Origin of the sequence: Tessaracoccus sp. MC1627 (genome assembly GCF_014164725.1) — a bacterium.
Lineage (GTDB): Bacteria > Actinomycetota > Actinomycetes > Propionibacteriales > Propionibacteriaceae > Arachnia.
On record NZ_JACJGA010000001.1, the window covers coordinates 1,025,214 to 1,068,918 of the forward strand.

The window sequence follows — 43,705 nt, forward strand, 5'->3', positions numbered from 1 at the left end:
CTCCACAGGTCAGGCCCGTGGGCCGCACCGCACGCCGGTGGCGTGGTTGGGGCAGTACCCGTGGGGGTTCTTGTGCAGGTACTGCTGATGCTCACGCTCGGCGTAGTAGAAGGTGGCGCCGGGAGTGATCTCCGTGGTGATCTGCCCGTATCCGGCCTCGGTGAGGCGGGCCTGGAACTCGGCTCGCGTGCGCTCAGCCGCTTCGCGCTGGGCGTCGTCGACGGCGAACACGGCCGAGCGGTACTGGGTGCCGACGTCGTTACCCTGTCGGTTGAGCTGAGTGGGGTCGTGGTTCTCCCAGAACAGCCTCAGCAGGTCCTCGAACGAGACGCGGGTCGGGTCGAAGACCACGCGCACCGTCTCCGTGTGCCCGGTGAGGCCCGTGCAGGTCTCCTTGTAGGTGGGGTTGGGGGTGAAGCCGCCCATGAAGCCGGCAGCGGTGTTGACCACGCCCTCGGTCTCCCAGAACAGCCGCTCCTCACCCCAGTAGCAACCGAGCGCGAAGTAGGCCACCTCGCAGCCTGCGGGTACCTCGTCGAGGGGGAGGCCGAGCACCTCGTGGACGGGCATCGGGGACAGCACGGGGGCGCTTCGGCCGGCGAGGGCATCGGCCTCCGACACCATCTGCGGGTGGCCGCGGCGGGCGTTGAGCCAGGCGAGGACGTCGATCTCCATGGTTACGATGCTAACCGGCCCCCCAAGGGCTCAGGATGGGATGCGCCAGTCGATGGGGGCGGCGCCCTGTTCGTCCAACAGGAGGTTCGCCTGGCTGAAGGGCCGCGACCCGAAGAAGCCGCTCCTGGCCGACAACGGCGACGGGTGGGCGCTGGCCAGCACCGGCACCTCGCCCAGCAGTGGGCGGGCCGTCTGCGCGTCCCGTCCCCAGAGGATCGCCACCAGCGGGCCGCCCCGGGCCGCCAGCGCCTCAACCGCGCACGCCGTGACCTCCTCCCAGCCCTTGCCCCTGTGCGACGCGGGCGCGCCGGGCCGCACCGTCAGCACACGATTGAGCAGCAGCACGCCCTGCTCGAACCAGTGCGTCAGATCCCCGTGGGGCGCCGGCTCGATGCCCAGGTCCGCCTTCAGCTCACGGTAGATGTTGACCAGGCTGCCAGGCAGGGGGCGGACCTCCGGGGCCACCGAGAAAGACAGGCCGACGGCGTTGCCGGGGGTGGGATAGGGGTCCTGCCCGAGGATGAGCACGCGCACCTCCGCGAGTGGGCGCGTGAACGCGCGCAGGATGTTCTCCCCGGCCGGCAGGTAGCCGTGCCCCTCGGCCACCTCCTCCCGAAGAAGGGCGCCCATGGCGGCGATGCGGTCCTCCACCGGGGCGAGGGCCGCGGCCCAGTCCGGTGCGACGAGTTCGGCGAGCGGCTTCGGCATGTGACCAACTCTGGCACACGCCCAGACCTCGTGAGTCGCCCAGGGATGCACCTGACCCTCCCCCGATAAATGGCAACCGGGACTTCCGAATATGGAAAGTAGGCTTACCATTAGGTCATGACCAACCCCGATCTCGGTCCTATCCTGGACGACCTGGCCGCCGGGCGCATCGACGCCGCCGAAGCCGGCCGCCGCATCGAAGCAGCGAAGGCGGCGGCAGCCCTGACGACCCCGCAGGACACGCCCCGCGACACACCCGCGGACAACTCCGCCCCCGGCGGTCCCAAGGCCGGCGGGCTGGCGCGCATCTCTGTCACCGCGGTGGGCCGGCGGGTGCGGATCGAGGGAGACCCCACCGTCTCGACGCTGACCATCGACGGCCCGCACGTCCTGCGCCGCGTGGGCACGGTGATGGAGGTCAACTCCACCGGCGAGTTCGGCCCCAGCTTCCAGGGATTCTCCCTGATCCGGCCACCGCGCAACCTCGACGATCTCCGCGACATCGGGCTGGGCAAGGAACTCACCATCCGCGTCAACCCTCAGCTCATCGTCGATGCGGAGGTCACCACCGGCGGGCTGCGCACCCTGAATGTGCCGAGGCTGGGACGGATCAGGGTGACGGCCGGCGGCTCGAGCCTTGAGGACGTGCACGAGGTGGAGGACCTGCTGAGTCAGGCCGGCGGGATCAGCATCAGCGGCCCCATCAGCATGGGTCGGTCGCGACTCAGGGTCGAGTCCGGCACCCTCACGGTCCATCTCACGAAGGGCGCCAACGTCACCATCCGTGGCGAGGCGCGCCTTGGCAGGATCACCTGGCCAGGGGGCGGCGAAGGCGTCGACGAATATGTCGTCGGCAACGGCTCGGCGCGGCTCGACGTGGCCGTCGTGATGGGCATGGCCACCATCAGGTCGGAGGACTGAGATGACCGGACGCCACCTGTACCACGCCCCCGCGGACTGCCCCGTGTGCGGGGAAGCGCTCATCACCATCCGCAAGGGATGCCTGCAGTGCGGCACCGAGATCGCCGGCGAGTTCGCCGGATGTGACTTCTGTGCGCTGAGCGAGGCCGACCTCGGCCTGCTTCGGGTCTTCCTCGGCTCCCGGGGAAACCTGCGTGAGGTGGAGAAGCATCTCCAGGTCTCCTACCCGACGGCGAGGGCCCGTCTGGACGCCGTGCTGGCCAAGCTGGGCCTCACGCCGACCGACGAGGCGCCCACATCGGAGGCGTCCCCGTCGGAGGCGCCCCCGTCGGCGAGCGCACAGGATCAGATCCTGGCGCGGGTGGCTGGGGGGGAGCTGAGCGCCGAGGTGGCGGCCCAGCTGCTCGGGTAAGGGTCAGAGAGTGGTGATCCCGGTCACCACGACCATGATCTCGCGGCCGTTGGGCGCCTCGTAGCGCACCTCGTCGCCCAGTTTCGCGCCGACGACGGCGGCGCCGAGCGGCGCCTGCGGCGAGACCGCGTGGCTGATGGAGGAATCAGAGCCCAGGATCTCGCGGGAGCCGAGGAGGAACGTTTCGGTGTCGTCGGGGTCGCCGTCGTAGGCGACCGTGATCACCTTTCCCGGCGCCACCTCGTCGTGCGCGCCCTCCGGTTCGCCCACCTGGGCGCGCCGCAGCAGGTGCTCGAGTTGACGGATGCGCCCCTCCATCTGGCCCTGCTCCTCGCGGGCGGCGTGGTAGCCGCCGTTCTCGCTGAGGTCGCCCTCCTCGCGGGCAGAGGCGATGCGTGCGGTCACGTCCGGGCGCCCCACAAGCTTCAGATTGTTGAGTTCGGCCTCGAGCTTGTCGTAGGCCTCTTGCGTGAGCCAGACCACGTCGGTAGAAGTTTCAGACATTCAGCAAGCCTATCAGCCCACCGCGCGGCACCCCTCGATGCTGAGGCTCGTGGCCTCCTTGACCGTGGTCAGCGTCACCTCGACGGTGGTGAGTACCTCGGTGCCGGCCGGGACCTTCACCAGCTGCTCGGCGACCTTCTCGTAGGAGGTCGCCTGCGCGTAGATGCTGCACTCCACCAGCGTGGAGGGATCCGTGCGTTGGATCACGAGCGCCGCGACAACCTTCGTGGGGCTGATGACGTCGAAGTCGCGGACCATGGCGGCCACAGGCGGGTTGGCCCGGGTGATCCCGGTGACGACCACCAGCACGATGACGCCCAGCACGGCGAGGGCGGCCCCGCCGCCGATCAGGTAATCCACGGCGGAACGCCTGGGGTAGCGGGCGGCGATGCGGGCTTCGTCCTGGCTGGTCACGCCGTCCATTGTGCCCTGCCCGCGCCGGCCGGCCATCCGCGCCTGCCACAATACGGGGCATGCCAGGCCCCGAGCCCACCCAGCTGCGGTTGCTGCACGTCCACGCCCACCCCGACGACGAGTCCAGCAAGGGCGCGGCCACCACCCTCAGGTACGTCGACGAGGGAATTCAGGTGATGGTGGCCACCTGTACCGGAGGGGAGCGGGGCTCGGTGCTCAACCCGAAGCTCGCGGGAGACCCGTTCGTGGAGGCCAACATCGCCGAGATCCGGCGGCGCGAGATGGAGCGGGCCAGGGAGATCCTGGGCATCAGCCAGGTCTGGTTGGGATTTGTGGACTCCGGCTTCCCCGAGGGGGATCCGCCGCCGCCACTGCCGGAGGGGTGCTTCGGACTGCAGGACCCGAAGGTCGCGGCGGGGCGCCTGGTTGCGGTGATCCGCCAGTTCCGGCCCCACGTCGTGACCACCTACGACGAGCGGGGCGGGTATCCGCACGCCGATCACATCATGTGCCACCGGATCACGGTGGAGGCGTTCCGCGCGGCCGCGGACCCGGAGGCCTGGCCCGAGCACGGCGAGGCGTGGCAGGCGGCCAAGCTGTACTACCACATGAGCTTCCACCGTCGTCGCTACGAGATGCTGGAGATGGCGATGCACGAGAGCGGGCTGGACTACCAGGTTCCGGCCCGCGACGACGACCCGTACTCACACGCACGGCTGACCACGTTCGTCGAGTGCTCGAAGTACTTCCCGGCCCGCGACGAGGCGTTGAGGGCACACGCCACCCAGATCGACCCCGACGGGCCATGGTTCACGGTGCCGCTGGCCATCCAGCAGGCGGGCTGGCCCACGGAGGACTACCAGCTGGTGATCTCCAAGGTGCCGACGATGATCCCGGAGACCGACCTCTTCGCCGGCCTCCGCGACCTCCCCACCACGCCCGAGTTCTACATCTAGGCGCGCTGCTGATCCGGGCGACGGTGCAGCTGCCAGGCCGCGACCACGCCGCCGATGGCCCCGCCCAGGTGAGCCTGCCAGCTGACCCCAGGCGCCGTCGGGAAGACCCCCCACAACACGGAGCCGTAGAGGAGGAAGACCACCACCGCGATGGCGATCTGGCCGGGCCTGCCGCTGAAGATCCCCCGCACCAGGAGGTAGGTGAGCCAGCCGAAGATGACCCCGGAGGCCCCGGCGGTGATGGTGCCCACCGGGGACAGGAACCAGGCCGCCAGGCCTGAGGTCAGCACGGAGGTGATGCTGGCCACCACCCACCGCACCACTCCGGCGAGGTAGGTGAGGACGCCGAGTACCAGGAAGGGCAGCGTGTTGCCGATCAGGTGAGGCCATCCGAAGTGCAGGAACGGTGCCACCAGGATGTTGGGCAGATCGCTGGTCTGGCGTGGCTCGATGCCGAGATTGTCCAGGCTGTTGAGCGTCAACACGTCGATCACCTCCAGACCCCACATCAGGGCCAGCAGGCCGCCGACGACGACGAGGGCGCGGGACAGCGTGGGGGGTGAGGCCTGTGCTTGGGGCATGACTCAAGTGTGTCGGACGGGGCAAGCCGGCGCACAATACCGGGGGAGGGTACCCGCCGCGACTCCCGTGGCGGCGGCCGATACGCTTACGCGCATGGTCAACCGCCTCGCCCAGTCCGCCAGCGACTACCTCCTGCAGCACGCACACCAAGCCATCGACTGGTGGGAGTGGTCCCCGGAGGCCCTCGCCGCAGCCGTCGAGCTGGACCGGCCCATCATGCTGTCCGTGGGCTACGCCTCCTGCCACTGGTGCCACGTGATGAGCCACGAGTCGTTCGACGATCCCGAGATCGCCCGCTACCTCAACGAGCACTTCGTGGCCATCAAGGTGGACCGACAGCAGCACCCCGACGTCGACGCGGTGTACATGACTGCCACCCAGGCGATGAACGGAGGGTCGGGCGGCTGGCCGATGACAGCATTCCTCACGCCCTCCGGCGCCCCGTTCTTCACCGGCACCTACTTCCCCCCGGAGCCGCAGGGCGGACAGCCCTCGCTGCGCCAGGTGCTCGAGGCGATGGCGGAGGCGTGGCGCTCGCGCCGCGACACGATCATCGGCTCGGCCGACCACATCGTCGCCACGCTCAAGGGCCACGAGGCGCCCGTGCAGGAGGCGGCGCCGGACCTGCGCCAGGCGGTCGACACCGTCGAGTCCTCCTTCGACCTCATCCACGGCGGCTTCGGGCATCAGCCCAAGTTCCCGGCCCCAACCCTCATCGACGCGCTCCTGGTCAAGGGCGACCCGCGCACGCTCGAGCTCGCCCAGCGCACCCTCGAGGCCATGGCCCGCGGCGGCATCTACGACCAGGTGGGCGGGGGCTTCCACCGCTACGCCGTCGACGCCGGCTGGGTGGTGCCCCACTTCGAGAAGATGCTCTACGACAACGCGCTGCTGCTGGGCACCTACGTGCGCGGCTGGCGCCGCACCGCAGACCACGATTCCGGCCTGCGGGCGCTGTTCGAGCGCACCGCCTACGGCATCGTTGAATGGCTGGAGCGGGAGATGGTGAGCGAGCAGGGCGCCTTCATCAGCGGGCTCGACGCCGACTCCTGCGACATCCGAGGCGCCGTCCACGAGGGCATCTTCTACCTCTGGAACCCGGAACTGCTCGACGACGCCCTCGGCCCGGAGTTGGGGGAGTGGGCCTCCGAGGTCTTCCACGTGACCAGGGGCGGCACGTTCGAGGACGGGCTGTCCACGCTGCAGCTCCGCGGACGGCCGGACTTCGCGAAGCTGGAGGAGGTGGCCGCAGTCCTCCTGGAGGAGCGCGGCACCCGCTTCCGTCCCGGTTCCGACGCGCTGGTGGTGGCCGCCTGGAACGGCTGGATGATCTCGTCGCTGGTGACCGGGTCAATGGTGTTCAACGAGCCGGGGTGGTTGGAGCTGGCGGTGAGAGCCGCCGAGCACCTCGTCGCGGTGCACCTGGCCGACGGCGACCTTCGGCGCTCCTCGCGCGAGGGTGTCGCGGGCGAGGGCGTGGGTGTCGCGGAGGACTTCGGGGCCGTTGCCGAGGCGTTCGCGCTGCTGGCCGGGGCGACGGGGGACGCCCGATGGCTGCGCCGGGCGGAGGCGCTGGCCGACCGCGCCGTCGAGTTGTTCGGCCACGCCGACGGCGGGTTCTACGACGCGGCGGAGACCGGGTTGTTCGACCGGCCCCGCTCCTTCACCGACAGCGTCACGCCCAGCGGCACGTCGGCCCTGGTGGCGGCGCTGCGGGTGGTGGGCCTGCTCGCCGAGCGGCAGGACCTCGTCGACAGGGCGGAGGCCGCCGCCCGGACCACATGGGTCGCGGTTGCCGAGACCCCCCGGTTCGCGGGCGCGGCGCTGGCCGACCTGATGATGTCGGACGAGGCGCGCCGAGGGCTGAAGCCCGCTGTCGCGGTGGTGGTGAGCCCTGACCCGTTCGACGAGCTGGCCCGCGCCGCGTGGCGGCTGGCCCCGCCCGGGTCGGTGGTGCTGACGGCGTCCGAGGGCGCGGACGGCTGGGGGTCGCACCTCGAGCACCGCACCGAGCACGCGGTCTACGTGTGCCGCGGCACGGTGTGCTTCGACCCGGTGACCGACTACAACGAGCTGAAGACGCCGCTCTGGTCCCGGGTGTAGCGCACCAGGGTCAGAGCTGCAGTTCTCCGCGCATGATCGTGTCGCCGGAGTGACGGGGCTCGTCGTCGAACAGCTCGTTGGAGAGGTCCACGATGAGATAGCCCGACTCGATCAGCGACGGGTCGATGGTGAAGCGGCCCACCTCGTCTGCGGCGAAGACGCCCACCGAGATCATGCGCGCGAGGTCGATGTTGATCAGCCAGACCTCGACGTAGCCGTTGGGGTTGTTCACCCCGCCGGGCACTTCGACCGCCAGGCTGTAGCCGGCGCTGCGGCGGAGCAACTCCGCGCGGCCGAGCTCCTCATCGGGGCGGTCCAGGGGGGTGAGGACGGCGCGACGCACCGCGTCGCCCAGCTCTGCCGCCCCACCTGAGGCCCACATCCCGGTGGCGCCGGCGGCTGCGCCCAGGAGGACGCCGCCCAGCCCGAACAGCCACTCCCGGCGGCCGATCCCGACGCTCGGGGCAGACGCAGGCTCGGGTGGCGTTGGTGGGCCCGGTGCCGCCGCGACCCCGGTGGCGGCCGCGATGGCGTCCCAGGTGCCGTCGCCGGGATCCGACCATTGGGGTTCGGCGCGGGCAGCGCGGCGGAAGCGGTCAGCCACTGCGTCCAACGGGAAACTCTCGCGCTCGATCATGCTGCGTCCACCTCCTCGAACACTGCTCTCAGCCTTTCCAAACCTCGTCTGACGTGACTCTTCACGGTTCCCAGCGGCAGATCAAGCCGCCTGGCGACCTCGTCGTGGGTGCGATCCTCCAGGTAGACCAGGCGGAGGATGGTTGCCCGGGGGTCTCCGAGCGCAGCCAGCGCGTCATGGATGATGACCGAGTCGATCACCTCGTCCACCCGGGCCGCCTCGATGGGGGGATCCCCGGCGAACGCCTCCTGCGTCATGGCCTCGTCCTTGCGGAACGCACGCGTCCTGGCCCGGAGAGCGTCGATGACCTTGAGCCGGCAGATGCCGATCAGCCACGCCGGAAGGGACTCGTCGCTCGCCCTGAGGCTGGCCCTCGAGTTCCAGGCGGCGATGAAGACCTGCTGCGTCACGTCGTCGGCGTCATCCGAAGAACCGAGTGAGCTGCGTGCGATGGTGTGGATGAGCCGCGACCACCGCGTGAACGCTTCCTGGAGCGCCGACTCGTCCCCGGCCGCGAAGCGTGTGGCCAGGACCCCGATGGGGGTAGCGGGAGCTTCGACGATCACGGGCCCAGTCTTGCACACGCCATGCGGCGGACGGGACAGACGGGGCGCGGCTCCCGCCCCTGGGAACCATGTGGAGGGGGCGGGAGCCGCTGATCGGGGGTCAGGAGTTGCTGCGGGCCCGCGAGCGCTGGGCGGCGACGACCGTGGTGGCCACCCCGGCGATCATGAGCGACGCCGCCGCGAGGGACAGGAACGAGGTGTCCGCGGGGCCCTCCGCGCCGGTGCTCGGCATGCCGGTGGTCAGCTTGACCGTCTGCGTGGCCAGGGCGAGGTTCTTGCCCTCGAGCGAGCCCCAGGCGTAGACGATGGTGTTCATGCCGGCCTTGATGTCGAGATCGGCGGGGCCGAGGACCACGGTGTCGGTGCCTGCGGCCACCACGTCGGCGGCAACCATGCCCGCGGCGATGTTGAGCTTGGCCTCCTTCGGGTTCTCCAGGCCCGGGACCGCGACCGCCCCGCCGGCGCGGACGTCGACCGCGGGTGCGGCAGCCACGTGGCGCACCGTCAGGCGGGCGCCCTTGTCGGAGGCGGAGGTGTCGTTGACGAAGGGGGTGAGGGTGGGCTTTCCATCGGCCTTGAGGTGGGCCACGATGGTGATGTTCGCGCCGGCGGGAACCGCCACGTCGTTGGCCTCGATCACCGCAGCGCCGTCGGCGCCAGCGCCGGCCGCGACGACCTTCAGGTCGTAGGTGCCCTCGGGGAGCTCCTGCGGGTCGGTCAGGGTGCCGGGGGCGAAGTTGGTGAGCAGCTCGGCGCCGTTGGCGTAGACGTCGACGGTGGCGCCGGGGACGCCGTGCAGGATGGAGATGGTGGAGGTGTGATCCTCGGCGTGGGCGAGGGCGGCGGAGCCGACGGTGGCGGCCAAGGCGAGGGAGCCGGCGACGAAGAGGCGGGAGAGCTTCATGGAGTGGTCCTTTCGAAGTGCTGTTCAGGCGACCATCGCCTTGACACTGAGTACTTCGAACGGACCCCCGCCCATGGATGCACCGGATCCAAGATTTCTTTTTTTCTTTTTTCAGAAGGGTCAGGCGAGCTCGTCGACCTCCAGCATGTCGGTGACCAACGCAGCGATCGGCGAGCGTTCCGAGCGGGTTAGCGTCACATGCGCGAACAGCGGGTTGCCCTTCAGCTTCTCGATCACCGCGACGATGCCGTCGTGCCTGCCGACGCGCAGGTTGTCCCGCTGGGCCACGTCGTGGGTGAGCACCACCCGGGAGTTCTGGCCCACCCGCGACAGCACGGTGAGGAGGACGTTGCGCTCCAGGGACTGGGCCTCGTCGACGATGATGAAGGCGTCGTGCAGCGAGCGCCCCCGGATGTGGGTCAGCGGCAGCACTTCGATCATCTCCTGCTCGAGCAGCTCGTCGATGACGTACTTGTTGGTGACCGCCGACAGCGTGTCGAACACCGCCTGGCCCCACGGCGCCATCTTCTCGCCGGCCGTGCCGGGGAGGAAGCCGAGGTCCTGCCCCCCGACGGGGTAGAGCGGCCGGAACACCATCACCTTGCTGTATCTGCGCTGCTCCAGCACGGCGTCGAGGCCCGCGCACAGCGCGAGGGCGGACTTGCCGGTGCCCGCCCGGCCGCCCATGGACACGATGCCGATGGAGTCGTCCATGAGCAGATCCAGCGCGACCCGCTGCTCGGCCGAGCGGCCGTGGATGCCGAAGACCTCGCGGTCGTGCTTGATCAGCTTGACCGAACCGTCGGGCATCCTGCGCCCCAGCGCGCTCGACCCGGGAGCGTGCAGCACCACTCCGGTGTGGGTGGGCAGCTCGCGCGCGGCGGCCACCTGGGCGTGTCCGTGCTCGTAGAGGGCCGAGACATCGTCGGTGGTGACGTCGACGGCGGCCATGCCGGTGAAGCCCGTCTGGATCGGGAGCTCGTTGCGGTACTCCTCCGCAGCCAGCCCGACGGCGGAGGCTTTGACGCGCAGAGGCAGATCCTTGGAGACCAGCACCACGTCGTGGCCCTCGTTGGCGTAGTTGAGGGCGACGGCGAGGATGCGCGTGTCGTTGTCGCCGAGGCGGAACCCTGCCGGCAGCGACCGCTCGTCGGAGTGGTTGAGCTCTACCCGTAGGTTGCCGCCCTGCTCGTTGGTGATCAGGGGGGTGTCGAGGCGCCCGTGCTGGATGCGGAGGTCGTCGAGGAGCCGCAGCGCGGAGCGGGCGAAGTAGCCGAGCTCCGGATGGTGGCGCTTCGACTCCAGTTCGGTGATCACCACGATGGGCAGCACGACGTTGTGCTCGGCGAAGCGCAGCATCGCCTTCGGGTCGGAGAGAAGGACGGAGGTATCGACGACGTAGGTCTTGATGGCTGTTTCGGGCTGGACAGCGGTGGGGGAAGCCTGCTGCGGGGACGCGTTGAGCACGATTGCTCCCTTTCGCCGGGGCCCGCGCTCGCCGCGTCGGTCCCCGAATGTTGCTAGAGGACCGTCTGGGCTGTGATGGAGTGGATCTCCATGGCCCGACAATAGCCCCGGAAAGTGGGCACCCGCCAGAGGGAATTACACGGCTGTCATTCGCTGCCGAAGGGAGGGCGTCGTACCTGGGGCCGATGCGATGGGTGCCACGGTCCCCCTCCGGTCGCGACTCGGCCCGCACCTCAGGGGAGCTGACCCGTCGTTGGGCTAGGTTTCTCCCAGGCGTCGCCGTCGACGCCCGGTCCGCGGTCTCGAGCGAGGAGGTTAGGGGTGCCCGCAACAATGATACGGCTTCCCCTGCCCGAGGTGGGGGAGCCCCTGGTGCAGACGCGGGATCTGTCCAAGATCTTCCGGGTGGGTGACTCGCGGGTCGTCGCGCTCAACCGCGTCAACCTGACCATTCCGCGGGGCAGCTTCACCGCCGTCGTCGGCACGTCCGGGTCCGGCAAGTCCACCCTACTCAACATGCTCGGAGGGCTCGAGAAGCCGACCGCTGGGGAGGTGTTCGTCGCGGGGCAGCCGCTCCACCTGTTCACCGAATCGCAGCTGGTCACCTACCGTCGTGAGCAGGTGGGCTTCATCTTCCAGTCGTTCAACCTGCTGCCGTCCCTCACCGCGCTCAACAACGTGGCCCTCCCGCTCAGCTTCCGAGGCATCCCCGCCCACCGCCGTCAGGCCCGCGCCCGCGCCATCCTCACCCAACTGGGTCTCGGCAGGCACCTGCATCACACCCCGGGCCAGCTCTCCGGAGGTCAACAGCAGCGCGTGGGCATCGCCCGCGCCATGGCGGTCCAGCCGATGCTCGTCTTTGCCGACGAACCCACCGGCAACCTGGACTCGCACACCTCCGAGGAGATCCTCACTCTCTTCCGCACCGTGATCCGCCGCTTCCAGCAGACCTGGATCATGGTCACCCATGACCGGCACATCGCGTCGTTCGCTGACACGATCATCTCCATCGGTGACGGCCGCATCACAGACATCAGCCACACCGACCACCGACTCCCAGTGACCACCGCCGACAACCAGAAGGTCGCGCCATGAAGATGACCCAACGACTGTTCCTAGTCCTGATGGTGGTGTTCGGGCTGACGATGATCCCGCTCATCAGCGCCGCAGGCGATCCGGTCGCCGACGGCGGGGCCAGTGCAGGGACCGATTCGGCCGGGGATACCGGCGGCGCCACCGGAGGCACCACGGGCGGTGCTGGTGGCGGCGGTGGTGGCGCGAGCGTCGTTCCGGGTGTGTCCACGCCACGGGTCATCCTGGCCGGGTTCACCACAGACCCGGCGGAGGTCGTCGCGGGTCAGGACTTCACCGTCGCATTCACCCTGCGTAACACCTCGACACGCACCCGCGTGCAGAACATGAAAGTCACGCTGAGTTCGGACGATTCGGCCTTTCTGCCCGCCAGCGGCTCCTCCTCGCTCTTCATCAGCCGGATCAGGGCCGATCAGCTCGAGACCGCGTCCATGGCCTTCCATTCGCTGCCGTCGCTGGAGGAGAAGCCGTACCGGCTCACCCTGACTATCGACTACGAGGACGCCGCCGCCAACCCGTTCACCTCGATCGAAACGGTCTCGATCCAGGTCAGGCAGAACATCCGCGCCGATGCCTCAGTGCCGCAGCTGATGCCCTCTCAGCTGACGCTCGGCCAGGACGCATCGTTGACGTTCAGCATCTTCAATCAGGGCAAGACCAAGCTCTACAACGCCAAGGCCGCCATCAAGGAAGGCCAGGCGATCACCTCGCCGGAGGTCTTCGTCGGAACCATCGACCCGGGTGCCTCGGGCGCCGTCGACATGACGGTCAACGCGGCTGAGGAGGCAGCCGGCCCGATCACGATCACCGTCTCCTTCGAGGACGTCAACGGCAACGTAACCACCATGGACAAGATGGCAGAGGTGGCCGTCATGGCCCCCATGCCCATCGAGGAGCCCCCCCTCGGGGAGCAACCAGGCCAGGAGGCGGGACCATCCCTGCTGATCCCAGCGCTCATCGCGGCGGCACTCCTGGCGCTGGTGGTGATCGTCGCTCTCGCGGTACGACGCCGTCGACGACGCCGGGTGGAGCGCGAGGACCTCGAGTCGCTCGCGGAGCTGGGCGAGGACCCGCTCATCGGGCCCACGGCCCGCTAGGCCCACGATGCGCTGGACGGATCTGCTCGCCACAAGCCTCGCGAGCCTCAGGCAGCGGCTCTTCCGCACCTCGCTGACGGTGCTCGGCGTCCTCATCGGCACCACGTCGGTGATCGTGATGGTGTCGCTGGGCGTCGGGTTGTCCTCGAGCTTCACTAGCCAGTTCCAGCAGATCAGCCTGCGTCAGGTCAGCGTCAACTCCGTACCGCCACCGGAGATGGCCGCTCCCGGCCAACCCGCCCAGCTGAGCGGGGACCTGATCCCCATCCTGGCAGCTGAGCCCGGTGTCCGAGCGGTGTGGCCGACCTACCTGGTGGACGTGGAGTTCACCGTTGGGGCCGCCACCCAGTACTTCCAGGTCGTCGGCCTGCCCGCCGAGGCGCTGCAGGAGATGAACCTGGACCTGGCCTGGGGCCAGCTACCGCAGCCGGGCGAAGCCCTCGGACTCGTGCTGGGAGACCTTCTTCACACACAGCTCTGGGACCCTGTCACCGGCATGCCTCTGGAGGTCGACTTCCGATCCGACACCATCTTCGGTGCCTTCGCCACCTTTGGCGAGTACGGACCGGTGCCGATCGGCGGGGGTGAGGACGGGGATGACCCAACACAGCCCGCCAAGCCGCCCAAGCGGATCATCATGCCCGCCGTGGCCCAGATCGCCAACCCGGGTAACGACCAGTGGGGGCCCTACTCATCGAGCGTGTTCGCCGACTTCGATGCGCTGCGCAAGGCCATGGAGAAGGCGATGCCGGGCAAGGCGCTCCCCAACCAGCCCGCCACCGCCGACGGGAAGCCGAAGGGGAAGGCGTTCATCTACACGGAGATCCGGCTCCTGACCGACAGCCCAGAAGACGCCGAGATGGTCCTCAACTCGCTGCGTGAACAGGGCTACGGGGCCTTCGCCGACGTGGAGTGGATCAGGCAGGCCCAATCACAGGCCCTGATGATCCAGGCGGTCTTCGGCGGCATCGGGTTCGTGTCACTGCTGGTGGCGGCCATCGGCATCGCCAACACCATGATGATGAGCGTCTACGAAAGGACCAAGGAGATCGGCATCATGAAGGTGATGGGCGCGGCGCTGGGGGACATCCGGAGGATGTTCCTCATCGAGTCGGCCGCCATCGGCTTCCTCGGCGGCGTGATCGGACTGGTGTTGAGCCTGGCGGCCTCGGCGCTGCTCAACGCCACCCTCGGCGCACAGGTGGCAGGTGAGGGCGGCTCGGGTGAGCTGTCGGTCGTCCCAGCATGGTTGATGGTCGGTGCGGTGGTGTTCGCGACGTTGATCGGCACGCTTGCAGGCCTCGTGCCGGCGCAGCGGGCGACGAACCTCAGCCCGCTGGCCGCCATGCGCGCCGAGTAGCCACCGTCACACGCCAGACCTGTCCGGACCTCAGGAAGCGCCGAAGACCGCCAGACCGATGGCGACGGCGTGCAGGAGCGCCGCGATGATGGTGCAGGCGTGGAACACCTCGTGGAACCCGAACCAGGTCGGCGACAGCTGGGGGCGCTTGGTGGCGTAGGCGATGGCGCCCAGCGAGTAGACCAGGCCCCCGGCCCCGATCAGCAGCACCACAGCCGGGCCGCCGGCCGCCCAGAACTGCGTGAGCCAGCCGACCGCCGCCCATCCCATGGCCAGGTAGAGGAAGGTGTACAGCCAGCGGGGGGCGCCGAGCCAGAGGACCCGGAACAGCACGCCGAGGACAGCGATGCTCCAGATGAGCACCAACAGCGTCACGCGCGAGGATCCCTCGAGCAGCGTGAGGGCGAGGGGGGTGTAGCTGCCGGCAATGAAGACGAAAATGTTGGAGTGGTCGATCCGTCGGAACATCGCGTTGGCGCGGGGTGACCAGGTGCCCCGGTGGTAGACGGCGCTGGTTCCGAACAGCTGCACGGCGGCCAGGGTGTAGATGCCGCAGCCGATGCGACCCGTCAGGGTGGGGGCGAACACCGTGAACGCCAGCCCGATGATGAACGCCACCGGCGCCATGCCGAGGTGCAGCCAGCCGCGGAGCTTGGGTTTCGCGGGGCTGGCCGCAGCGGTGTCGGTGGAGGCGAAAGGGGGTTCTGCTATCTGGCTCATGCACATACCTACGGTTGAGTAACTTACGCTTCCGTAGGTTACTACTCCGGCCGCGGGAAGCCAACTGGGCGCTAGTGTATTTCGCATGTCAGCGGTGCAGCGCCTCATCGACCGCGTGTGGCCGCCCAGATGGCTGTATGCCAGCTACGAACGCCAGGTCCTCCGGCACGTGGACCGCGACAGCCTGCCCCGCCACGTGGCAGTCCTGGCAGACGGCAACCGGCGATGGGCCCGGATGAACGCGCCCGGCCAGCCCCTCGTCGCCGGCTACCGGGCGGGGGCCGCCAAACTGCGCGAGTTCGTCGAGTGGTGCGACGACGCGGGCATCCAGGTGATCACCCTGTGGGTGCTCAGCACGGACAACCTGGAGCGCGCCGAGGACGATGAACTGACCCCCCTGCTGGAGGTGATCAGCCAACTCGTCTCGGACCTTGCCGCCACCAGGCGCTGGCGGGTGCAGGCGGTCGGCGCGCTGGATCTCCTTCCGGAGGCGATGTCCGACACGCTTCGGGCCGCGTCTGACTCGACGGGCTGGGTCACCGGCATGCACGTCAATGTCGCGGTGGCCTACGGCGGCCGCCACGAACTCCTCGACGCCGTCAGGTCCCTGCTCGCGGCGCGGGCCGCAGAGGGTGCCACCTTGGCCGAGGTGGCCGAGACGCTCGAGATCGATCAGATCTCCGACCACCTCTACACCAAGGGCCAGCCGGACCCGGACCTCATCATCCGCACCTCCGGCGAGCAGCGCCTCTCCGGGTTCCTGCTGTGGCAGTCCGCGCACAGCGAGTTCTACTTCTGCGAGGCGCTCTGGCCGGACTTCCGCCGGGTCGACTTCGTCCGAGCGCTCCGGGCGTACTCACAGCGGGAGCGCCGTTTCGGTCGCTGATCCCCGGCCTTTGGGGCACCGCGGCAGGTCGTGGCACGATGGCGCGCATGGCCCGCCGCAACCCCAAGAACCGCTCGCGCGACATGGTGATCTCGATGACGGTGCTGCTGGTGCCCATCGCGCTCATCGTCTGGTGGTTCACCCTCAACCCGGAGCCCAAGCCGGAGGTGGTCGACGTCGACGCCACCCTCACCAGGGCCGAGGTGGAATCGCCCTACCCCGTGCTGCGTGCTGGCGACCTCGGCGAGGGGTGGGTACCGGTGCGGGTGGCCTGGGCCAAGGAGGGCGACCCGTGGATCACCAGCGAGCCCGCGGCAGGCAACTGGTGGCAGGTGGGCTACCTCTCCCCGGAGGAGATCTACTACGGGGTGCAGCAGCGCGACGGCGGTGCCAGTGCATTCGTCACCGACACGACCAGAGACGGGAGCCCGCTGGGCGGCGCCGTCGAGCTGGCGGGGCGCACCTGGGAGCGCTTCGAGAGCGACGACGGCCGGACCCGCAGCCTGGTGCACGAGGACGACCTGGTCACCTCCATCGTGACGGCCGACGCGGACTTCACGGCGCTGGAAGCGTTCGCGGCAACACTCACCGAGGGGTAGCAGGGGGAGCCGCGGCCGGTCACTCGACGGCGCGGCGCGCCTTGGCGACCTGCTCCTTGGCGCCGTCGAGGTAGCCCTGGCAGATCTCGGCCAACTTCTCGCCGCGCTGCCACAGCTCCATGGACTCGGCCAGTGACGCGCCGCCGGACTCCAGCCGGCGCACCACGTCGACCAGTTCGTCGCGGGCGGCCTCGTAGGTGGGCTTCTGATCGGTCACGGCCGGTCTCCTTCAGCTGTGGTGGCGACGACGTCGAGGTCGAGCTGACCGTCGAAGAGATAGGCGTGGATGCGGGCGCCGGGTGCGGTGTCGCCCACGGCCGACACAGACCGGTGGGCGTCGTCGACGAGGACGGCGTAGCCGCGCTCAAGGGTCCGTTTCGGGGAGAGCGCGCGGACCGAGCTGACGGCGGAGCGCAGGTGGGATTCCTCGTCGCGCAGCCGCCGTTCGACGGCGGTGTCGAGCTTGTGGCGCAACAGGCTGAGCCTGTCGTAGTGGGCGGCGAAGGCGCTGGTGGGGTCCACCATGACTGGGCGGGAGCGGAGCTGGTCCAGCTGGCGTTGCGCCTCCAGGAGCCGCGCGTCGACTCCCCGTCCCAGCCGGGCCCTCGCGTCGGCCAGCGAGGCGGACTCGGCGGCGTGATCCGGCACCACGCGCTTGGCGGCGTCCGTGGGCGTGGAGGCGCGGAGGTCGGCCACGAGGTCCACGATGGGGGCGTCGCGCTCGTGCCCGATGGCGGTGACGACGGGGGTGCGTGCGGCGGCCACGGCGCGCACGAGGCCCTCGTCGGAGAACGAGAGCAGGTCCTCCAGCGACCCGCCGCCGCGGGCGATGATGATGACGTCCACCTCGGGGTCCTCGTCCAGCGCGGCGAGGGCGAGCATGACCGACTCCGCCGACGTGGGGCCCTGGACCACCGCGTGCCGGGTGCGGATGCTGGCGGCGGGCCAGCGGCGGCCGACATTGGTCACCACGTCACGCTCGGCGTCCGAGTCCCGGCCCGTGATCAGCCCGATCATCCGGGGGAGGAGGGGGAGGCGGCGCTTGCGGGCCGGGTCGAACAGGCCCTCGGCCTGCAGCTTGCGCTTGAGTTGCTCCAGTTGGGCCAGCAGCCGGCCCTCGCCCGCCACCTGGATCTCCAGGCACTCCAGGCTGAGCGAGGTGTTGCGTTCCCACACCCGCGGCTTGACTCGCGCGGTCACCCGGGATCCCTCGGGAAGGGGCCCGGCGGCGTCGAGCACCAAGGTGGAGACCGTGACCTGGACCGACATGTCGGCCACCCTGTCGCGGAACGTGAGGAACTGCGTGGGAGCGTTGCGGCGCTTGATCTCCACCACCTGGGCGTCCACCCACACCTCTCCCAGGCGCCCCACCCACTCCTTGGTGGCCATGATCACCCGGCCGAGCGGCTGCGGCTTCTCCGAGGAACTCTCCAACCCCATGCAGAGACCTCGTCAGTCCCAGAGGCCCGAGGAACAGGTGGCGAACCAGGTGCCGTGCACCACGTTGCCCACCGACACCGGGACCTCCGCCGGGATGGCGCAGGAGATCTCCACCGCGCTGCGTCCCACGACGTACTGGAACTCCACACCGGTGAGGGTGTTGCGCCGCGTCTCGACGCTCAGCACCTCCACGCCCATCAGGAGCGCGGGGGAGGCCTCGGCCGGCGGGATTGCGGCGGCCTGGAGGGCGATGAGGCTGGGGGAGATCAGCGCGTCGGCGGGGATCCGCAGGTCGCCTCCGGGGGCGGCCTCCGGGGACGCCTCGAAGGCGGCAGCGTCGTCGTACACGGTGACCTCGATAGCCAGCGCCGCCACGTGCAACGACTCGATCACGGTGTACTGGCCGCCGGCGCGCAGCTCGTGCTGCGGGTACGCGACCGGGTCGTCGACCAGCGCCACGAACTGGGCCAGCAGCGGCCCAGGCGCGTGGGTCCCGTACAGCGCCACCCGCGCCAGCAGGTCCGAGAACCGAACCACCTGGGCGCGGTAGCGCGATTCCGAGGCAAGCGCCCCCGTCGTGCTGACCCCCTGCCCCTCCCGCTTGACGAAGCACAGGCGGGCACCGCTCGGGTCCGTGTACGTCCCTACCAGGTCGAAGCCCGGCGCGGTGTCCACTCCGCGCACGCCCGCGCTGAACGCGGACGCGACGAGCTGGTCCAGGGATGGGGCGTCGAAGCCGACGGCGTGGAGCTGGGGGGAATCCATGCCGCTAGGGTACCGGCGGAGCACCACCTAGACTGGTCGGCATGTCTAGCGTTGCCCCGGCCATCAAGCGCGTCGTCGTCGCAGCCCCCCGCGGGTACTGCGCCGGTGTGGATCGCGCCGTCATCACCGTCGAGAAGGCGCTGGATCTGTACGGGCCGCCCGTCTACGTGCGCAAACAGATCGTGCACAACAAGCATGTGGTCGAGTCCCTGGAGGCCAGAGGCGCGGTCTTCGTCGAGGAGCTCGACGAGGTGCCCACCGGCGCCACCGTCGTCTTCTCCGCCCACGGCGTGTCTCCCGCGGTGCACACCGAAGCCGCGGACCGGGGCCTGAAGACCATCGACGCCACCTGCCCGCTGGTCACGAAGGTGCACCACGAGGCCCGGCGTTTCGCGTCCGAGGGTACCCAGATCCTCCTCATCGGCCACGCCGGCCACGAGGAGGTCGAAGGCACCATGGGTGAGGCGCCGGAGCAGACCATCCTCGTTCAGTCGCCTGAGGACGTGGCCTCCGTGGAGCTTCCCCAGCACGGATCTGTGGCGTGGCTGAGCCAGACCACCTTGTCCGTGGATGAGACCATGGAGACGGTGGGCAAGCTGCGCGAGAAGTTCCCGCTGCTCATGGACCCGCCGTCGGATGACATCTGCTACGCCACGCAGAACCGGCAGCTGGCGGTCAAGCAGATCTCGCGCGGGTGTGACCTGATGATCGTGGTGGGTTCGCAGAACTCGTCGAACTCCGTGCGGCTGGTCGAGGTGGCGCTGGAGGCCGGCGCCAAGGCCTCCTACCGCGTGGACAACGCCTCGGAGATCGATCCCGCGTGGCTGGAGGGCGTCCACTCGGTGGGCGTCACCTCGGGCGCCTCCGTGCCGGAGCTGCTCGTCGACGGGGTGCTGGAGTACCTCGAGTCCATGGGCTTCCCGCCCGCGGTTGAGGAGCGCCTGACCGAGGAGACGCTTCAGTTCGCGCTGCCGCCGGAGCTCCGCAAGGACCTGAAGCGCGCCGTCAAGCACTGACGCAGGACGCTCAGGTGAGGAAGCGGAAGAACGGGCTGTCGTAGGCCACCTCCTCCGCGGTCATCCCGCATTCGTCGATCCGTTGCACCAGGAAGCGGTAGTCGCCGGGGTTTCCCAGCTCCACGCCCACCAGGGCCGGCCCGGTGTCGCGGTTGTTGCGTTTGACGTACTCGAAGTAGGTGATGTCGTCCTCCGGGCCGAGCACCGAATCCAGGAACATGCGCAGCGCGCCCGGTTGCTGGGGGAAGTCGACGAGGAAGTAGCGCTTGCGCCCCTCGTGGATCAGGGACCGCTCGACCACCTCGGCGTAGCGGGACACGTCGTTGTTGCCCCCGGACAGCAGCACCAGCACGCGCGAGCCGCTGGGGATCTGGACCCTGGGCCCCACGCCGCCACTGGGCAGGGCCGCGGCGGCCAGCGCCCCGGCCGGCTCGGCGATGATGCCGTCGACCTGGTAGAACTCCAGCATCTCAGAGCAGACCTGGCCCTCCGGCACCCGCACCAACTCGACGCGCGCCTCCTGGATCACCTCGAACGTGAAGTCGCCGACCCGCTTGACGGCAGCGCCGTCGACGAAGGTGTCGATGTCGTGGAGTGTCACCGGGCGCCCGGCCGAGATGGCGGCGGCCACACACGGTGCACCCTCGGGCTCGACCCCGATGATCCGCACCTCGGGATGGTGCGTACGCAGCCACGCGGCCGCGCCGGCGAGGAGACCACCGCCTCCCACCGGCAGCACCACCACCCCCGGCACGAAGCCCAACTGCTCGAAGGCCTCCACCACCACCGTGGCCTGTCCAGCGGCCGTGCGCTGGTCGTTGAAGGCGGGCACCAGGACCTTCCCGTCCCCGGCAAGGCGGGCGGCCTCGTCTGAGGCGTCGTCGTAGCTGGCGCCGTGGAGCACCAGCTCGACGAACCCGTGCCCGATCTCCAGGATGCGCTGGCGCTTCTGCCTCGGGGTGGTGTGCGGGACCACGACGGTGGCCTTGATGCCCAGAGCCGCTGCCGAGAACGCCACGCCCTGGCCGTGGTTGCCCGCCGAGGCGCACACCACGCCGGCACGCTTCTCGGCCTCGCTTAGCTGGGCCATGAGGTTGTAGGCGCCGCGCAGCTTGTAGGAGCGGACCGGCTGCAGGTCCTCACGCTTGACCCAGATCTCGGATCCGGTGGCCCTCGACAGGCGCGCGTTGAGCTGCACCGGGGTGCGGTGCGCGATCCGGCCAAGCCTGTCCACGGCGGCAGGGATCTGGACGGCGAGGTCTGACAGGGCGCTCATCTGTTCATTGTCGCGGTCTGGGGCCGGATGGGCCAACAGGATGGCAGCATGGATGGATGGCGGCAGCGCAGGTGCCCCCGGAGCCCATCGAGCCGGAGGTGGCGGAGCAGGGGCCCGATTGGACCCTCATCCTCACCCGTGCGCTGGCCCTGGTGGCGTTGGGGCTGGTGGCCGGGGTCCTGCTGGCCAGGCCGTGGGCACCTCGAGACGACCCGGCTCCCAGCCCCACGGTCAGCGTGGCGCCCAGCCCTTCGCCCACGCTGCGGTGAGGCTCACGAATCTGCGGTGCCGGTGCGTCGACGCAGCTGGCGCACGGCGGATCCGTCCAGCAGATCCGCGTCGTCTGCGACGGTGCTGCGCTCGAGGCTGCGCAGCTCGTCGAACTCCAGCATCTCCGGCACCGCGATCTGGCGCGGGGTCTCGATCACCGGCGCGAGATCCGCGATCTCCTCCGATGTGACCCCCAGCTCGCGGAAGCGGCGAGCCGACACCATGACCCGGGTCTCCACGGCGCCGACCGCCTTGTTGTAGTGCTGGACGGCGCTGCCGAGGGACCGTCCCAGCTTGTCGAAGTGCTGGCCCAGCGTGGCAAGCCTGTCGTAGAGCTCGCGCCCCAGCTTGGAGACCTGACCGGCCGTCTCCGCGAGCGACACCTGCTGCCACCCGTTGGCGACGATCTGCAGCTGCGGGATGAGCAGCCCGGGCGAGGCCAGGACGATCTGGCGGCGCGTGGCGTAGTCATGCAGGGCCGGCTCCTGTTCCAGCGCCAGGCGGTAGAACTCGTCGGAGGGCAGATAGAGGACCACGAACTCCGGCGAGCCGAGATCCAGCTGCCAGTAGTGCTTCCCCGAGAGGTCGTCGATGTGCTTGCGGACGTGGGCGGAGAACGTCTTGAAGTGCGCCTTCTGCGCCTCCTCGTCCTCGGTGTTATAGGCCTCCAGGGCTGCGCTGAGCGGCACCTTGGAATCCACGAAGATCACCTTGCCTGCAGGGAGATTGATCCGCATGTCTGGGCGGAAGCGGCCATCGTCCGAGGTATAGGTGGCCTGTGAGTCGAAGTCACAGCGCTCGGTGAGACCCGAGATCTCGACGATGCGCTTGAGGCTCCGCTCTCCCCAGGCCCCGCGCACCTGCGGCGTGCGCAGCGCGTTGCTCAGGCTGACGGTCTCGCGGCGGATGGCGTCCCCGGAGAGCCGCACCGCCTGCACCTGCTCACCCAGCTCCGCCGCCATCCGGACGCGGTCCTTCTCCACGGACTGCAGCCGCTCCTGCAGCTGGCGCAGACCATCGGTCAATGGGGTGATCAGCTGCTCGGTGGCCTTGAGCCGGGCATCGGCCACCACGTCGGCCTGCCTGCCCTGACGCTCCAGGGATTCCGCCGAGAGCACCTTGAAGCGGTCCAGGAGCGACTCCCGGTCTGCCGCGAGCTGCTCAGCGCGCGCCATCGCAGCGTCCCGCTGGGCCGAGAGCGCCGCCACACGGGCCTCGACAGCCGCGGTCTCCCCGCGGACTTCTGCCAGAAGGCGTTGCGCGTCCACGGCAGCGGTGCGCAGGTCCGCCTTCTCGGCCAGGTGCTGAGCCACCTCCGCCTTCACCACGGCCGACTCCTCCCGCGCACGGCTGGCCTCGGCCCACGCCCGCGACACCTCCTGCCGCGCGTCAGAGAGGGCCAGCTGTTCGTCCGCGCGGGCCCGCCTGCCCGAGTCCGAGGCGGCGTGACGGCGCCCGACGACGTACCCGAGGGCGGCGCCCGCGACGAGGGTGAGGAGGCTCAGAAGGAGAGCGATCAGGTCCATGCGTCCACTCAATCAGGGGCCACCGACAATTTTCGTCAGCCACTCCGGCCGGGGGCCCGGAACCGGCCTCCGATTCCGCGGCTACCGTAGGGCCATGCTCGCTTCAGCTCAGGACCACGTTGATCAGCTGACCGATTTCGTCGTCGCCTCGCCCACCTCCTTCCATGCCGCGGATCAGATCGCAGCGCAGCTGAGGCTGGCCGGGTTCGTGGAGGTCGACGCCCGCCGCCCATGGTCGGACGTCGGGGGCCGGCGGTTCCTGGTACGCGACGGCGCCGTCGTGGCATGGGTGTCCCCGGACACGCTGGGCGCTGAGGCCGAGTTCCGGATCGTCGGCACACACACGGACTCACCGGGATTCAAGCTGAAGCCCGGCGCGCACCTGTCCAGCGCTGGATGGACTCAGCTTGGCGTCGAGGTCTACGGCGGACCCCTGCTGAACTCGTGGCTGGACCGTGACCTCGGCATCGCGGGCCGCCTGACCACGCTCGACGGTGCCGTGCACCTCGTGCGCACAGGTCCCGTCGCCCGCATCCCTCAGCTCGCGATCCATCTGGACCGCGGGGCAAACGAGTCGCTGACCCTGGACAAGCAGACCGGGACGCAGCCCATCGTGGCCGTGGAGCTGAAGCAGTCGCTGATCGAGCACCTCTGCGCCTTGGCGGGCATCGCGCCCGGTGACGTGGCGCTGCACGATCTCTTCGTCTTCGACACGCAACGCCCGGCCGTCATCGGCGTCGAGCGCGAGTTCCTCGCCTCGGGCCGGCTGGACAACCTGGCCTGCACGCATGCCGCTCTCACAGCGATCAGCTCGGCCGAGGCCGGCGCAGACGTCGCGGTCTTCGTCGCCTTCGACCACGAGGAGGTGGGCTCGGCCACCACCAGCGGAGCCGGCGGGCCCGTGCTGCAGGACGTGCTGGAGCGGATCGCTGCCGGCTTCGGCCTTGGCCTTGACCAGACGCGTGCCATGTTCGCCCGCTCCAGTTGTGTCTCGGCCGACACCGGGCATCTCGTGCACCCCAACTATCCGAACCACCACGACCCGGTGAACCGGCCGCTGCCCAACCGCGGTCCGCTTCTGAAGATCAACGCCAACCAGCGCTACGCCACTGATGCCGTCGGTGCCGCCATCTGGCTGCGGGCCTGCGCCGCCGCGGGTGTGCCCACCCAGCCGTTCGTGTCCAACAACGCCGTGCCGTGCGGCTCCACCATCGGCCCCATCACCGCCACCAGGCTGGGTATCACCACCGTCGACGTGGGCGTGGGCCTGCTGAGCATGCATTCGGCCCGGGAGCTGTGCGGAGTGGAGGACCCGTGGTTCCTGGCCCGCGCTGTCGCGGCGTACTGGGCCGGCGCCTAGTCAGGCTGCGCCGGAACGGGCGCCGAGGGTCAGGGAGACGGGTCTGGTTGGGGCGCCATCGAGGCAGCAGCCGTCCCGCGAGGAACGGTGGCACGACGTGCACAGCGGAACCGGCAGGTAGAAGTGCGCGATCGGGCGTCCCCGGAACTGCGTCACCTCGATCTCCAGGTCGAAGACGTCTCGGAGCACGTCCGGGCGCACCAGTTCCTGCGGGGAGCCGACGGCCATCACCCGACCGTCCTTCATCGCGACGATCTGGTCCGCCCAGCAGGCCGCGTAGTTGATGTCGTGGACCACGATCACCACTGTCTTGCCCAGTTCGTCGGCGGCCCGCCGCAGCGTCTGCAGCATGGCGTGGGCGTGGGCCACATCGAGATTGTTGAGGGGTTCATCGAGCAGCACATACTGCGTGTCCTGGGCCAGTACCATGGCCACGAAGGCGCGTTGGCGCTGGCCGCCGCTCATCTCGTCGAGGAAACGGTCCCGCAGATCATCAAGATCCATCCAGGCGATCGCCTCGTCGATCCTGAGCCGGTCGTCAGCCGTCAGACGCCCGCCTGAGTGGGGGTAGCGCCCGAAGCCCACGAGGTCGGCGACGGTGAGGCGGCTCTGAAGATCGTTGGACTGGCGCAGCACCGCGAGGCGCTTGGCGAGCTCTCGTGAGTCCGCCGTCGCCACGTCCAGGTCACCCACCGAGATCGATCCGCCGTCGGCCTCGAGGAGACGCGCGATCATCGAGAGAAGCGTGGACTTGCCAGCGCCGTTGGCCCCCACAATCGCGGTCAGACCGCCATCGCGCAGTTCCAGCGTCACGTCGTTGACCACGAGGCTGCGGCCGTAGCGCTTGGAGAGGTTCCTGACGTTGATCATGTGCGTACCTTTCGGATCACGAGCCAGATGAAGGCGATACCGCCGACGAATTCGATGACCACCGACAACACGGTGGCCTGGCCGAGGAGTTGTTCGAGGACGGTCTGGCCGCCCAGTAGCACGCCGACGCCCAGCAGCCCTGCCATTGGCATCACGATGCTGTGGCGCCCGGTGCCGCTGATCTGGTAGGCGATGGCCGCCACGATCAGGCCGAGGAAGGTAATGGGGCCGACGAGCGCGGTGGAGACGCAGACCAGGAGGGTTGCCACGAGGAGCACGCCCCGGACGGTGCGCTGGTAGGGGACGCCGAGGCTGACGGCGGCGTCCCTGCCGAGGGAGAGGACATCGAGGTCCGCGCGCCGTCGCCACAGCCACAAGCTTGCGGCGGTGACGATGGCTGCGCCCAGCCAGATCAGCTCCGGGTTGACCGCGGTGAAACTGGCGAAGAGGTTGTCCTGCAGAACGGTGAAGGCGCTGGGGTCCAGGACGCGAGCAATCAGCGATGACAGTGAACGAAGGACGGAGCCGAGCACCAGGCCCGCCAGCACCACCACGTAGATCGAGCGGCTCCTCCGTCCGAACAGGACCTCAGTGAGGAGGGTTGCCACCCCCAGCATGAGCGCCACGTTGAGTGCGAACATCGGGTAGGCGCCGATCTGCCCCACGACCGCCACGCCCATCGTCAGGACCAGGAGCGACTGCAGGAACACGTACAGGGCATCCAGCCCCATGATCGACGGCGTGAGAAGGCGGTTGTTGGTCACGGTCTGGAACGCCACCGTCGCTACCCCGGTGGCCCACCCGACCACGATCATCGATGCCACCTTGCGGCTGCGGAGCTCGAGAATGAAGCCGAGGTCGCCGCTGAGGTTGAGGGTCATGAACGCGACGGCGGCGACCGCGCACAGCGCCAGCGCGAGCAGCAGCCGGAATGACGGTGCGATCGAGGTTCGGGGGGTGGTCAAGGCGGTCATCGGGTGCGCATCCGTCCGGTGAGGAGGAGCACGAGAAACACGACGCCGCCGAGTACCCCCGAGACCGTCCCCACGGGGATCTCGTAGGGCGGGTTGAGGGTGCGGGCGAGGAGATCGCAGACCAGCACGAATCCGGCGCCCGCGAGGGCGGTCCAGCCGATGTTGCGCCGCAGGTTGTCCCCGCGCCAGAGCACGATGAGGTTGGGGATCACGAGGCCGACGAAGCCGATCCCTCCCACTACCACCAGCGTGATGGCGCTCGACGTGGCGACCAGGCCCAGCCCCAGATTGAGTGTGGCCTTGTAGGACAGGCCGAGAGCCTTCGAATGCTCCTCGCCGAGGGATGCGAGGGTGAAGCGGTCCGCGAAGAACCACAGCAGGGCGCCCAGCACCGCGAGCAGCCACAGCAGCTCGTAGCGGCCGCGGAGTACGCCGGAGAAGTCACCCTGCATCCAGATTCCGATGGTCTGCATGAGCTCCAGCCGGTAGGCGACGAAGGTGGTGCCGGCTGCGATCACCCCGGCCAGCATGATCCCCACCAACGGCACGGCAACGACGGGGACCGTCGGCGGTAGCGATCTGACCAGCCGCAGGAACAGGGCGGTGCCCGCCAAGGCGGTCAGAATCGCAAGGACCATCTTGACCACGAGCGGCGCCTCTGGGAACAGGAGGATCGCGATCAGGATGCCCACGCCCGCGGACTCGGACGTGCCGACGGTGCCTGGCTCGACGAAACGGTTGCGCACGAGCAGCTGCATGAGGAGGCCCGACAGGGCCAGGGATGCGCCCGCCAACAGCACTGCGAGAGTTCGTGGCACCCGGGAAACGGTGAAGGTGAGCCAGTCGTCGGGCGTGGCGCGCCCGGTGAGGAAATCCCAGGGGGAGAGATCGGCGGCGCCGACGAACAGCGACAGCACCGACAAGCCCAGAAGCGCGCCGAGCCCGCCGAGCCACCCCCAGGACAGGGGGCGGCCGGCGGGCAGAGTGCGCCGGGTGGCGTCGGTGGTGGCAGTCACGGCGTCACGATCAGTTGGTGGCCGTGGCGTCGCTCAGCATCTCCACAGCGTTGTCCACGCCGTGGATCATGATGTACCAGCGTCCACCGTCGAGGTAGGTGACGTCGCCGTTGCTCCAGGCCGTGGTGTTGGCCATCAACTCGTTGTCCAGCACCTGTGCGGCTGCCTGGCCCTCCTGGCCGATGGCCGCGTCGCGGTCCACGACGAACAGCACGTCGGGGTTCGCCTCGGCGATGGCCTCGAAGGAGATGGCGTCGCCGTGGGCCTCGGCGTCGACGTCGGAGATGGCGGGCTCGAAGCCCAGCTCATTGTGGAGGACTCGGTAGCGCGACTCGGTGCCTTGAGCCGACACCTTGCCGCCGCTGGTCATGAGAATGAGGGCAGTCTGGCCCCCGGGCGTCTTGCCCTGTGCGGCCGCGAGGGCCTCCTCAACCTCCGCGAGCTGTTCGGCGGCCTCGTCCTCGGCGCCCACAGCCTTGGCGATGATGTTCGTCGAATACTCGATACCTTCGTAGAACGACTTCTCCGCGTCGAAGGTGATGTCGATCGTCGGGAAGTTCTTCGACAGCTCCTCCACGAGGGCGGCGGTGCGGAAGCCGGCGATGATGAGATCGGGATCCAGTGCGGCGATGGCCTCGAGGTCAGGCTCGACGACGGAGCCGAGGTCCGCATACTTCTCGTCTGCGAACTCGCTGAGCGGCTCGGGGAGCGCTGCGCCCTTGGTGAGTCCCACGACGTTGTCGGAGGCCCCGAGCGCGCGGACGGTGTCCAGGGAACCGAGATCGAGGACGACGATGCGCTCGGCCGGCCCGTCGAGCGTGGTCTCGCCCTGAGTGTGCGTGACGGTGATGGGTTCGCCCGCCGCGGGTTCCTCGGCTGCGGACTGGCCGCCGCACGCGGCGAGGGGGAGGAAGAGGAGGGCGGAGAGGGCGCCGGCGATGCGGGTGCGATTCATATCAGTCCTTCTTGGCAGAGTTTCATGGGGAGTCGACTAAGGGAACCCTAACCTGTTTGAATTTCAGTACGCAAAGATGCCCAATTTGGTGAGAATGGCTTCGGCTAGGGCGGTGGGTCGGGTGGGGTGGCTCGTTCGGTCGGGGGCCACGGGCCCGGTAAGCTCGTCCCTCGTGGCACTCACCATCGGGATCGTCGGTCTCCCCAATGCCGGCAAGTCGACTCTCTTCAACGCGTTGACGCGCAACGACGTGCTCGCCGCGAACTACCCGTTCGCGACGATCGAGCCCAACGTCGGGGTGGTCGGCGTGCCGGACCCTCGGCTGGCGCAGCTGGCCAAGCTCTACGGCTCCGAGCGGATCATTCCCGCCACCGTCAGCTTCGTCGACATCGCCGGCATCGTGAAGGGGGCCTCGCAGGGCGAGGGCATGGGCAACGCCTTCCTGGCCAATATCCGTGAGGCCGACGCCATCTGCCAGGTCACCCGCGTCTTCGACGACGAGGACGTCACGCACGTCGACGGCAAGGTGGACCCGGCCAACGACATCGACACCATCGCCACCGAGCTCATCCTGGCCGACCTCGCCACCGTCGAGAAGGCCCTCCCCAAGGTGGAGAAGGAGGCGCGGATCAAGAAGGAGACGCTGCCGAAGCTCGCCGCCTACCAGGCCGCCAAGGACGCGCTGGAATCGGGCAAGGGCGTCCGCGCCGCCGGCCTCGACATCGACGAGCTCCGCGACCTCTTCCTCCTCACTGCCAAGCCCTACCTCTACGTCTTCAACTGCGACCAGGACGAGCTGGGCGACGAGGACCTCAAGGGCCGCATGAGTGAGCTGGTGGCCCCGTCGGAGGCGATCTTCCTGGACGCGAAGTTCGAGTCCGAAGTGGTCGAGATGGACGAGGACGAGGCGCGCGAGTTCCTCGCCGAGATGGGCGTCGAGGAGCCCGGCCTCGATGTCCTGGCGCGCGTCGGCTTCGACACGCTGGGCCTGCAGACCTACCTCACCGCCGGCCCCAAGGAGTCGCGGGCCTGGACCATCCCGAAGGGAGCGACGGCGCCCGAGGCCGCCGGTGTGATCCACACGGACTTCCAGAAGGGCTTCATCAAGGCCCAGGTGATCGGATTCGACGATCTCATGGCGGCCGGCTCCGAGGCCGCGGCCAAGGCGGCGGGCAAGATGCGCCTCGAGGGCAAGGATTACGTGATGGCCGACGGCGACGTCGTCGAGTTCCGGTTTAACGTCTAGCGTTATCGACGGGCTTCGTTCCACACTGGTCGTGTAATCAGGTCGTTCGGGAACAAGGACACCGAGCGCATCTGCATGTAACGGCCGACACGGCGATCCGGCTAGCGCGGTACTTCGGCACGTCCGAAGAGTTCTGGATGAACCTTTAGACCAACTACGAACTACGGCTTGAGCGTCGGGTTCTGCGGGACAAGGTCGCGGCGATCACACCGCCGAAGGTCGCGTGAGCCGCTCGATCGACGTTCGTCTTATCGAAGGACGAAGCGGCAGCGCTGCAGCGTGATCGAGGCCTACAACGGACACCCTGAACGAGTCGACGATGCGGGTCTCGGCCATTGACGTGGTGACTCCGTTTCTGGGTGTTGGTTGGCGCGGTGCCTGACCCTCTCCAGGACTGATGGGCCTGCCCCGGGTCGGTGGGACGAAAAATGTCGGTGGTGCCAACCATGCTCGGGTCATGAGAAATGCGCACGATGCTGACTACCTCCTCAAGTTCCGCTTGAAGTACCGCCCCTTGGAAGACGCTTCGATGGCGGGTGAGTGGTTGTGGGGGCGGTGGCTGGATCGCAAGAGAGGGCTCGTTGTGGCCCAGAACAACGCTGTCGAGGTTCCCTTGCTGGTTGCCGACACTGTGCGCGTTGCCCGAGACCCCGAGGGTGGCTGGCGGATGGTCGAGGCGGTGCGGCTGGCGGAGTTCATGGCCACCTGGACCACCTTCGACAAGCCAGTGACGACGGAGGAGGCACAAGAGGTCTACGACGGCTGGGTTCGTGACGGGTATGCGGTCCACACCGAGGGTGGCTCACGGGTCATGGTGACTGCGTGGCAGGAGTCGATGAGTATGGAGCAGGTCCTGGCGGTTCTGGGGCCAACGTTCGTCAACGAAGGGTGGAGGCTATGGCAGGTCTTCACGCCGGCGGATCGGCTTTCTGAGATTCAACATCGAGTGGATCTGCGATCGCCGTCTGTGAAGACCAGGTCCTGATCACCCTCCGGATTGCCGAGGGTGAGTTCCTCCTTCTGTCGGGATACAACGAGGGGGGTTCTGCCTGTCATCGGTCGATGCTGGCGGTCGCGCAGGACGGAGACTCCCTCCGCGAGTGCGGATAGGTGCGCGTTCAACGGGTCGTTCGCGTAGCACTCGTGCTACGCTCAAGCTTATGCGTGCGTCGGAGCCCATCGTCGAAAGTCTGTCCCAGCGCGAGCTGCGCAATGAGTCCGGACGGGTGCTGCGCGCAGTGGGGGAGGGCCACTCCTTCATCCTGACCAACAGCGGAGTGCCCGTTGGCCGGATCGTGCCCATAGAGGCCCCCCGGGCAGGCCTGGCGATCACCAGGCCTGCTCGGCGGGTCGGAGGCTGGTCGGCACTGGGCATTAAGCGGAAGGCCGCGACGCGGTCTCTGGGGGAGACGCTCGATGACCTGCGCGGGGATCGGCCGCGACGGTGAGCTACATCGTCTACGTGGATACGTCTGCTCTGGGTGCGCTGCTCATCGAGCAGCCGGAGAGCACTGTGCTGGCAGACTGGCTCGATCACACGGCGAGCGCGCTGGTGTCGTGCGACCTACTGGAGACCGAGTTGCGCAGATTGGCCGTCCGGGAAGGCCTTGACCAGGGGGACGTGACTCGTGTACTCGATGGTGTGGCGCTCGCGGCCCTCGACAGGGCCCTCTATCGGAGCGCTGGGTTCCTCCCGATGGCGTACCTTCGCACCCTCGACTCGCTGCACCTTGAGGCCGCGTTGCGGATGGATGCCGACGCCATGCTGACCTATGACCACAGGCTCGGCGAAGCGGCCCGGTCCATCGGACTCGCGGTGATCTCACCTGGCCTCACAAGTGCGGACCCAGCGGAGACTGCAGATCATGGCTGACATCACGCCCTGTCCACCGCGAAGTTGTGCCCTGCGGGGGTCCGTGAGGGCCGAGGCCGTGAGGTTCGAGCGGACTCATCCGATGAGATAGACCAAACCCCATCCGCGCGCCTGCATCCGGGCGGTGAAAGCCTGGGCAGAGCGCAAATGCTCCTTGATGTAGCTGCGGTCCTCTTCAAGGCGGGTCGTGTAGAGATCATCCCGGGCGAGCAGTGCGTCGACATCGTCACCGTCGAGCAGTGACAGGTCTCGGGAGATCTCGCTCACCGCGTCGGGTGTGAGGACCTTGATCCATGGGATCCAGCCGCGTGATGTGTGCGTGACGTCGCCCTCGAACAGGTCATACGCGATGCGCGGGCACGCGACACCAGGGGTAGTCAACCGCTGCAGGTATCTCCAGCACTTGTCGAGATACAACATGTCGGGAGCAGATTCCTTCGGTCCCCACGCATCGGCGAGCGGGTCGTCAGACATGAAGGCCCACGGATCCTCGGTTGCCCTGTCGACGAACTCGGGTGCAAGCGGATAGGCGTAGTAGCGAATTCCCATGCCTGCAGCCTGCTACAAGCAGAGTCCCGCAGGGACTCCACAGAGCTCACTGTGGAGAAGGGCTGCCTCCGTGGATTTCGCCTGTGGACAACGGGAGAAGCTGGTCCTGCCAGTCGCGTGACCTTGACTCCTTGACTGGGATAGCTGGCGTCGACGTCGTCGCGCCACGGGGTCTGGGTCGGGCACGGCAGCGTCCGGACGCTGGTTCACCCTCAGTACACTCGTGGGCGCCGCCTGGGAGGAGAATCGCGTGGCCGAGATCCTGACCAAGGCGCTGTCCCTGGTGCTGATCGTCGCCATCGGGTACGGCATCAAGCGGCTCGGCTGGGTGAAGGCGTCCGACTTCGGGATCTTCTCCAAGCTCGTCCTGCGGGTCACGTTGCCCTGCGCGCTGGCGACAAGTTTCAACAGCTACGACCTCGTTCCTGCGCTCGCGTCGCTGGTCGTGATCGGATTCGTCGTCAACCTCGGGCAGCAGGTCGTGGGCTACTGGCTCAACCGTCGCAACGGTCCCCGGGCCAAGGCCTTCGGCGTATTCCACTCCGGGACCTACAACATCGGCGCCTTCTCGATGCCCTACATCTCGGGCTTCATGGGTGCGCCCGCGATGGTCCACACAGCCATGTTCGACGTCGGCAACTCGCTCGCCTCCGCCGGCGTGGGATACGGCTGGGGCATGAGCATGGTCGACCAGTCGAAGAGAACCACGGTCGTGTCGTTCCTCAGGATCGTGTTCAGCTCGCCCATCTTCGTGACCTACCTCGTCCTCGTGGCGATGAGGTCGGCCAACCTGACGCTACCGGACCCGGTCATCGTCTTCACCAGCACCGTCGGGGCCGCCAACCCCTTCCTCGCGATGCTGATGATCGGCATCGGCCTGGAGATCAGGCTGCACCGCAGCAAGCTCACGCGCGCCGCCAAATACCTCGCGCTGCGCTACACCTTCGCGATCGTCCTGGCCCTGGGAATCTGGTTCACGCTGCCGCTGTCCCCCGACATCAAGCTGGTGCTGGTGATGCTGCTCTTCGCCCCGGTGGCGTCCATGGTGGCGGGATTCTCGGAAGAGGCCGGGTTGGACGTGGAGACGAGCGCGTTCATCACCAGCGTGACCATCCTGGTCGCGATCGTCGTGATGCCGGCCATCCTGCTCACGCTGGGATGACCGGCCACGCACTCTCAGAGGCGGGCTATCGGGACGCCAGCACCTCGGCGACATAATCGACGTCCTTGTCGCCGCGACCTGACAGGTTGATCAGCACGATCGCGTCCTTCGGCATCGACGGCGCCATCCGCATGGCGTGCGCCACGGCGTGCGAGCTCTCGAGGGCAGGGATGATGCCCTCGGTGCGGCACAACAGCTGGAACGCGTCGAGGCACTCCGCATCCGTGGCCGACACGTAGGTCACGCGCCCGATCTCGTTCAGGAAGGCGTGCTGGGGTCCGACGCCGGGGTAGTCCAGACCGGAGGCGATGGAGTGCACCGGGGCCGGCTCGCCCTCGGGCGTCTGGATCACCTTCGTGGCCATGCCGTGCAGGACGCCGTCGGTGCCCGTGGTCATGGTGGCGGCGTGCTCGCCCAGGACCTCGACACCGCGACCCGCCGGTTCGACCCCGTAGAGGCGCACCTCCTCGTCGTCCAGGAAGGCCGTGAACAGGCCCAGCGCGTTCGATCCGCCGCCCACGCAGGCGGCGACCGCATCGGGCAGCCGGCCCTCGGCCTCCAGCATCTGGGCCCGCGCCTCACGGCCGACGATGGCCTGGAAGTCACGCACCATCGACGGGTACGGGTCAGGGCCCACGACGGAACCGATGCCGAAGAACGTGTCCTGGAAGTCGCGCGCATAGGTGGAGAAGGCGGAGTCGACGGCCTCCTTCAGAGATGCGCCGCCCTCGGTGACCTCAACCACCTTGGCGCCGAGCAGCTGCATGCGCACCACGTTCGGGTGCTGCTTCGCCACGTCGATGGCACCCATGTGGATCTCGCACTCCAGGCCGAGAAGCGCCGCCGCTGTGGCGAGCGCGACACCGTGCTGGCCTGCCCCGGTCTCGGCGATCAGCTTCTTCTTGCCCATGCGACGGGCCAGCAGGCCCTCGCCGAGGCAGTGGTTGATCTTGTGCGAACCGGTGTGGTTGAGGTCCTCGCGCTTGAGGTAGACCTTCGCGCCGCCCAGGTGCTCAGTGAGGTTCTCTGCGAAGTGCAGCAGCGACGGGCGTCCTACGTAGGCCTTGAGGAGATGGGCGTACTCCTCCATGAACGCGGGATCGTTGCGGGCCTCGGCGTAGGCGGCCTTCACCTCGGCGATCGGCTGCACCAGGTGCGGCGGGAGATAGGCACCGCCGAATCGCCCGAAGTAGCCCGCTTCGTCCGCCTGAGAATAGTTCGTCACGCCGCAGAACCTACTGCCTCGCTGCGCGGCGCGTGACCCGGTCCCGGAAACGAGCCGGCTGAATCGGCGACGTCGCTTCGGTGGACCCCCTCGATCATCGGGCGCCGACGCTGCGAGACTTGGCCCGTGCGCGTCTACAACTTCTCTGCCGGCCCTGCCATGCTCCCGCTCGCCGTCCTCGAGCGGGCCCAATCCGAACTCACCGACTGGCTCGGCTCAGGGATGTCGGTGCTTGAGGTCAGCCACCGAGGCAAGGACTTCGTCGCCTGCGCGGCCGCCGCGGAGGCCCGGATGCGCGAGGTCATGGGGGTCCCGGACAACTACCGCGTCCTCTTCCTCCAGGGTGGGGCGTACGGGCAGTTCGCCGGCATCCCGATGAACCTGACCGCACCCGGTGACCTGATCAACGTTCTCCACACGGGGCAGTGGACGAAGAAGGCCATTTCCGAGGCGAAGCGGCAGGGGCTCGCCGTCGACGTCATCGCCGACGAGGCGGCGTCGAGCTATACGACCACCCCGGCGCCGGGGAGCTTCGAGGTCAACCCTGAGGCGAAGTACCTCTACTACACACCCAACGAGACCATCGGTGGCGTCGAGTACTCCTACGTGCCGGACGCCGGCGCAGTGCCGCTCGTGGCGGACCTGAGTTCCACCATCCTGTCGCGCCCGGTCGAGGTCGAAGAGTTCGGCCTGATCTTCGGTGGCGCGCAGAAGAACATGGGGCCGGCCGGGCTGTGCGTCGTCATCGTCCGCGACGACCTCGTCGGCCACGCCCGCGCCACCACCCCGTCGATCTGGGACTACGCGCAGATGGCCGCCAGCGACTCGATGCTCAACACCCCGCCCACCTTCAGCGTCTACCTGCTCGGCCTCATCCTCGAGTGGGTCCAGTCCCTCGGTGGCCTCGAGGCCATGGCCGCGCGCAACTCCGCCAAGGCTACGAAGCTCTACTCCTTCATCGACGAGTCCGAGTTCTACTCCAACCCCGTCGCCCCTGACTCCCGCTCCTGGATGAACGTCCCGTTCGTCACCGCGAAGCCCGAGCGTGACAAGGCGTTCGTTGCCGAGGCAGCCGCGGCGGGGCTGACGAACCTCGCGGGTCACCGAAGCGTGGGCGGCATGCGCGCCTCCATCTACAACGCCATGCCGCCTGAGGGCGTCGACGCGCTGATCGGCTTCATGGCCGACTTCGAGCGCCGGAACGCCTGACCGTGGCCTACCGGGTCCAGACGCTCAACGCCATCAGCGCGCACGGGCTGGCGCAACTACCTCCGGAGTCCTACGTCGTCGCGGCAGACCTGCCCAACCCGGACGCGCTGCTCGTGCGGTCCGCCAACCTCTTCAGCCGGGAGATCCCGGCGTCGGTGATCGCGGTGGCGCGAGCCGGCGCCGGGACCAACAACGTGCCAGTTGCAGACCTGAGCGCCCGCGGCGTGCCGGTCTTCAACACCCCCGGTGCGAACGCGAACGCGGTCAAGGAGCTCGTCCTGGCCGGTCTGCTGGCGGGGGCGCGCAACATCGTGCAGTCCGTGGAGTTCAGCCGTTCCCTCACGGGGACCCCGGAGGAGGTCGAGGACGCGGTCGAGAGGGGCAAGAAGGCGTTCGTCGGCTTCGAGCTCCCCGGGCGCGTTCTCGGCGTGATCGGACTCGGCGCGATCGGCGTCCAGGTGGCCAACGCCGCCGCGGCGCTGGGAATGCGCGTGCTGGGGTACGACCCCCAGATCACGGTGGGCCACGCCTGGAAGCTGTCAGCCACCGTTGAGCAGGCAACCTCGCTCGAGGAGGTCCTCAAGCGCTCGGACGCCGTCTCGCTCCACATCCCCCTCGTCGCCGGGACGCGTGGCCTACTCGGCGCCGACCGGCTGGCCCTCATGAAGCCCAAGGCGCTACTGCTCAACTTCTCGCGCGCGGCCATCGTCGACGAGGAGGCCGTCGTCGATGCCCTGGACCGGCACAAGCTGCGCGGCTACATCTGCGACTTCCCCTCGCCGCGGCTCAACGGTCATCCCGCGGTCGTCGCGACGCCGCATCTCGGCGCGTCGACGGGAGAGGCTGAGGACAACTGCGCTGTGATGGCCGCCGCACAGCTGCGCGCCTTCCTGGAAAACGGCGACATCAGCAACTCCGTGAATTTCCCCGACGCGGTGCTCGCCCGATACGAGAGGACACGTCGTCTGGCGATCGCCAACGCCAACGTCCCCAACATGGTTGGACGCATCTCGACGCTCCTGGCCGACGCCGGGCTCAACATCGCGGACCTGCTCAACAAGTCCCGTGGGGAGCTGGCCTACACGCTGATCGACGTCGAGGGAACGGTCCCGGACACCTTGGCGGCTGAGATCGGTGCCATCGAGGGCGTCCTCTCGGTGCGCGTAATCTGAGAGGGCCGCGCCCCGCCCAGAGTGGTGCGTCACATCGGAGGTGAGCCAGTGTCCGACTTCATGTCGATCTTCCAGCCAGGGTTGGAGTACGTGCGCCAACAGCGCGACCTCGACAAGATCCTCATCGTCGAGGCCGACAAGGGGGCGCCAGGGCCCAAGCCGCTGGATCTCGAATCGGGCTCGGTCACGATCACTCTGCCGCCCGAGACCGTCCCCCCACCCTCCCTGAGTCCCGGAGGTTCGCCGTCAGCGGACTGATGCCTGCCCTAGGCGCGGGGTGGGTAACGTTGGCAGACGTCCGACCACACAAGGAGTTCCCCATGGATCCGACCCGCATCGTCTCCGACGACCAGATCTGGGAGTCGATCAAGGCCGAGTGCGCCGAGGCGGCCGCCCACGAGCCGCTGCTCGCCGGATTCCTGCACACCGTGGTTCTCAGCCAGCCGGACCTGGAGGACGCGCTCAGCCTGATTCTGGCCGCCAAACTGGACAACACGACGCTGCCGGCACTCAGCCTGCGCGACATCATCCACGACGTGATCCTCGACGACGAGTGCATTCAGCGTGCCATCCGCGCGGACCTGCAGGCCGTCGTGAGCCGGGACCCCGCGTGCCCCGGCTACGCCAACCCGCTGCTCTACTTCAAGGGCTTCCAGTCCATCCAGGCCTACCGGGTGGCGCACTTCTACTGGATGCATGACAGGAAGCCGCTCGCGCTCTATCTGCAGAGCCGCATCTCAGAGGTGTTCGCCGTCGACATCCACCCCGGTGCCCGGATCGGGAAGGGCATCATGTTCGACCACGCCACCAGCGTCGTGATCGGCGAGACGGCCGTGGTGGAGGACGACTTCTCGATGCTGCACGAGGTCACCCTCGGCGGTTCGGGCAAGGAGGGCGGCGACCGTCACCCCAAGATCGGCCGAGGGGTGATGATCGGCGCCGGCGCGAAGGTGCTGGGCAACATCCGCGTGGGGGAAGGGGCGAAGATCGGCGCAGGCTCCGTGGTGCTCCACGATGTGCCTCCGCACACCACGGTGGCGGGTGTCCCGGCCAAGATCGTCAACATCCCGGCCTCCGCTCTGCCTGCATTCGAGATGGATCAGAGCATCGACGACCTTGAGGAGTCCGGCCGCGAAGCCGTTCCGCAAGGGTGGTAGCCGAGCCGGAACTTTCGGTGGAATTGCTACCGCCGGCCCCTCCGGCGGCGATACCGTGAGCCATGCGCATCAACGACGTCATCGCCAGCAAGGGCTCCACTGTCATCACCGCCCGCTCTGACCAGAGCGTCGCGGACCTCGTGAAACTCATGACCCAGCACCGGATCGGAGCCGTCGTCATCACCGACGACGACCAGACGGTCACCGGCATCGCCGGCGAGCGGGACGTGGTGCGGGCGCTTGGGGAGCGCGGCGCCGCGGCCCTGGAGGCCACCATCGGCGAGATCCTCGACCGCGACGTGCACGTGTGCGTCCCGGATGACGACATCGCCAGCGTGGCGGCGGCCATGACCGAGTTCCGAACCCGCCACATGCCTGTGGTGCAGGAGGGGCACTTCGTGGCCATCGTCAGCATCGGCGACATCGTCAAGAGCCGGATCGATCAGCTTCAGACGGAGCAGGAGTACCTGATCAAGTACGTCCAGAGCTGATCGAGGAGCCCTCAGCCCACCCAGGCCACCCGCTCGGCGGCCAGCTCATCGACGACCGAGGCCACCCCATCCGGGTGCACGGCCGCCACCAAACCGCCGAGAACCACGGTGTCGAACCCCTCGCGCGCCGCGTCCATCGCTGTTGCGCGGACGCAGTAGTCGGTGGCGATGCCGCACACGTCGACCGCCGTGATGCCGTGCAGGCCCAGCCAGCGAGCCAGCCCGATCCCGTCGTCCTCGCCCCCGATGGTGCCCTCGAAGCCGGAGTATGCGGCGGCGAAAGAGCCCTTGTCGAACACGGCATCGAAGGCGAACCCGCTCAGCGCCGGGTGAAGCTCCTGTCCGGGGGTGCCGACCACGCAGTGGGGCGGCCAACTGTCGACGAAATCAGGACTGTCGGAGAAGTGCGCTCCCGGGTCGATGTGATGATCCCGCGTCGCCACCACCCGGCGGTAGCCGTGATCGCCGTTCAGCAGCTCGGCTGTCTTCTCCGCCACGGCGTTGCCGCCGTCGACGCCGAGGGCTCCGCCCTCGCAGAAGTCCACCTGGACGTCCACCACGATCAGTGCCTTGGCCACGTCGGCCCCCTCTCGGCTCGGTCCGTCCAGCCTAACGCGGTAGCCTCGGCCGCATGGAGCGATGCATCCACGTGACGGCCGTGGTGCTGCGCGATCCCACCGGCGCGGTGCTGCTGGTGCGCAAGCGCGGCACGTCGATGTGGATGAACCCGGGAGGCAAGCCTGACCCGGGGGAGTCTCCTGAGCAGTGCGGCGCCCGGGAGGTCCGGGAGGAGCTCGGCCTGGTTCTGGATCCCCTCCGGCTGGAGCCCCTGGGACTGTTCGAGGCGGCCGCCGCCAACGAACCGGACCACACCGTCGTCGCGCACGTATTCAGCTGGCCTGATCCGGTCCTCGGCCGGGTGCAGCCGGCCGCGGAGATCGACGCCGTGCGCTGGTCGGATCCCGACGTCGCGCTCGACGGGTCTGATCCCACCCTGGCGCCGCTCTACACCACGGTGATCGCGCCGCTCCTGGCTCGGGCGGGAGACCGGTCTTAAGTAGGGGATGAGTCCTCCTGCCGCGGCGGCGGCGCCCAGTTCGCGCCTGCTCGGGTGCTGGTGTCAAGGGATGGCTGTGCGGTTTCACGGTCATGCCGAATAGCGTGCGCTTCCATAACGGCGCGAGTGGCGCCATAATGGCTCCATGCCGAACATTCAGATCAAGGACGTGCCGGACGACACTCACGCAGTGCTGCGACAGCGGGCGGCCTCGGCGCACCAGTCACTGCAGGAATACCTGCGCTCGAAGCTGATCACCGAAGCCGCCCAGCCGACGCTGGACGAGGTGTTGGCCAGGGCCGGCGGGCGCGCGGGCGGATCGCTGCCACTGGCCGACGCGGTAAGCGCGTTGCGGTCCGATCGTGCTCGTCATTGACGCCAGCGTCCTGGCCGTCGCCCTTCTCGATGACGGCCAGGACGGTGACACAGTGCGGGACAGGCTGCGCGGTGAACAACTCGCCGCACCCGCACTGATCGACCTCGAAGTGGCTTCGGTGTGGCGCGGCCTGGCGCGCGGCGGCCACCTGGACCCGCGCCGGGTCAGGCTTGCTCTTGACGACCTGCAGGAACTGCCACTCCAGCGCGTCGAGCACACCTCGCGGCTGTGGCGCTGTTGGGAACTTCGGGACAATCTCACCATCTACGACGCCGCCTACGTTGCCCTCGCCGAAGCACTCCAGGCGCCCCTGCTCACCGGCGACAGGCGCCTCGCACGATCCACCGGCCCACGCTGCACCATCGAGGTCGTCAAGACCCATCGTTGACGTCGCGGTTGCCGCGCAGATCGAGGATCTGATGCTTGCGCTTCAGGCCTCCTCGGTGGCCCTTGGGGCACCGCCATGGATCCCGCGCGGAAGCGGCATGTAGATGACTTCTTCGGTCGACCGAGAACCAGCGTCGTTGAGTGGTGCGTCCACCTCGTCGCGGTAGAGCGGAGCCTCTTCCCCGTACCGCACCCGTCGAACCCTGCCCGGGAACGCGCTGGCAAGGGCATGGGCTACCCGATCGGAGCATCCGACGGTGAACTCGATTTCCTCGTCGACCTCGCACGCCAAGCACCAACTTTGATCCGCGGGCCACATCAGGTGAGGCGGGACATGGATACCTGGCGTCTCTCCCCACGCCAGCGCCGGAGCATCACGCAGCATCTCGAGAGGGCCGGTGAAGAGCAGCATCTTTCGGTTGGGAATCTCCAGGCGCGGCGCTGAAGGTGGGTTCGGGTGGCCGTTCCAGCCTTCCCACACGGCCACGTTGCCCCTGTCCTGTGTGGAGGTGTGGGAGGCCAAGGTGACCAGAGCTGCGCGGACGGTGTCTTCTTCCTCGTCGTCTTCTGGGAAGGCGACGCGCACATAGACGTCAAACCCCGGCGGCCCATAGCGCACGAGATGCCACCACTCAGCACCTGGTTGCAGCAGCCACTCAGCCGACTTCGCGTCGCTCGCGGGCACTATGTTCGTCACCCCAACCAGTCTGCCCCACAGACCGTCGTGCGCTCATGATGCCGCAAGGCGCGATCCCTACTGGGAGCCGGTCCTTAGAAGGCGCCACGCGCGGGTTGGGCGGCCGTGCGCACTCGGTGTGGTCGGCTCAGGGACGAAGCCACAGCGCCGGAGGAGATGCACGGCATCGAGTTGACCGTCCTCGAACTCGTTGATGGCCGCTGCTGCTTCAGTGTCTTGCCAGATCCGTTCGAGCAGGTGATTCATGAACCTCATGCCAAGCCCAGTTCCACGTCGAGCAGGTATCACGTTGAGCCCGATGTGAGCCGTGCCGTCGGAGTGGAGTTCGTAGTGGACATGGCCCAGTAACTCGCTGGTCTCATCTTCTTGAACGAAGTAGTAACCCTGCTCTGATGCCGGACGCGCGAGCCGCGCCTCGAATGCCGGCCAGGCACTCTCTGGCCAGTCGATACAGCCTGTGGCAGGGTTATACCCAGCGTAGGAGATAGGCCAGCCGGCGTTGTAGGCCATCATTTCTGGATCAAGCAGCCATGCCTGCCGGATCGTGAACTCCTCTGGCGATGGAACGTGAAGCCGAAGCACGTCGTCAGGCTAGCAAGAGTGCATCCTTGACGCCTCCGAGGAGGTGGTACAGACATGCGTGATGCCGCCGCAGATCGATCGCATGGGCGGAGGGTTGCTCACGGCCTTACGGAACGTCGTGCTTCGCGGCCCGTGTCCAGCTCGCACTTTGCTCGAATCGCTTCTTCAACCGTGAACCCGTGGTGGTGCGCTACCACTGCGGCGGCCAGCACGACATCTGCCAACTCATGCATGATGGCCTTTCGGTCGGGGTCACTTCGGCTGCACACCTCGACAAGCTCGATCGATTCCTCTGCAACCTTCCGTGCGCTCGCGCCGCTTGGCATCGGGATGCCTCTCTCCATCAGGTAGAGGTCCAGGAGGGCAAGGATCGAGCTCACTTCTGGCACGCTACCCGATCAGATCGCGTCTGCACGCTCTTGCCGCGTGGCTCTCGGCTCTACTCCTCGCTGGGGTACGCGGGCTCCAGTACAGCCCATGCTTCTTGGTTGCTCCACAGCTCCTTGAATCGGATCTGGACCTCGTCGCTGCTCTGGAGTCGCGGCATGGCCGAATCGACGTTGACTGCTGCGGGGAGTTCGATCGAACATCCCCAGGTGGCGCCGTCAACGGCCTTGACGCCGTTGACCCAAAGTTCCGGAGTGATCGAGCCTTCTCCGACGCAGGACGCCCGCATCTGGTAGTCGCGTTTCGGGTCAGGGGCGGCGCCCTGTTCAGCTACTGCGGTGTTGCCGAGGTAGGTGATCCGCGCGACCTCGCCGTCGAGCTTCTCCGGCGCTCCGAACGCCTCCGGCTCTGCGGATATCGAGGGATCCGGTGCTGCCGGAAGGGTGTCCGTCTGCATAGAGGGAGGGCTGGTCGGGGCTGGGTTGCTCCCCGTCGGGGATGCGGTGGGTTCAGGTGCTGGGTTGACGGTGCAGGCAGCAGTGACGAGAACGGTGGCGACGACAGCGACGCGCAGCTTCATGGACCATGTGTACACCACGAATCCGTTGCGCGACGAAACCTGTCCTGCATTGCTGCCTCCAGCACCCGTAAACCCGAATGTGCGACCTACAAGGACCCATGTGGTCAAAGCCGCTCCAGATCCGGACGTCCGCTCCCGCCCGGGTGAGCTTTGAGCGTGGTTCGCTGGGTGGGCAGAGCTAGGACCCAATTGGGGGTTGGCGTAGCAAGTACAGCAGCCAGGCGCCGACGGCCACCATTGTCGCCATGCCGGGAGCGATTGTGGCACCTAGCCGCTGGTTGCCCAGGTTCCGGAGCCATGAAAGCACGGGGGCTAGCGTGATGAAGGCGCCGAAGGCGACAGCCGCCCCCGCTATCAGGGCAGATGGGCTGAAGGGTTGACCGTTGAGAGACATCGCGATCAGAAAGGCGGTCATGACAATCAATACCAAACCCCATAGTGCAGTGAGCACCACCAGCGGTATCGCCCAGCGCGAGCGCGGTTGCTTCGGCATGTTCGCACCGTAGCCGGCTCGAACGAGAAACACGCGGAACGCGCGGATCTGCCGCGCCTGGTGCTTCAGGCGACCTTGCTTGCGTAGCGCTGGCGGGCGGCCTCTCCGCTGGTGCCGACGAAGGCGCCGATCGCTGACCATGACATGCCGGCTTCCCGGGCTGCGCAGATGGCGTCAATCACGTGACGCTCAGCTTCGGATCGCTCCGCCACCGCTGCACGGAGCAGGGCAACTGCACCGACGTCGAGTTCGTCGTCGGGATTGGGTTCGTAGGACTCGAAGCGCGCCGCCAGCTCGTCGGCGTGCTGCAGGATCTCGTCAACAGTGCGTGGCATGGTCATCACCTCAGGAACTTCTCGCGGGCTTTCATTGCGTGGACGATGACGTGCACTTGATCGCCATCGACATAGCCGACCTCCAAGAAGATCGCGGACTGGTTGGGACCCACGATCATGGTGAACCCGTCGCCGAGATCCCAGATCCGGACCGGGTTGCGGTAGGCGTGGAGGATCTCAGGTTCACCAAGGCCATGCTTGAGCGCGGACGCGGCGATGACTGGATCCTCCATCGATCCAAGATAACTTGCGAGCATGTGCAGGTCAAGTGCCCGGGAACATCCGGTTCTTGCCGCATTCGGTGCTCGCCGGTGACGATGACGCTGCCTCCATGATCCTCACGCCTCTTAGCCTCGATCCACCGATGGGTTGGGTGGGTTGAGCGTGCCGTGACGAACGAATGCCCTTGCTACTGGGATATTGGGACTTGTCTAGAGTCAAAAATCACCAAGTAGGAAGAGCATCCGTCAGATGCAACTCTCTCATACTCCTCACGCTGTTTCTGTCAGCTTCGATGACCCGAATCTTGTGTCGGCCGCTGGGCTGGTCCCGACGATGAGGCTGGCCCAAGCTGCGGGGCTGCAGGACCTGGGCGATGCGCACTTGAGTGTCCCCACCGACAAGGGCGCCAACGCCGGCGCGAAGGTCACATCGTT

General features: G+C 68.1%; 54 protein-coding genes and 1 pseudogene. 26 read left to right on the plus strand and 29 right to left on the minus strand.

What is annotated here, in order from left to right:
* Nucleotides 1–9 precede the first annotated feature (9 nt).
* Nucleotides 10–675 (minus strand): peptide-methionine (S)-S-oxide reductase MsrA, encoded by a 666-nt coding sequence (gene msrA, locus H5399_RS04660; RefSeq protein WP_182781815.1) that lies wholly within the window; start codon nucleotides 673–675, stop codon nucleotides 10–12.
* Nucleotides 676–705: 30 nt separating this feature from the next.
* Nucleotides 706–1,383 (minus strand): uracil-DNA glycosylase, encoded by a 678-nt coding sequence (locus H5399_RS04665; protein ID WP_182781816.1) that lies wholly within the window; start codon nucleotides 1,381–1,383, stop codon nucleotides 706–708.
* Nucleotides 1,384–1,500: 117 nt separating this feature from the next.
* Between H5399_RS04665 and H5399_RS04670 the strand changes: the two genes are divergently transcribed.
* Both H5399_RS04670 and H5399_RS04675 read left to right on the plus strand, forming a co-directional pair.
* Complete coding sequence (locus tag H5399_RS04670; protein ID WP_182781817.1) at nucleotides 1,501–2,304, plus strand: hypothetical protein; 804 nt, start codon at nucleotides 1,501–1,503, stop codon at nucleotides 2,302–2,304.
* A gap of 1 nt (nucleotide 2,305) precedes the next feature.
* Nucleotides 2,306–2,716, plus strand: a complete 411-nt coding sequence (locus tag H5399_RS04675) for a DUF2089 domain-containing protein (protein ID WP_182781818.1) — start codon at nucleotides 2,306–2,308, stop codon at nucleotides 2,714–2,716.
* A 3-nt stretch (nucleotides 2,717–2,719) separates the two neighbouring features.
* Here the strand turns inward: H5399_RS04675 and greA are convergent, their stop codons facing one another.
* Nucleotides 2,720–3,220: a transcription elongation factor GreA gene (gene greA, locus H5399_RS04680; protein WP_182781819.1), complete on the minus strand. Its 501-nt coding sequence runs from the start codon at nucleotides 3,218–3,220 to the stop codon at nucleotides 2,720–2,722.
* Between the two features lie 12 nt (nucleotides 3,221–3,232).
* Nucleotides 3,233–3,634: a DUF4307 domain-containing protein gene (locus H5399_RS04685; RefSeq protein WP_182781820.1), complete on the minus strand. Its 402-nt coding sequence runs from the start codon at nucleotides 3,632–3,634 to the stop codon at nucleotides 3,233–3,235.
* A gap of 59 nt (nucleotides 3,635–3,693) precedes the next feature.
* On the opposite strand from H5399_RS04685, the gene mca reads away from it, so the two are divergent.
* Nucleotides 3,694–4,590: a mycothiol conjugate amidase Mca gene (gene mca, locus H5399_RS04690; protein ID WP_182781821.1), complete on the plus strand. Its 897-nt coding sequence runs from the start codon at nucleotides 3,694–3,696 to the stop codon at nucleotides 4,588–4,590.
* On the opposite strand, the gene H5399_RS04695 is transcribed toward mca, so the two are convergent.
* Entirely contained in the window at nucleotides 4,587–5,171 is a 585-nt protein-coding gene (locus tag H5399_RS04695) for a rhomboid family intramembrane serine protease (RefSeq protein WP_182781822.1), read from the minus strand. The genes mca and H5399_RS04695 overlap by 4 nt on opposite strands.
* A 94-nt stretch (nucleotides 5,172–5,265) precedes the next feature.
* Here H5399_RS04695 and H5399_RS04700 point away from each other — a divergent pair, with 94 nt between their 5' ends.
* The gene (locus tag H5399_RS04700) at nucleotides 5,266–7,275 is read left to right on the plus strand and encodes a thioredoxin domain-containing protein (RefSeq protein ID WP_182781823.1); all 2,010 of its coding nucleotides are present in this window, start codon (nucleotides 5,266–5,268) and stop codon (nucleotides 7,273–7,275) included.
* Between the two features lie 10 nt (nucleotides 7,276–7,285).
* Here the strand turns inward: H5399_RS04700 and H5399_RS04705 are convergent, their stop codons facing one another.
* The 4 genes from H5399_RS04705 to H5399_RS04720 all read right to left on the minus strand — a co-directional run bounded on the left by H5399_RS04705 (nucleotide 7,286) and on the right by H5399_RS04720 (nucleotide 10,849).
* Nucleotides 7,286–7,912: an anti-sigma factor gene (locus H5399_RS04705; protein ID WP_182781824.1), complete on the minus strand. Its 627-nt coding sequence runs from the start codon at nucleotides 7,910–7,912 to the stop codon at nucleotides 7,286–7,288.
* Nucleotides 7,909–8,478, minus strand: coding sequence for a sigma-70 family RNA polymerase sigma factor (locus tag H5399_RS04710; RefSeq protein ID WP_220489026.1), 570 nt, complete (start codon nucleotides 8,476–8,478; stop codon nucleotides 7,909–7,911). The genes H5399_RS04705 and H5399_RS04710 overlap by 4 nt, the downstream gene beginning before the upstream one ends.
* A 100-nt stretch (nucleotides 8,479–8,578) precedes the next feature.
* Entirely contained in the window at nucleotides 8,579–9,382 is an 804-nt protein-coding gene (locus tag H5399_RS04715) for a DUF4397 domain-containing protein (protein WP_182781825.1), read from the minus strand.
* A gap of 120 nt (nucleotides 9,383–9,502) precedes the next feature.
* On the minus strand, nucleotides 9,503–10,849 hold the full coding sequence (locus tag H5399_RS04720; protein ID WP_182781826.1) for a PhoH family protein: 1,347 nt from the start codon (nucleotides 10,847–10,849) through the stop codon (nucleotides 9,503–9,505).
* Nucleotides 10,850–11,182: 333 nt separating this feature from the next.
* Between H5399_RS04720 and H5399_RS04725 the strand changes: the two genes are divergently transcribed.
* Genes H5399_RS04725 through H5399_RS04735 form a run of 3 tightly spaced genes read left to right on the plus strand, consistent with a single transcriptional unit; the run spans nucleotide 11,183 to nucleotide 14,398 of the window.
* The gene (locus tag H5399_RS04725; protein WP_182781827.1) at nucleotides 11,183–11,944 is read left to right on the plus strand and encodes an ABC transporter ATP-binding protein; all 762 of its coding nucleotides are present in this window, start codon (nucleotides 11,183–11,185) and stop codon (nucleotides 11,942–11,944) included.
* Complete coding sequence (locus H5399_RS04730; protein ID WP_182781828.1) at nucleotides 11,941–13,038, plus strand: COG1361 S-layer family protein; 1,098 nt, start codon at nucleotides 11,941–11,943, stop codon at nucleotides 13,036–13,038. Before H5399_RS04725 ends, H5399_RS04730 begins: the two co-directional genes overlap by 4 nt.
* Nucleotides 13,039–13,045: 7 nt before the next feature.
* Entirely contained in the window at nucleotides 13,046–14,398 is a 1,353-nt protein-coding gene (locus H5399_RS04735; protein WP_182781829.1) for an ABC transporter permease, read from the plus strand.
* Nucleotides 14,399–14,428: 30 nt separating this feature from the next.
* Here the strand turns inward: H5399_RS04735 and H5399_RS04740 are convergent, their stop codons facing one another.
* Nucleotides 14,429–15,109 (minus strand): hemolysin III family protein, encoded by a 681-nt coding sequence (locus tag H5399_RS04740; RefSeq protein WP_370585686.1) that lies wholly within the window; start codon nucleotides 15,107–15,109, stop codon nucleotides 14,429–14,431.
* 94 nt (nucleotides 15,110–15,203) lie between these two features.
* Here H5399_RS04740 and H5399_RS04745 point away from each other — a divergent pair, with 94 nt between their 5' ends.
* Both H5399_RS04745 and H5399_RS04750 read left to right on the plus strand, forming a co-directional pair.
* Nucleotides 15,204–16,004: an isoprenyl transferase gene (locus H5399_RS04745; RefSeq protein WP_182781831.1), complete on the plus strand. Its 801-nt coding sequence runs from the start codon at nucleotides 15,204–15,206 to the stop codon at nucleotides 16,002–16,004.
* 47 nt (nucleotides 16,005–16,051) lie between these two features.
* Nucleotides 16,052–16,603 carry a DUF4245 domain-containing protein gene (locus H5399_RS04750; RefSeq protein WP_182781832.1) on the plus strand — a complete coding sequence of 184 codons (552 nt, stop codon included), beginning with the start codon at nucleotides 16,052–16,054 and terminating at the stop codon, nucleotides 16,601–16,603.
* 19 nt (nucleotides 16,604–16,622) lie between these two features.
* On the opposite strand, the gene H5399_RS04755 is transcribed toward H5399_RS04750, so the two are convergent.
* Genes H5399_RS04755 through H5399_RS04765 form a run of 3 tightly spaced genes read right to left on the minus strand, consistent with a single transcriptional unit; the run spans nucleotide 16,623 to nucleotide 18,808 of the window.
* A complete protein-coding gene (locus H5399_RS04755) occupies nucleotides 16,623–16,820 on the minus strand; it encodes an exodeoxyribonuclease VII small subunit (protein ID WP_182781833.1) in 198 nt (65 codons plus the stop codon).
* Nucleotides 16,817–18,043, minus strand: coding sequence for an exodeoxyribonuclease VII large subunit (xseA, locus tag H5399_RS04760; protein ID WP_182781834.1), 1,227 nt, complete (start codon nucleotides 18,041–18,043; stop codon nucleotides 16,817–16,819). The genes H5399_RS04755 and xseA overlap by 4 nt, the downstream gene beginning before the upstream one ends.
* A gap of 12 nt (nucleotides 18,044–18,055) precedes the next feature.
* Nucleotides 18,056–18,808, minus strand: coding sequence for a hypothetical protein (locus H5399_RS04765; protein WP_182781835.1), 753 nt, complete (start codon nucleotides 18,806–18,808; stop codon nucleotides 18,056–18,058).
* 41 nt (nucleotides 18,809–18,849) lie between these two features.
* Between H5399_RS04765 and H5399_RS04770 the strand changes: the two genes are divergently transcribed.
* Complete coding sequence (locus H5399_RS04770; protein WP_182781836.1) at nucleotides 18,850–19,824, plus strand: 4-hydroxy-3-methylbut-2-enyl diphosphate reductase; 975 nt, start codon at nucleotides 18,850–18,852, stop codon at nucleotides 19,822–19,824.
* 10 nt (nucleotides 19,825–19,834) lie between these two features.
* Here the strand turns inward: H5399_RS04770 and ilvA are convergent, their stop codons facing one another.
* Nucleotides 19,835–21,100, minus strand: a complete 1,266-nt coding sequence (ilvA, locus tag H5399_RS04775; RefSeq protein ID WP_182781837.1) for a threonine ammonia-lyase IlvA — start codon at nucleotides 21,098–21,100, stop codon at nucleotides 19,835–19,837.
* A 56-nt stretch (nucleotides 21,101–21,156) separates the two neighbouring features.
* Here ilvA and H5399_RS04780 point away from each other — a divergent pair, with 56 nt between their 5' ends.
* The gene (locus H5399_RS04780; RefSeq protein ID WP_182781838.1) at nucleotides 21,157–21,369 is read left to right on the plus strand and encodes a hypothetical protein; all 213 of its coding nucleotides are present in this window, start codon (nucleotides 21,157–21,159) and stop codon (nucleotides 21,367–21,369) included.
* A 3-nt stretch (nucleotides 21,370–21,372) separates the two neighbouring features.
* Here the strand turns inward: H5399_RS04780 and rmuC are convergent, their stop codons facing one another.
* Nucleotides 21,373–22,896 (minus strand): DNA recombination protein RmuC, encoded by a 1,524-nt coding sequence (gene rmuC, locus H5399_RS04785; protein WP_255421956.1) that lies wholly within the window; start codon nucleotides 22,894–22,896, stop codon nucleotides 21,373–21,375.
* A gap of 94 nt (nucleotides 22,897–22,990) precedes the next feature.
* On the opposite strand from rmuC, the gene H5399_RS04790 reads away from it, so the two are divergent.
* On the plus strand, nucleotides 22,991–24,256 hold the full coding sequence (locus H5399_RS04790; RefSeq protein ID WP_182781839.1) for a M18 family aminopeptidase: 1,266 nt from the start codon (nucleotides 22,991–22,993) through the stop codon (nucleotides 24,254–24,256).
* Here H5399_RS04790 and H5399_RS04795 read toward each other — a convergent pair whose 3' ends face one another.
* Genes H5399_RS04795 through H5399_RS04810 form a run of 4 tightly spaced genes read right to left on the minus strand, consistent with a single transcriptional unit; the run spans nucleotide 24,257 to nucleotide 28,071 of the window.
* The gene (locus H5399_RS04795) at nucleotides 24,257–25,126 is read right to left on the minus strand and encodes an ABC transporter ATP-binding protein (RefSeq protein ID WP_182781840.1); all 870 of its coding nucleotides are present in this window, start codon (nucleotides 25,124–25,126) and stop codon (nucleotides 24,257–24,259) included. It lies immediately after the preceding gene.
* Nucleotides 25,123–26,100, minus strand: coding sequence for an iron chelate uptake ABC transporter family permease subunit (locus H5399_RS04800; RefSeq protein ID WP_182781841.1), 978 nt, complete (start codon nucleotides 26,098–26,100; stop codon nucleotides 25,123–25,125). The genes H5399_RS04795 and H5399_RS04800 overlap by 4 nt, the downstream gene beginning before the upstream one ends.
* The gene (locus H5399_RS04805) at nucleotides 26,097–27,116 is read right to left on the minus strand and encodes an iron chelate uptake ABC transporter family permease subunit (RefSeq protein WP_220490777.1); all 1,020 of its coding nucleotides are present in this window, start codon (nucleotides 27,114–27,116) and stop codon (nucleotides 26,097–26,099) included. Before H5399_RS04805 ends, H5399_RS04800 begins: the two co-directional genes overlap by 4 nt.
* Before the next feature lie 10 nt (nucleotides 27,117–27,126).
* Nucleotides 27,127–28,071 (minus strand): siderophore ABC transporter substrate-binding protein, encoded by a 945-nt coding sequence (locus tag H5399_RS04810; protein ID WP_182781842.1) that lies wholly within the window; start codon nucleotides 28,069–28,071, stop codon nucleotides 27,127–27,129.
* A gap of 172 nt (nucleotides 28,072–28,243) precedes the next feature.
* Between H5399_RS04810 and ychF the strand changes: the two genes are divergently transcribed.
* The 4 genes from ychF (at nucleotide 28,244) to H5399_RS04830 (ending at nucleotide 31,190) form a co-directional block, all read left to right on the plus strand.
* Entirely contained in the window at nucleotides 28,244–29,317 is a 1,074-nt protein-coding gene (gene ychF / locus H5399_RS04815) for a redox-regulated ATPase YchF (protein WP_182781843.1), read from the plus strand.
* Between the two features lie 397 nt (nucleotides 29,318–29,714).
* Nucleotides 29,715–30,302, plus strand: coding sequence for a hypothetical protein (locus H5399_RS04820; RefSeq protein WP_182781844.1), 588 nt, complete (start codon nucleotides 29,715–29,717; stop codon nucleotides 30,300–30,302).
* Nucleotides 30,303–30,477: 175 nt separating this feature from the next.
* The gene (locus H5399_RS04825; protein ID WP_182781845.1) at nucleotides 30,478–30,765 is read left to right on the plus strand and encodes a type II toxin-antitoxin system Phd/YefM family antitoxin; all 288 of its coding nucleotides are present in this window, start codon (nucleotides 30,478–30,480) and stop codon (nucleotides 30,763–30,765) included.
* Nucleotides 30,762–31,190, plus strand: a complete 429-nt coding sequence (locus H5399_RS04830; RefSeq protein WP_182781846.1) for a type II toxin-antitoxin system VapC family toxin — start codon at nucleotides 30,762–30,764, stop codon at nucleotides 31,188–31,190. Before H5399_RS04825 ends, H5399_RS04830 begins: the two co-directional genes overlap by 4 nt.
* A 75-nt stretch (nucleotides 31,191–31,265) precedes the next feature.
* On the opposite strand, the gene H5399_RS04835 is transcribed toward H5399_RS04830, so the two are convergent.
* Entirely contained in the window at nucleotides 31,266–31,739 is a 474-nt protein-coding gene (locus H5399_RS04835) for a hypothetical protein (RefSeq protein WP_182781847.1), read from the minus strand.
* Nucleotides 31,740–31,989: 250 nt separating this feature from the next.
* On the opposite strand from H5399_RS04835, the gene H5399_RS04840 reads away from it, so the two are divergent.
* Nucleotides 31,990–32,901 carry an AEC family transporter gene (locus tag H5399_RS04840; RefSeq protein WP_182781848.1) on the plus strand — a complete coding sequence of 304 codons (912 nt, stop codon included), beginning with the start codon at nucleotides 31,990–31,992 and terminating at the stop codon, nucleotides 32,899–32,901.
* A gap of 25 nt (nucleotides 32,902–32,926) precedes the next feature.
* On the opposite strand, the gene trpB is transcribed toward H5399_RS04840, so the two are convergent.
* Nucleotides 32,927–34,126 (minus strand): tryptophan synthase subunit beta, encoded by a 1,200-nt coding sequence (trpB, locus tag H5399_RS04845; protein ID WP_182781849.1) that lies wholly within the window; start codon nucleotides 34,124–34,126, stop codon nucleotides 32,927–32,929.
* A 126-nt stretch (nucleotides 34,127–34,252) separates the two neighbouring features.
* Between trpB and serC the strand changes: the two genes are divergently transcribed.
* From serC to H5399_RS04870, 5 genes are all read left to right on the plus strand, one after another.
* The gene (gene serC, locus H5399_RS04850) at nucleotides 34,253–35,335 is read left to right on the plus strand and encodes a 3-phosphoserine/phosphohydroxythreonine transaminase (RefSeq protein WP_182781850.1); all 1,083 of its coding nucleotides are present in this window, start codon (nucleotides 34,253–34,255) and stop codon (nucleotides 35,333–35,335) included.
* A 2-nt stretch (nucleotides 35,336–35,337) separates the two neighbouring features.
* Entirely contained in the window at nucleotides 35,338–36,507 is a 1,170-nt protein-coding gene (locus H5399_RS04855) for a phosphoglycerate dehydrogenase (RefSeq protein ID WP_182781851.1), read from the plus strand.
* 48 nt (nucleotides 36,508–36,555) lie between these two features.
* Nucleotides 36,556–36,765: a DUF6191 domain-containing protein gene (locus H5399_RS04860; protein WP_182781852.1), complete on the plus strand. Its 210-nt coding sequence runs from the start codon at nucleotides 36,556–36,558 to the stop codon at nucleotides 36,763–36,765.
* Between the two features lie 62 nt (nucleotides 36,766–36,827).
* Nucleotides 36,828–37,664, plus strand: a complete 837-nt coding sequence (cysE, locus tag H5399_RS04865) for a serine O-acetyltransferase (RefSeq protein WP_182781853.1) — start codon at nucleotides 36,828–36,830, stop codon at nucleotides 37,662–37,664.
* 62 nt (nucleotides 37,665–37,726) lie between these two features.
* Nucleotides 37,727–38,155 (plus strand): CBS domain-containing protein, encoded by a 429-nt coding sequence (locus H5399_RS04870; RefSeq protein ID WP_182781854.1) that lies wholly within the window; start codon nucleotides 37,727–37,729, stop codon nucleotides 38,153–38,155.
* Nucleotides 38,156–38,166: 11 nt separating this feature from the next.
* Here the strand turns inward: H5399_RS04870 and H5399_RS04875 are convergent, their stop codons facing one another.
* Nucleotides 38,167–38,733 carry an isochorismatase family protein gene (locus tag H5399_RS04875; protein ID WP_182781855.1) on the minus strand — a complete coding sequence of 189 codons (567 nt, stop codon included), beginning with the start codon at nucleotides 38,731–38,733 and terminating at the stop codon, nucleotides 38,167–38,169.
* 53 nt (nucleotides 38,734–38,786) lie between these two features.
* Here H5399_RS04875 and H5399_RS04880 point away from each other — a divergent pair, with 53 nt between their 5' ends.
* The 3 genes from H5399_RS04880 (at nucleotide 38,787) to H5399_RS04890 (ending at nucleotide 39,976) form a co-directional block, all read left to right on the plus strand.
* A complete protein-coding gene (locus tag H5399_RS04880; protein ID WP_182781856.1) occupies nucleotides 38,787–39,212 on the plus strand; it encodes an NUDIX domain-containing protein in 426 nt (141 codons plus the stop codon).
* Nucleotides 39,213–39,357: 145 nt separating this feature from the next.
* Nucleotides 39,358–39,588 carry a hypothetical protein gene (locus tag H5399_RS04885; protein ID WP_182781857.1) on the plus strand — a complete coding sequence of 77 codons (231 nt, stop codon included), beginning with the start codon at nucleotides 39,358–39,360 and terminating at the stop codon, nucleotides 39,586–39,588.
* Complete coding sequence (locus H5399_RS04890; protein WP_182781858.1) at nucleotides 39,575–39,976, plus strand: type II toxin-antitoxin system VapC family toxin; 402 nt, start codon at nucleotides 39,575–39,577, stop codon at nucleotides 39,974–39,976. Before H5399_RS04885 ends, H5399_RS04890 begins: the two co-directional genes overlap by 14 nt.
* Nucleotides 39,977–40,018: 42 nt before the next feature.
* Here the strand turns inward: H5399_RS04890 and H5399_RS04895 are convergent, their stop codons facing one another.
* The 7 genes from H5399_RS04895 to H5399_RS04925 all read right to left on the minus strand — a co-directional run bounded on the left by H5399_RS04895 (nucleotide 40,019) and on the right by H5399_RS04925 (nucleotide 43,282).
* On the minus strand, nucleotides 40,019–40,660 hold the full coding sequence (locus H5399_RS04895; RefSeq protein ID WP_182781859.1) for a hypothetical protein: 642 nt from the start codon (nucleotides 40,658–40,660) through the stop codon (nucleotides 40,019–40,021).
* A 69-nt stretch (nucleotides 40,661–40,729) separates the two neighbouring features.
* Entirely contained in the window at nucleotides 40,730–41,254 is a 525-nt protein-coding gene (locus tag H5399_RS04900; protein ID WP_182781860.1) for a GNAT family N-acetyltransferase, read from the minus strand.
* 98 nt (nucleotides 41,255–41,352) lie between these two features.
* A complete protein-coding gene (locus H5399_RS04905; RefSeq protein ID WP_182781861.1) occupies nucleotides 41,353–41,634 on the minus strand; it encodes a MazG nucleotide pyrophosphohydrolase domain-containing protein in 282 nt (93 codons plus the stop codon).
* A gap of 59 nt (nucleotides 41,635–41,693) precedes the next feature.
* Nucleotides 41,694–42,221, minus strand: coding sequence for a hypothetical protein (locus H5399_RS04910; RefSeq protein WP_182781862.1), 528 nt, complete (start codon nucleotides 42,219–42,221; stop codon nucleotides 41,694–41,696).
* A gap of 178 nt (nucleotides 42,222–42,399) precedes the next feature.
* Nucleotides 42,400–42,714, minus strand: coding sequence for a hypothetical protein (locus H5399_RS04915; RefSeq protein WP_182781863.1), 315 nt, complete (start codon nucleotides 42,712–42,714; stop codon nucleotides 42,400–42,402).
* Nucleotides 42,715–42,779: 65 nt separating this feature from the next.
* Nucleotides 42,780–43,049, minus strand: a complete 270-nt coding sequence (locus H5399_RS04920; RefSeq protein ID WP_255421957.1) for a hypothetical protein — start codon at nucleotides 43,047–43,049, stop codon at nucleotides 42,780–42,782.
* 5 nt (nucleotides 43,050–43,054) lie between these two features.
* Entirely contained in the window at nucleotides 43,055–43,282 is a 228-nt protein-coding gene (locus tag H5399_RS04925) for a hypothetical protein (RefSeq protein ID WP_182781865.1), read from the minus strand.
* Nucleotides 43,283–43,520: 238 nt separating this feature from the next.
* Here H5399_RS04925 and H5399_RS04930 point away from each other — a divergent pair.
* Nucleotides 43,521–43,705 (plus strand): annotated as a pseudogene (locus tag H5399_RS04930) (IS1380 family transposase); the annotation flags it as partial.

Excerpts from the sequence above, each read along its gene's own strand:
- H5399_RS04880 (WP_182781856.1), top strand. The coding sequence starts at position 38,787 with ATGGAGCGATGCATCCACGTGACGGCCGTGGTGCTGCGCGATCCCACC.
- H5399_RS04705 (WP_182781824.1), bottom strand. The coding sequence starts at position 7,912 with ATGATCGAGCGCGAGAGTTTCCCGTTGGACGCAGTGGCTGACCGCTTC.
- H5399_RS04700 (WP_182781823.1), top strand. The coding sequence starts at position 5,266 with ATGGTCAACCGCCTCGCCCAGTCCGCCAGCGACTACCTCCTGCAGCAC.
- ilvA (WP_182781837.1), bottom strand. The coding sequence starts at position 21,100 with ATGAGCGCCCTGTCAGACCTCGCCGTCCAGATCCCTGCCGCCGTGGAC.
- mca (WP_182781821.1), top strand. The coding sequence starts at position 3,694 with ATGCCAGGCCCCGAGCCCACCCAGCTGCGGTTGCTGCACGTCCACGCC.
- H5399_RS04725 (WP_182781827.1), top strand. The coding sequence starts at position 11,183 with ATGATACGGCTTCCCCTGCCCGAGGTGGGGGAGCCCCTGGTGCAGACG.
- H5399_RS04825 (WP_182781845.1), top strand. The coding sequence starts at position 30,478 with ATGCGTGCGTCGGAGCCCATCGTCGAAAGTCTGTCCCAGCGCGAGCTG.
- H5399_RS04925 (WP_182781865.1), bottom strand. The coding sequence starts at position 43,282 with ATGGAGGATCCAGTCATCGCCGCGTCCGCGCTCAAGCATGGCCTTGGT.
- H5399_RS04780 (WP_182781838.1), top strand. The coding sequence starts at position 21,157 with ATGGCGGCAGCGCAGGTGCCCCCGGAGCCCATCGAGCCGGAGGTGGCG.
- H5399_RS04765 (WP_182781835.1), bottom strand. The coding sequence starts at position 18,808 with ATGGATTCCCCCCAGCTCCACGCCGTCGGCTTCGACGCCCCATCCCTG.
- H5399_RS04675 (WP_182781818.1), top strand. The coding sequence starts at position 2,306 with ATGACCGGACGCCACCTGTACCACGCCCCCGCGGACTGCCCCGTGTGC.
- H5399_RS04915 (WP_182781863.1), bottom strand. The coding sequence starts at position 42,714 with ATGCCGAAGCAACCGCGCTCGCGCTGGGCGATACCGCTGGTGGTGCTC.
- H5399_RS04800 (WP_182781841.1), bottom strand. The coding sequence starts at position 26,100 with ATGACCGCCTTGACCACCCCCCGAACCTCGATCGCACCGTCATTCCGG.
- cysE (WP_182781853.1), top strand. The coding sequence starts at position 36,828 with ATGGATCCGACCCGCATCGTCTCCGACGACCAGATCTGGGAGTCGATC.
- H5399_RS04735 (WP_182781829.1), top strand. The coding sequence starts at position 13,046 with ATGCGCTGGACGGATCTGCTCGCCACAAGCCTCGCGAGCCTCAGGCAG.
- H5399_RS04750 (WP_182781832.1), top strand. The coding sequence starts at position 16,052 with ATGGCCCGCCGCAACCCCAAGAACCGCTCGCGCGACATGGTGATCTCG.
- H5399_RS04810 (WP_182781842.1), bottom strand. The coding sequence starts at position 28,071 with ATGAATCGCACCCGCATCGCCGGCGCCCTCTCCGCCCTCCTCTTCCTC.
- H5399_RS04730 (WP_182781828.1), top strand. The coding sequence starts at position 11,941 with ATGAAGATGACCCAACGACTGTTCCTAGTCCTGATGGTGGTGTTCGGG.
- H5399_RS04745 (WP_182781831.1), top strand. The coding sequence starts at position 15,204 with ATGTCAGCGGTGCAGCGCCTCATCGACCGCGTGTGGCCGCCCAGATGG.
- H5399_RS04795 (WP_182781840.1), bottom strand. The coding sequence starts at position 25,126 with ATGATCAACGTCAGGAACCTCTCCAAGCGCTACGGCCGCAGCCTCGTG.
- H5399_RS04920 (WP_255421957.1), bottom strand. The coding sequence starts at position 43,049 with ATGCCACGCACTGTTGACGAGATCCTGCAGCACGCCGACGAGCTGGCG.
- H5399_RS04790 (WP_182781839.1), top strand. The coding sequence starts at position 22,991 with ATGCTCGCTTCAGCTCAGGACCACGTTGATCAGCTGACCGATTTCGTC.
- xseA (WP_182781834.1), bottom strand. The coding sequence starts at position 18,043 with ATGGGGTTGGAGAGTTCCTCGGAGAAGCCGCAGCCGCTCGGCCGGGTG.
- H5399_RS04670 (WP_182781817.1), top strand. The coding sequence starts at position 1,501 with ATGACCAACCCCGATCTCGGTCCTATCCTGGACGACCTGGCCGCCGGG.
- H5399_RS04870 (WP_182781854.1), top strand. The coding sequence starts at position 37,727 with ATGCGCATCAACGACGTCATCGCCAGCAAGGGCTCCACTGTCATCACC.
- H5399_RS04820 (WP_182781844.1), top strand. The coding sequence starts at position 29,715 with ATGGGCCTGCCCCGGGTCGGTGGGACGAAAAATGTCGGTGGTGCCAAC.
- greA (WP_182781819.1), bottom strand. The coding sequence starts at position 3,220 with ATGTCTGAAACTTCTACCGACGTGGTCTGGCTCACGCAAGAGGCCTAC.
- msrA (WP_182781815.1), bottom strand. The coding sequence starts at position 675 with ATGGAGATCGACGTCCTCGCCTGGCTCAACGCCCGCCGCGGCCACCCG.
- H5399_RS04835 (WP_182781847.1), bottom strand. The coding sequence starts at position 31,739 with ATGGGAATTCGCTACTACGCCTATCCGCTTGCACCCGAGTTCGTCGAC.
- rmuC (WP_255421956.1), bottom strand. The coding sequence starts at position 22,896 with ATGGACCTGATCGCTCTCCTTCTGAGCCTCCTCACCCTCGTCGCGGGC.
- H5399_RS04770 (WP_182781836.1), top strand. The coding sequence starts at position 18,850 with ATGTCTAGCGTTGCCCCGGCCATCAAGCGCGTCGTCGTCGCAGCCCCC.
- H5399_RS04885 (WP_182781857.1), top strand. The coding sequence starts at position 39,358 with ATGCCGAACATTCAGATCAAGGACGTGCCGGACGACACTCACGCAGTG.
- H5399_RS04695 (WP_182781822.1), bottom strand. The coding sequence starts at position 5,171 with ATGCCCCAAGCACAGGCCTCACCCCCCACGCTGTCCCGCGCCCTCGTC.
- H5399_RS04910 (WP_182781862.1), bottom strand. The coding sequence starts at position 42,221 with ATGAAGCTGCGCGTCGCTGTCGTCGCCACCGTTCTCGTCACTGCTGCC.
- H5399_RS04665 (WP_182781816.1), bottom strand. The coding sequence starts at position 1,383 with ATGCCGAAGCCGCTCGCCGAACTCGTCGCACCGGACTGGGCCGCGGCC.
- H5399_RS04715 (WP_182781825.1), bottom strand. The coding sequence starts at position 9,382 with ATGAAGCTCTCCCGCCTCTTCGTCGCCGGCTCCCTCGCCTTGGCCGCC.